This is a genomic window from Xanthomonas sp. DAR33341, from assembly GCF_003992815.1.
Taxonomy (GTDB): domain Bacteria; phylum Pseudomonadota; class Gammaproteobacteria; order Xanthomonadales; family Xanthomonadaceae; genus Xanthomonas; species Xanthomonas cissicola.
The window spans coordinates 114,828-172,498 of sequence record NZ_QEYV01000015.1 but is presented as its reverse complement, the minus strand read 5'-3'; the positions used below and the strand labels follow the sequence as shown (position 1 = coordinate 172,498).

Below are 57,671 nucleotides of genomic sequence, written 5' to 3'. Positions count from 1 at the left end.
TTCCAGAAACCGGTGCCGCCCCACCAGTTGGCGTTGAAGTCCGACCGATTTCCGTTGACGTCGACCGCCGGGCCGCCTTCGTCGCGGCCGTACCACTGCCAACTCTCGGTACTGGCATCGAGCGTGCGCGCGGTGCGCTTCTGCTGCGTGTAGCCAACGAAGACACCGAAGCGGTTGTCCTTGTCGTGCCACGAGTAGGAGCCGGAGAACTGGCCGTCGGTCTTCTTGCTGGTATCCGACCAGGTGCCCTCGGCGGAGACGAAGCCGGAATGTGGCTCCAGTTCCAGCGGGCGCCGCGTCTGCAGGATCACCGTGCCGCCGATGCCGCCTTCGTCGATGCGCGCTTCCGGGGTCTTGTACAGCTCCGCGCTGCCGAGCAGGTTGGACGGCAGCAGCGTGTAGTTGAACGAGCGCGTCGGGTCGCCGTTGGACTCGGCGGTGGCGATGTAGTTGCCGTTCAATTCGGTCAGCACCAGCTCCGAGGACAGGCCCCGCACGCTGACGTTCTTGCCTTCGCCGCCGTCGCGGCTGATGACCACGCCGGGCACGCGCTGCAGCGCATCGGCCACGTTCTTGTCGGGGAACTTGCCCACGTCCTCGGCGGTGATCACATCGACCACGGCGTTGGCGTTGCGCTTTTGCTCCAGGCTCTTCTCGATCGCGTAGCGGTAGCCGGTCACCGTCACCGCGTCCAGGTCCGTGGCCTGCACCGCGGCCTGGTCCGTGGGCGCCGGCGTGCCGTCGGCCTGCTGGGCGGCGGCGGAGGTAGAGGCGGCGCTCGCGAACAAGGCGATGGCGATACCGGCGTACAGCGTGCTGCGGTTGCGTGCGAATGGCGTGCAGTTCATTTCGATCGTGCTCTCCCAATGGTGATCGGCCTCGGCGGCTTTGTATCGATCCAACTATCGGACCAGAACGCCGCGCGACGTAACGCAAAAATATCCGGCACCGTTGCGGCGCTCGGCTTCCCTTACCTTCTCTCCCTCCTGCGCGGATGCGATTAGATCGTTCTAATGCAGTGGAAAGCTAAGTAGCACAGCCCATGCGCCAGCGCATTCTGCCGCGCAGCAGGCCAGCGGCTTGCAAGCGTCACCACGAGCGGTCGGGCTCGCCACGCTTGCGCGCGGCACGGTACAGGCTGGCGGCAGCAGCAGCTCGATGGCCGCCCGCAAAACGCCCTCGCCCGCAACCGGGCGCAAGCGGTTTACCGAAGCGCTTGCACACTCCCCGTTATTTGCAACCGAGCTCAGCGAGAGAACCGCAGCAACCGCGTGGTGATTGGCGACTCCGAGTCGCAGCACCCAACTGACAGCTGTGCACGCGTTTTGTCGGCTGCCCCAAGGACCGCCGGCACCCTACGCCGTTACGCGCGGCTGCATGTTGGTTTCGATTTCGCTGTGGGCGGGCAAGGTTTTCAGGTCGTCGGTCGCCTGCGCGCCAGCCACGATGCAGCGTCGCCACCGAAGTGGCGCGCGAGAGCGGTATCGGCAGTGATCGCGCGCGCGCCGTGCACGATGCTGTGGACGCGCGTGGTACGTCAGACGCAATACATGATGTGCAACGTAATGGCGCGAGGGATCCGCATCCACTCCCTAACGTCACCAAACCAAAGACTCCTCGAAATCACACCAACAACGTGCCGAGGCACCAGCGTGGCCGGGAATTGGCGGAGAGCGGCACACGGATGTGCCGCGACGGCGCGTCAGACAGGATGTCTGCCGCGCCGAAGAGCCGATTCCCGGGCGCGGTGGTGCCGCCCACCGAAGCCGCAATTAACAGTCCGCGCCTGGACGTACCCTCACCCCCAACCCCTCTCCCGGCGGGAGAGGGGCTTTAGTTCCGCGCCGGACTCAGGACTCCTCGAAATCACATTAGTAACGTGCCCAGGCAGCAGCGTGGCCGAAGATCGGCGGAGAGCGGCACGGGAATGTGCTGCAACGGCGAGTCGGACAGGATGTCTGTCGAGCCGAGGAACCGGTCCGCGGCCGCGCTCCCGCTCTCGGCGCAGTCGACAATTCGCAGACCCATTCCCCAGAACGACAACTTTCTGGCGCGCCAACCGGGCGCACCTATCAAGTCCGCCGGGCCTGGGCCGATACCGCATGCATGGACAGACTCAGCGTAATCGGACTGGTGCTGGCGATCGTGGCGATCGTAGGCGGCAGCGTGTTGAAAGGTGCCGGCATTTCGTCGCTGTGGTCGCCGGCTGCCTTCGTGATCGTCATCGTCGGCACGGTGGCCGCGATCCTGCTGCACACCTCGCCGGCGGTTTTCCGGCGCGCGTTCAAGATCCTGCGCTGGGTGATCCAGCCGCCGGCCAGCGATCGCCCGCAACTGGTGGCGCGTATCGTCGAGTGGAGCAATATCGCCCGTCGCCAAGGCCTGCTGGGCCTGGAAGACCAATTGCCGCGTCAGGACGATGCCTTCCTGCGCAAAGGTCTGCAGATGCTGGTCGATGGCGTGGAACCGGAAGCCATGCGCAACATGCTCGAGATCGAAGTGGACAACCAGGAGCGCCAGGATCTTGCCGCGGCCAAGGTATTCGAGGGCATGGGCATCTATGCGCCCACGCTGGGCATCATCGGCGCGGTGCTGGGCCTGATGGCGGTGATGAAGAACCTGGCCGATCCGGCCATGCTCGGGCACGGCATCGCGGCGGCATTCACCGCCACCATCTACGGTATCGCCTCGGCTAACCTGCTGTTCCTGCCGGTTGCTGCCAAGCTCAAGAGCGTGATCCATTGCAGCACCAACGAGCGCGAAATGGCGATCGAAGGCCTGATCGCGATCGCCCAGGGCGAGAACCCGCGCAACATCGAATCGAAATTGGCAGGCTACTTGCATTAGCTCGTTATGGCCCGTCGTCGCAAACACCACGAAGAACATGGCAACCACGAAGCGTGGGCGATTCCGTATGCCGATCTGATGACGCTGCTGCTGGCGTTCTTCGTGGTGATGTACGCCATCTCTTCGCTCAACGAAGGCAAATACAAGGTCATGGCGCAGGCGCTGACCAGCGCCTTCGGTGGCTCGTCGAACAAGGCCAGCCCGGTGCAGCTGGGCAAGACCCAGAGCCTGGGCGCCGATTACGACCGCCCATCCGTGATCAAGGCCGGGGCGCCGATGGCGGCCTCCAATGGCCCGACCGACCCTACCCTGCTGCCGTCGATGGCCGCGCAGATGCGCATGCCGGTGTCGCTGCGCAACCAGGCGCAACTGGCGCGCGCACAGCGGCAGATGGATGCAGTGGAGCAGCAGCTGAGCAAGACGCTGGCCCCGCTGATCGACAAGCAACTCATCACCATCCGCCGCAACGATCTGTGGATCGAGGTGGAGATCAACAGCGACATCCTGTTCGGCACCGGCTCGGCCACCCTGGCCGGCCGCGCCCGCGGGACGTTGTCCACGCTGGCCTCGGTGCTGCGCGAGGCGCCCAATGGCGTGCGCGTGGAGGGTTATACCGATAACCAGCCGATCGCCACCGCGCAATTTCCCTCCAACTGGGAGCTGTCGGCGGCGCGTGCGGCCAGCGTGGTGCACCTGTTCGCCGACGACGGCATCGCCCCGCAACGATTGGCGATGGTGGGCTATGGAGAATTCCGCGCACGTGCCGATAACAGCACTGAGGCGGGACGGAATGCGAACCGGCGTGTGGTGTTGATCATCCTCGCTGACTCGGCTGGCTCACTCGCACCCGATCCGCCATCGCAATTAAATGCGACCGCCGCCGGGGCGCCCAAGCTTCCCAAGTCTGACGGCGGCCAAACGGCCGTCACCACCGAAAGCGGCACAAGTTCCGTCCCCGCCGTAATTCAAGGAGTGCAGTGACATGCGTATCTGGGCAATCGCCAACCAAAAGGGCGGCGTCGGCAAGACCACCACGACGCTGGCATTGGGTCGCGGCCTGGCCGCGCTCGGCCACCGCGTCTTGTTGATCGACCTCGATCCGCACTCCTCGCTCACCCGCGCCTTCGGCGTGGCGATCGACCCGCCGCCGCGCGGGGTGCTGGACCTGTTCGGCACCCCGCCGAGCGACCTGGCCAGCCTGGCGCATGAAAGCAGCATCCCAGGCCTGTCGTACGTATGCGCGCAAGCCGCATTGGCCACGCTGGAACGTCGCAGCGCCAACCAGCCCGGCCTGGGCCTGGCGCTGCAGAACGCCATGACCCGGCATGCCGGCCAGCACGATTACATCCTGCTGGACTGCCCGCCGACCCTGGGCCTGCTGATGATCAACGCTCTGGCCGCCTGCGACCGTGTCGTAGTGCCGACCCAGGCCGAGCCGCTTGCCCTGCATGGCCTGGCCAGCATGGTGCGCACCGCCGACATGGTGCAGCGTTCGCGTCGCCGCGAGCTGCCGGTGTCGATCCTGCCCACGCTGTTCGACCGCCGCACCCGCGCCGGCACCGAAACGCTGAAGGAAATGCAGGCCACCTACGGCCCGGTCGTCTGGGAAGACGCGGTGCCGGTGGATACCCGAATCTGCAACGCCGCCGCCCTGACCGTGCCTGCCGTTGGCGGCGACTATCAGGGCCGCGGTCTGTCCGCGTATCGCCGCGCGCTGGAATGGGTGCTGGCCGATGACGCGATGCGTATGGAGCAAGCCGCATGAGCAACTCCACCGCCAACGGTGAATTGGACGATTATCTGGAAGGCCTGCTGCACGATGCGGGCGTGGAGATCGTCGCCCCGCCCGCGGCCACCGCAGCGACTGTCGATACGCCGCCAATTGCGGATGCCGATCTCGCGCTGGCCGAGCCGCCGGTCCAGACGGCCGCACTTCCCGAAGCCGCCACCGTCTCCGAGGCTGCCACCTCCAACGCGATTGCCGCGGTGCGTAGCGCCGATGCGATCGCCGCCGATTTCCTAGCAGAAATGGACGCCGACCCGGCATTCGCCCCCCCGGTCAAGGCCGCGCCCAGCGCTGCCGACATCGCCGCCGACTTTCTGGCAGAAATGGATGCCGACCCTGCATTCGCTCCGCCGGTCAAGGCCGCACCCAGCGCCGCCGACATCGCCGCCGACTTTCTGGCAGAAATGGATGCCGACCCGGCATTCGCTCCGCCGGTCAAGGCCGCACCCAGCGCTGCCGACATCGCCGCCGACTTTCTGGCAGAAATGGATGCCGACCCGGCGTTCGCTCCGCCGGTCAACGCCGCGCCCAGCGCTGCCGACATCGCCGCCGACTTTCTGGCCGAAATGGATGCCGACCCGGCGTTCGGAGCCGCACCCACCGCAGTGGACCTGATCACCGCAGATCTGCTGGCAGAAATGGATGCCGACCCCGCCTTCGGGCTGGAGGCTGCACCGGTCGCGGCGCCCGCACCAGCCCCGGTCCTCGCGCCCACCCTGCCCCCGCGTGCAGCACCCGCGCCGGCACGCGCTCCGGCACCGACCGGGCTGCAGGCACTGCTGGCGCCTGGCCAGGCCGACAAGATTCACGCCGAACGCCGCGCCAGCGAACGCAGCACCCGCTGGCTGCGTCTGCGCTGCGGCGAACAGACCTATGCGCTGGAATTGCTCAAGGTGCAGGAAGTGGTGTTGCCGGTGCCGCTGCTGCCGCTGCGCGGCACGCCCAGCGCCATGCTCGGCATCATGAACCTGCGCGGCCAGGTGGTCCCGGTGATCGATCTGGGCATCCACCTGGGCTCCTCGCCGGTGGACATGGATCTGCAGACCCGCGTGGTGGTCCTGGAAGAAAACGGCGAAACCATGGGCCTGCGCGTGTCGGCCGTGGAAGACGTCACCAGCCTCACCGATCAGCAGATCGAGCCGCCGGACAACGCGCGCCTGTGCCGCATCTACAACAACCTGTTCCGCGGTGTCGCACGTCTGGGCCATCAGCCGATGATCCTGCTCGATGCCACCCATCTGCTGCATTGATGCGCGCCTAGCTTGCCCGCACCTGCACGCACGACGATTCACCGTTAAAGCTTTTCCGCCCCCCGCCGTTAGTACGCATAGAACCATCCGTTCGGAGCAACAATGAGCACAGTGACATTGGGTGAGGATCTCGGCATCGAGACCAGCGCCGACCTCAAGCAAAAGCTTGCCGGATTCCTCACCCAGGACGGCGACCTGGTGCTTGACGCCGGTGAAGTCCGGCGCATCCACACCGCCAGCGTGCAGTTGCTCTGCGCCTTTGTGCAAAGCCGCCGCCAGGCCGGCCTGCACACCGAATTCGATGGCTGCAACGACACTTTTAGGGATGCAGCGCGTCTGCTCGGCGTCACCGACGCGCTCGGACTCCCGGCATCCAATGACAACCTGAAATCTGTGGAGAACGCCGCATGAGCGCACGTATCTTGGTGGTGGACGATTCGGCGTCGATGCGCCAGATGGTCTCTTTCGCCCTCACCTCTGCCGGCTTTGCCGTCGAAGAAGCCGAAGACGGCGCCGTTGCGCTGGGCCGCGCGAAGGGCCAGCGCTTCAATGCGGTGGTCACCGACGTGAACATGCCCAACATGGACGGCATCTCGCTGATCCGCGAGTTGCGCCAGCTGCCGGACTACAAGTTCACCCCCATGCTCATGCTCACCACCGAGTCGGCGGCCGACAAGAAATCCGAAGGCAAGGCCGCCGGCGCCACCGGTTGGCTGGTCAAGCCGTTCAATCCAGAACAGCTGATCGCCACCGTCCAGAAAGTTCTCGGTTAAACCCTTCTCGCTTCAGCTTCGGATTTCACGCCCATGAGCATGGACCTGCAACGTTTCCACGCCACCTTTTTCGAGGAAAGCCGTGAAGGGCTCGACGCGATGGAGGCTGGGCTGCTGTCGCTTGAAGAAGGCAACCGCGACCCGGAAATCATCAACTCGGTGTTCCGCGCCGCGCACTCGATCAAGGGCGGCGCCGCCACCTTCGGCTTCGACGCCGTCGCCGGCCTGACCCACGTGCTGGAGACGCTGCTGGACGAGCTGCGCTCCAACAAGCGCCAGCTCGAACCCAATGCGGTCGATGCCATGCTTGGTTCGGTCGACGTGCTGCGCGCCCTGTTGCGCGAAGCCGAACACGGCACCCCGGCCGACCCGGCTGCGGTCAAGGCCGTGCACACCCGGTTGAATGCCGTGCTTGCTGGCGAAGCGCCGGCGGCCGCGGCGGTCGCCAAGCCGAAGGAAGAAGAACCCGAAGCCTGGCACATCGGTTTCACCCCGGCGCCGTCGCTGTTCATGAGCGGCAACGACCCGTTGCGCATCATCCGCGAGCTCGAACACCTGGGCCCGCTGCAGATCGCCGCGCGTCTGGAGCGCATGCCGGGCTTTGAGAACATCGACCCGCTGGAAGCGTATCTGGCGTGGGACCTGGGCCTGATCGGCAAGATTCCGCGCAGCAAGATCGAAGACACCTTCGCCTGGGTGGTGGACGATTGCGAGCTGGACATCCGCCCAATGGCGGTGCCCGGCCCGCCGCCGAGCCTGGCCGTGGACGCTCCGGGTGCCGCACCGGTTGCAGCGGTCGCTGCCGCACCGAGTGCCGTTGCCGAACCTGCCGCCGCGGCGACACCGGCCAAGGCCGCCGCTGCCGAAGCTGAAAGCTCGATCCGCGTCAGCGTCGACAAGGTCGATGCATTGATCAACCTGGTCGGCGAGCTGGTGATTACCCAGGCCATGCTCAAGCAGGTCTCCACCGGTCTGGACCCGGCGCATGCCGAACAACTGTTCGCCGGCCTGGATCTGCTCGAACGCAATACCCGCGATCTGCAGGAAGCGGTCATCGGCGTGCGCATGCTGCCCGTCGATGCGGTGTTCCGCCGCTTCCCGCGCCTGGTGCGCGACCTCTCCAGCCGCCTCGGCAAGCAGGTGCGCCTGCGCACCATTGGCGAAAGTACCGAGTTGGACAAGGGGTTGATCGAGAAGATTGCCGATCCGTTGGTGCACCTGGTGCGCAACTCGATCGACCATGGCCTGGAAATGCCCGATGCGCGCCGCGCCTCCGGCAAGGACGAAACCGGCACGATTACCCTGGCGGCCTCGCACCAGGGCGGCCACATCGTGATCGAAGTCAGCGACGACGGCCGTGGCCTCAATCGCGCCAAGATCCTGGAAAAAGCGGCCGAGCGCGGCATCGCCGTGCCGGACAACCCGACCGATGCGCAGGTGTGGGACTTGATCTTCGCACCGGGCTTCTCCACCGCCGATGCGGTGACCGACCTGTCCGGTCGTGGCGTGGGCATGGACGTGGTCCGCCGCAACATCCAGGGCCTGGGTGGCGAAGTGCAGCTGGAAAGCAATGCCGGCAGCGGCACCCGCGTGTTGATCCGTCTGCCGCTGACCCTGGCCATCCTGGACGGCATGACCGTGTCGGTCGCCGGCGAAACCCTGATCCTGCCGCTGTCCTACGTGCTCGAAGCCCTGCAGCCGGCACCAGAAGACGTCCGCGCGATGGCCGGCGACGGTCGGGTACTGCGGGTGCGTGGCGAATATCTGCCGATCCTCTCGCTCACCAACTACTACGGCTTCGGCGGGCAGCAGTCCTCCAAGGAATCGCTGGTGGTGGTGGTCGAAGGCGACGGCCAGAAGATCGCGCTGGAAGTGGACGAGTTGCTCGGCCAGCAGCAGGTGGTGGTCAAGAACATCGAGAACAATTACCGGCGCATTCCGGGCGTTTCCGGCGCCACCATCCTCGGCGATGGGCGGGTTTCGCTGATCGTGGACATCGGCGGTCTGGTGCGCTCGCTCAAGGTGCCGCAAGCCGCGTAATGCAGTCGCCGCGGCGTGGATGCCGCGGCGCAAGACTCCGCCACGCCATCGACGCACGATGGTTGCTGGAGCGATCGCCGGCAGTATGGGGACTGCCGGCATCAGCAACACCCGTCCGTCCCGACACGACCGACGGTAGATTCTGGCCCTTTGTCCGGATCTGTCGACTTCGCCACGTCTTTGCCTACCTGCTGGCGGGCGCCACGAGGCCAGTCGTCTCTGCAATACGGGAAGACACGATGAACTGGTTCCGCAATCTTGCCGTCGCCCGCAAGTTGGCCGTGGCGTTTTCATTTACCGCATTGATCACCCTGAGCCTGGGCGGGTTTGCGCTTGCGCGCATGCAATCGAGCGCGCATCTGTTGCGCGAGATCGGCACCGTGTGGGCACCGGCCGTGCAGCAACTGAGCGAAATGCGCGCATTGCTCGGCGAATTCCGCACCTAGGAACTCGCTCAGCTGGCGCACGCCGACGATCCGAAGGCGGTGCAGAATTATTTCGAACGCATGGACAAGGCGCGCGCCGACGTCGCGACGGCGCAGGACGCCTACGCCAAAACCACCACGGCAGGTAGAGAGACCGAGTTGTACGACGAGGTCAAACTGAAACTGTCCGATTACTACAAGGCCAATGCTGCGCTCAGCGCCGCGGTGCGTGCCGGCGATCTGGTCACTGCCAATCGCGTTTCCGACGAGCAATCGCGTCCGGCGCGGCGCGACCTGTTCGCAAAATTGGTGGAGCTGACCAAGTTCAACGTTGCCCACATGGACAGCGAGATCGCGCAGGCCGAGGCAACCTACCGGCGTTCGGTGCACGTCATGCTCGTGGCGATGGCGCTGTTCGTGCTGCTGGCTGCATTTTCCGGTTGGTTCATCGCCCGCAGCATCGCCGGCCCGCTCGGTCGCGCCACGCGGGTGGCCAGTGCCATCGCACAGGGCAAACTGGATAACGCCATCCACGTCGACAGCCGCGACGAAGCCGGGCAACTGCTGCACAGCATGGAAGGCATGCAGCGGCAACTGCAGGCCGTGCTCGCAGCGCAGTCGGAAATGGCCAAGCGCCACGATGCCGGCCAAATCAGCTATCGCATGGAACACGACGCGTTTCCAGGCGACTACGGCACCATGGTGCGCGACACCAACAGCCTGGTCGGCTCGCATATCGCAGTCAAGATGAAACTCGCGCAGATCATGTCGCACTATGCGATCGGCGACTTCAGTCAGGACATGGACCGCCTGCCCGGGGAGAAGGCCGTGCTCAGTTCCACCATGGATACCGTCAAGGCCAACCTGTCGGCGATGAACGGCGAGATCAAGCTGTTGGCGCAGGCCGCCGCCAACGGCGACTTCAGCGTGCGCGGCGACACGCAGCGCTTCCAGTACGATTTCCAGGCGATGGTGGAGAGCCTCAACCAGCTGATGGCGACCGCCGATGCCAACCTGGGCTCGCTGTCCAAGCTGTTGCAGGCCATCGCCGCGGGCGATCTCACCGAGCGCATGCAAGGCCAGTTCAATGGCGTGTTCGCCCAGATGCGCGACGATGCCAATGCCACCACGGCGCAACTTGCCGATATCGTTGGGCGCATCCAGCACGCCACCCTGTCGATCAATACCGCAGCCAGCGAGATCGCGGCCGGCAACAACGATCTGTCGCAGCGCACCGAGCAGCAGGCCGCCAACCTGGAAGAAACCGCCGCATCGATGGAGGAACTCACCTCCACCGTACGCCAGAACGCCGAGCATGCGCGCCAGGCCAACCAACTCGCCATCGGTGCGGCCACGGTTGCCTCGCAAGGCGGCAGCGTGGTGGCGCAGGTGGTGACCACGATGTCCGGCATCGAGGTGTCGTCGAAGAAGATCGCCGACATCATCAGCGTGATCGACGGCATCGCCTTCCAGACCAACATCCTGGCCTTGAACGCTGCGGTAGAAGCGGCGCGTGCCGGCGAACAGGGCCGTGGTTTCGCCGTGGTTGCCTCGGAAGTGCGCACGCTCGCCCAGCGTTCGGCCAGTGCAGCCAAGGAGATCAAGCACCTCATCGACGATTCGGTGAGCAAGGTCGCCGAAGGCTCGGTCCTGGTGGATCGGGCCGGCAAGACCATGGCCGACATCGTCGCCAGCGTGCAGCGCGTCACCGACATCATGGGCGAGATTTCTGCCGCCTCGCAGGAACAGTCGGCCGGGATCGAGCAGGTCAACCTCACTGTGACGCAGATGGACGAAGCCACCCAGCAGAACGCCGCGCTGGTGGAAGAAGCCACCGCCGCGGCACGTGCGATGGAAGAGCAAGCCGGTCAGCTGTCCGATGCGGTGTCGATCTTCAAGGTGCAGCAGGTCGCTGCCGTGGCGCCTGCGGCCAAGCGCCCTGCGCCGCTGCGCCTGGCCGCCGCAAAGCCAGGCGTTGCCAAACCGACCACGACCAAGCGCGCACCCGCACCGGCCGGTGTCGCGGCCAAAGCCACAGCCACAGCCAAGCAACGCCCGGTGGCTGCCACAGCTGGCAACAGCGAGTCGGACTGGCAGGAGTTCTAAGCGCACTGCAGCTGCACGGCCGCAGGATCAGGGGCACGTGCGCCCCAAGCCCCGGCAGCAATGTCGGGGCTTTTTTTGGCGAGAAAACTCTGCTTAGGCGTTTTCGCGTGTCGTTGTCGACAGCTTGCAGTTGGGCGCGTGAGGCGGCGTGCGTCCCTCATCCGGCGCTGCGCGCCAGCTTCTCCCGCAGGAGAAGGACGTCGCTGCGACGCCCATGCAAGTGTGCCGCTGGTCGAAAATCCGTCAAGCGCAGGCGTTTGCGGCCGATACAACAAGCACTGAGGGCCGCATTGCCCGCGCTAGATCGAAGGACGTCCGCATGCACACCGCCAACTCCAACCGCTCTGCACGCACCGTGCTGGGCTGTGTGTTCACCGTCGCGCTGCTGGCTGCCGGCGTCTCGTTGCCGCCCTCCTTCGCCGCCCCGGCAGCGCCGGTCTCGGTGCTTCTGGACAATGTGCCAGTCACCGCATTGCAGTCGCTGGCGGTGGATCTGGCGCAGTTGCGCGACGATCAACGTGCACAGCTTGCCGCCAGGCACGATGCGGCGCGTATCGACGCCTACGACGAGCGTCTGGGCAATCTGCACCAGCGCATCGCACGGCACGCCGGCTACTTCCAGGCCACCGCGCCGCAGGGCGAACAGGCACGCAAATTCGCGCTGGTGCAGCAGCAGCTGGGCAAGTATCTGGCACAGCACCGCCAGGCCAATCGCGCCCTGCACGAGGGCGACCTGCAATACGCACAAGCCTTGTCGCTGGGCCATAGCGGCGATACCCGCCATGTCTTGTGGACCGAACTGCAGAGCCTGCAGCAATCGGTCGCCAGCGCGAACGTTGCGCAGCGCAACTGAGCCGCTGCAGGCAACGCAACGGTGGCCACGAGCGACCGGGCAACATCACGAGCAGTACGCTGCGCTTCACGCTGAACCGTCACGCCCTGTGCGGCCGAGGTAATCGGCGAAACCCCTGCACAGCACGCCGGGCCGCCTGCCGCTGCGGGTCACGCCGTGCCCGATGCTCGATGCTGCACGCGCAGCGCCTCCACCACATTGCCTGATGAATTCGCCAGGCAGATGTGAGCCGTTCGATGCTCGCCGATAGTGCAACCGCCACCGTTGCGCGCGCCGTCGGCGATCACGTCACAGCATGTCTTCCAGGCACTGCCTGGTCCGCTGTGATGCCCAACGCGCTGCCAGTGCATCGGGTACGCAACGCGCCGTGCCAGCAGGTTAACGCACTGAGCAAAGTCAGGCCATTCGCACGTGGCCTGCGCCACACATCGTCCGCAACCCTGCGGTGCGCCCGGCTCAACATTTTCGGAGTCGGGTCGCTATTCGACTTACGCCGTTCACATTCCTTTGCTGGATATCTGCCATGACGCTGAAGACCACGGTTGCAAAAACGCTGGCCAATGTGCCGCTCAAGCGCAAGTTCTTCGTCCAGACTGCCCTGGTTGCGCTGGGCATCATTGCGTTGGCGGTGATCGCCGCACGCATGCAGTACGTCGATCTGACCGATACGCGCCGCGATGGGCTCAAGAGCCAGATCGAGATGGCGATTGCAGTGGTCAATGGCTACGCCGAGCGCGCCGAAAAGGGCGAGATCGACGTGGAGACCGCCAAGAAAAGTGCGCTGCATACCCTGTCGACCATGCGCGCACGTGGCGGTGTGGATTACATCTACGTCACCGACCAGACGCCGACGATGCTGATGCACCCCACCCGGCCCGACCTGGTCGGCAAGCCGTTGAGCGATGTGCTCAGCCCGGACGGCAAGCGCGTGTTTCCGGCGTTCGTCACCGCAGCGCAGGCCGGCGGCGGCTATGTCGATTACACCTGGGCCAAGCCAGGGCAGAAGGATCCGGTGCAGAAAACCTCGTACGCGGCGCTGTACAAGCCGTGGGGCTGGGTGATCGGCACCGGCGTGTACCTGGACGACACTCAATCGCAGGCGCTGGTTTTCACCGGCATCGTTGCGATCGCCGGAGGCGCCTTGGTGCTGATCAATCTGCTGGTGGGCTGGATGATCGGCAACTCCATCCTGGAGCCGGTGTCGCGGGCCCTGGCAGCCATCAAGGGTGTGGCGCGCGGCGACCTGAGCGTGCGTACCGCCGAACACGGCACCGATGAAATCGGCCAGATGCTCAAGGCGACCGACGAGATGGTTCACACCTTGGAGCGCTTCTCCGCGCAGACCAAGGTGATGGTGCACATGCATGCCGGCGACGATGTCACCCACCGCATGCCGACCGATTTCCCGGGCGTCTACGGCGAGCTGGCCACCGGCATCAACACGATGATCTTCGAGCACCTGGATGCCATCGTCGATGCGATCGGCATCCTCAACGAGTATGCGCAAGGCGACCTGTCGCGCAATGCCGCGCGCCTGCCCGGCACGCGCGCGGTGCTGCATGAAGCGATGGATGCAGCCAAGGCCAGCCTGCTGGCGATCAACACCGAGATCAAACGCCTGGCCCAGGCCGCGGCTAACGGCGACTTCAGTCAGCGCGGCGATGCGACGCGCTTCAAGCACGACTCGGCGCGCATGATCAACGACCTCAACGCGATGATGGAGGTCAGCGACCGCAACCTGGGCAAGCTGTCCGAGCTGCTGGCGTCCCTGGCCGAAGGTGACCTCACCGCGCGCCTGGACGGCCAGTACCATGGCGTGTTCGCGCGCATGCGCGACGACGCCAACGCCACGGCCACCCAGCTGGCCGGCATCGTGGGGCGCATCCAGCAGGCCGCCAGTTCCATCACCGGCTCGGCCAGTGAAATCGCCGCCGGCAACAACGATCTGTCGCAGCGCACCGAACAGCAGGCCGCCAGCCTGGAAGAAACCGCCGCCTCGATGGAGGAGCTCACTTCCACCGTCAAGCAGAATGCCGAAAGCGCGCGTCAGGCCAACCAGCTGGCGATCGGCGCCGCCAGCGTGGCCTCGCAGGGCGGCCAGGTGGTGAGCCAGGTGGTGGACACCATGTCCGGCATCCAGACCTCGTCCAGGAAGATCGCCGAGATCATCAGCGTCATCGACGGCATCGCCTTCCAGACCAATATCCTGGCGTTGAATGCTGCGGTGGAAGCCGCACGTGCCGGCGAACAAGGCCGCGGATTCGCGGTGGTCGCCTCGGAAGTACGCACGCTGGCCCAGCGTTCGGCCCTTTGCCGTCGTCGCCTCGGAAGTACGCACGCTGGCCCAGCGTTCGGCCAGTGCGGCCAAAGAGATCAAGCACCTCATCGACGATTCGGTGGGCAAGGTTTCCGAGGGCTCGCTGCTGGTGGATCAGGCCGGCAAGACCATGGCCGAGATCGTCTCTTCGGTGCAGCGCGTCACCGACATCATGAGCGAAATTTCTGCCGCCTCGCAGGAACAGTCGGCCGGGATCGAACAGGTCAACCTCACCGTCACCCAGATGGACGAGAGCACCCAGCAGAACGCGGCGTTGGTGGAAGAAGCCACCGCCGCGGCCAATGCCATGCAACAGCAGGCGCAGCAGCTGGATGAAGCGGTGTCCAGCTTCCGGATCGTCGCTGCCGCCTCCAACCAATTCGGCCATGCAGGCGCACGCGCGCCGACGCGGGTTGCGCTGGCCACCCACTGATCGCAGACGCCCCGCTACGGCGGGGTTGTCTTCTCCGCTCCCCCCTTTCCCTTCCCTTCCGCGGCTACGCCATGACCTCGCCTTCCACCCACTCACCTTTCAGCGGACGCCTGGCGTACCGCCTGATGTTCGGTACGGCGGTCATTGCCTCGCTGTGCTTCGGTTTGACCGCGGCCATCACCTATTGGCAAAGCAGTCGCGCATTGAGCGCCTCAGCTCAGGCCACGATGCAGAATGCCGCGCGCTACCAGGCCGAGCAGATCGGCAGCGACCTTGGCCAGGCGTTGACGACCGGCCAATCGCTGGCCACCACCTTGCTGGTGCAACGCGCCAATGGCGGCATCAGCCGCGACAGTGCCGCAGCCGTGGTGCACGACCAATTGCTGGATCACCCCGAGTGGGTCGGCATGGGCACCTTGTGGGAGCCGCAGGCCTTCGATGGCAAGGACAGCGCATTCGCCAATGCCACGGGCCACGACGCCACCGGCCGCTTCATGACCTACTGGGGACGCAGCGACCAGACACTGGTCCGCGAGCCGCTCACCGATTACGACACCCCCGGCCTGGGCGACTGGAATCTGAAACCACGGGCGCTGCTGCGGCAGACCGTGGCCGAACCCTACGATTACAAGATCGGCGGCAAGACCGTGCTGATGACTACTTTGTCCACGCCGATCCTGCAGGACGGCAAGTATCTGGGCGCGGTCACCGTGGACGTGGCACTGGCGGCATTGCAGCAGCGCCTTGGCGCCTTGCGCCCGATGCAGGACGGTTATGTCGAACTGCTGTCGCCCGCCGGCGTGGTGCTGGCATCGCACGACACCACGCGTATCGGCAAGCAGGTCACCGACGCACGCCACCGCACCATGCTGGAGGCGATCAAGGCCGGCAAGGACGCGTTGGATTTCACTCCCGATGCAGACGGCGCAGTCAGCGCCTACGTTCCGCTACAGATCGGCAAGGCGCAGGAGCGCTTCGCGCTGGGCGTGGTGGTGCCGTATGCCACGATCATGCAGCAGGCGCATCACCTGCTGTGGACCATCCTTGCCGTCGGCCTTGGTTCGGCGCTGGTGCTCAGCGTGGCGCTGTTCGCGCTGCTGCGTCGCCAGGTGGTGCGGCCGCTGGAGGCCGCCGCGCACGTGGCCGATGCGATCGCCTCGGGCAAGCTCGACAACCAGATCACCGTGCAGCGCCAGGACGAAGTGGGCCGCCTGATGGGCGCCATGCAACGCATGCAGAGCGACCTGCGCGAGCGCATCGAGCGCGATGCGCAGGTCGCCAACGAAAACCTGCGCATCCGCACCGCACTGGAACACTCGGAAATGGAAGTGTTGCTGGCCGACGAACAGCACAACGCGGTGTTCATCACCCAAGCGCTGCACACCTCGTTCAAGCAGGGCGAGCCCGCCTTCCATGCCAAGGGCCAGACCGGCTTCAGTGCCGATGCGGTGGTCGGCAAGCCGATGGACTACGTGTTCGGCAACGACAGCGAAGGCACCGCGCGCACGCAGCGCCTGCGTCAGCTGCAGTCCACCAGCACCGAACGCTATCGCTTCGGGCCGGTAACACTGGATCTGACCATGACCCCGCTGTACGCCCCCGATGGCCGCCGCAGCGGCAGCATGCTGCTGTGGCGCAATATCAGTGCCGAAGTCAGCACGCAGCAGGAAGTGGCCGAACTGGTGCAGTCCGCCTTGATGGGCGATTTCGGCCAGCGCCTGGCGCTGGAAGACAAGCACGGGTTCTACCTGGAATTCGGCCGCCAGCTCAATGGCCTGCTGGAAACCACCTCGCTGAGCCTGGAACGGATTTCCAGCCTGCTCAGTGCGCTGGCCGAAGGCGACCTCACCGTACGCATGGACGGCGATTTCCAGGGCGTGTTCGCCCGCATGCGCGACGATGCCAACGCCACGGTGGCGCAGCTCACCGGCATTGTCTCCGGCATCCAGACCTCGGCCACGCAGATCAGCGCAGCCGCCAGCGAAATTGCTGCCGGCAACAACGATCTCTCCCAACGCACCGAACAACAGGCCGCCAATCTGGAAGAAACCGCAGCCTCGATGGAGGAACTCACCTCCACCGTCAAACAGAATGCCGAGCACGCGCGTCAGGCCAACCAGCTGGCGATCGGCGCGGCCGACGTGGCATCGCACGGCGGTTCGGTGGTGGCGCAGGTCGTCACCACGATGTCGGGCATCGAGACCTCGTCCAAGAAAATCGCCGAGATCATCAGCGTCATCGATGGGATCGCATTCCAGACCAATATCCTGGCCTTGAATGCCGCCGTGGAAGCGGCACGTGCCGGCGAACAGGGCCGCGGCTTTGCCGTGGTCGCTTCGGAAGTGCGCACGCTGGCGCAACGTTCGGCTGGTGCTGCAAAGGAGATCAAGCACCTGATCGACGATTCGGTGAGCAAGGTGGAACAAGGCGCGTCGCTGGTGCATCAGGCCGGCACCACCATGAGCGAGATCGTGGCCAGCGTGCAGCGCGTCACCGACATCATGGGCGAAATCTCCGCCGCGTCGCAGGAGCAATCGTCCGGCATCGAGCAGGTCAACCTCACCGTGACGCAGATGGATGAAGCCACGCAGCAAAATGCCGCGCTGGTGGAAGAAGCCACTGCCGCAGCGCGTGCGATGGAAGAACAGGCTGGCCAGCTGACCGAGGCGGTGGCGGTCTTCAGGCTCAACCATGCAGTCAAACCGGTGTTGGCTGCGTCCACTGGCAAACCAGCGATGCGCGCGGTGGGCACCACCAAGCCGGCACCTGCCCGCGGCAAGCGCGTAGCGACACCGCTGCGTCAGTCCGTGGGCAAGTCGTCCGGCACTGCCGTTAACGACAGCCAGTGGCAGGATTTCTAACCGCCCCGTGCGCAGTGGATTGCAAGCGTACACAAGCGTCACCGTACGTACGCAGCGTTACCTGCATTCCACAGCTGCATCCGGCATGGCGCGTCTCGGCGCGCTGCGCATGCCCTGCCCTTCCGCCCGTCCGACGCGCATCAAGAATCATGCAGCGTTGCCGTTAGGGTGGATGACATCGATTGCCTGCGCCCCACCGCAGCAGCCGGTCCAGCAACGCATGCGTGCTGTTGCAGCCAGCACAGCCACGCATGCATCCGGATATTCGTTCCCGCAGGTTGCCACGCAAGGGATGCCATGAAGCCGTCTGTTATCGCCAGCTGTTTTGTGCTGTTGGGTGTGATGGGTCAGGCCCGCGCTGAAGACCCGATCGCGACCGACCGCCCGGATTTCGTGGAATCCAGCCTCACCGTCGGCGACCGCCGCGTGCAGGTGGAAACCAGCGTCGCGTGGGAACGCGACGACGCCGTGGATGCATATTCCACGCCCACGCTGCTGCGCTACGGCCTGGGCCAGACCTGGGAATTGCGGCTGGAAACCGATGGCTGGCAGCGCATCGACCTGCCTGGCGATGCGCAGGTAAGCGGCATGTCCGACGTCTCGCTCGGCATCAAACATCACCTGGCCAGTTCCGACGATGGCAAGACCTCGCTGGCCTGGTTGCTGCATGTGGATCTGCCCAGCGGCGCGCAGGCATTGCGCGGCCATGGTGCGCGCCCCTCGTTCCGGCTGGTGGCCGAATGGGAGCTCAGCGACAGCATGTCCGCGGGCATGATGCCCGGGGTGATCTGGGACGACGATGGCCAGGGCAACCGGTATACCGCTGGCATTTTCGGCGCCGTTCTCGGCAAGGCCTGGAACGACCGCGTGCGCTCGTTCGTCGAAGTGGCGTTGCCGCAGATCGCCAACAGCGACGATGGCGGCACCGTCGCCCTGCTCGATATCGGCTCGGCCTGGCTGCTGAGCAACGACGTCCAACTGGACGCTGTCTACAGCCGCGGACTCAACGACCGCTCACCGGATCACGCGCTCGGCGTGGGCCTGTCTTTCCGCTTCTGACACGGGTTGCACCATGAAGATCATGCACATGCTGGGCGTCCTGGTGCTGGTGGCCGCATTGGCGCTGCTCGCGCTTGGTGGCGTGGGCTATAACGGCCAGCGCGGCCTGCTCGATGCGATTGCCGCACAGGTCATTTCCTCCGACGCGCTACGCAACCACATGCAGGCGGACATGATGCACGACGCCCTGCGCGGCGATGTCACCGCGGCGTTGCTTGCTGCCTCCACGAAAGACGATAAAGCAGTTGCAGCCGCACGCACCGCATTGGGGGAACACGCTGGCGAATTCCGCGAGTCGCTGGCAGCCAACCGCAAACTGCCGCTGGCCCCTGCATTGCGCAGCGAGTTGGACGCGGTGACGCCGGCATTGCAGGCCTATATCGCATCCGCCGACCACGTGGTGAAGGCTGCCGAAACGCACGCGGACAGCGCAGCGGCCTACGCGGATTTCAACGACAAGTTCAGCCAGCTCGAAACCCGCATGGGCGCCATCAGCGAGCGCATCCTGGCCTTGAACGAGGCCAGCCGCCGCCAGGCCGAGCAATACAGCCACCGGGTGATGTGGCAGCAAGGTAGCGCCGTGGTGCTGGCATTGGTGTGCCTGGCGCTGGCGGCCGGCTGGATCCTGCGCTCGGTGTTCGGCCTGCTTGGCGGCGAGCCGCAGCTGGCCATGGCGGCCGCGCAGCACATTGCCGAAGGCCGCCTGGATCAACCGATCCCGGTCGCCGCAAAGCACTCGCGCAGCCTGATGGCCGCCTTGGCGCGCATGCAGCGCGACCTGCGCGAGCGCCTGGAGCGCGAGCGCAGCATCGCGGCCGAAAACCTGCGCATCCGTACCGCACTGGATAACGCATCCACCGGCATGTATATCGCCGACCCGGATCTCACCATCATCTACACCAATAGTGCGCTGCAAAACCTGCTGCATACCTACGCAGACGATGTCCAGGCCTGCGCGCCCGCGTTCCATCGCACGGCCAACCTGGTCGGCCAGCCGGTCTCGCTGCTGGAAGTGGGCAACGCACAGGACGCGGAGATCTATCAGCGTCTGGACCGCCAGGGCGCTGCCCAACGCGAGGTGCAGTACCGCAGCACCTGCATCGCACAGAACGTTTCGGCAATTCGCGACGAGACCGGCGCGCATCTGGGCTTCGTCTGCGAGTGGCGCGACCGCACGGCCGAGGCGCGCGTGGAAATCGACGTTGCCGACGTGGTGCGTAGCGCCGCTGCCGGCGATCTTTCCAAGCGCATCGACAGTACCGGAAAGCAGGGCTTTTTCCTGCAACTGGCGCAACAGCTCAATGCCTTGCTCGATGCCAACGCGGTCAGCATCGCCGAAGTGTCGCGCCTGCTCAGCGCACTGGCCGACGGCGACTTGAGTGCGCGCATGCAGGGCGATTTCCATGGCGTCTTCGCCACGATGCGCAACGACGCCAATACCACCGCCGAGCAACTGGCGCTGGTGATCGGGCGTATCCAGCAGGCCGCCGGCAGCATTCATACCGCCTCCAGCGAAATTGCCGCCGGCAACAACGACCTGTCGCAGCGCACCGAACAACAAGCGGCCAATCTGGAAGAGACTGCCGCCTCGATGGAGGAACTCACTTCCACCGTCAAGCAGAATGCGGAGAGCGCACGCCAGGCCAACCAGCTGGCGATCGGTGCGGCTGGCGTGGCTTCGCAGGGCGGCGCGGTGGTGGCGCAGGTGGTCACCACCATGTCCGGCATCGAAGTTTCATCGAAAAAGATCGCCGAGATCATCAGCGTCATCGATGGCATCGCGTTCCAGACCAACATCCTGGCGCTCAACGCCGCCGTGGAAGCGGCGCGTGCCGGCGAACAGGGCCGGGGTTTTGCCGTTGTGGCCTCCGAGGTGCGCACGCTGGCGCAGCGGTCGGCCGGTGCCGCAAAAGAGATCAAACATTTGATCGACGATTCGGTGAGCAAGGTCGCCGAGGGATCGCAGCTGGTACATCAGGCCGGCACCACCATGGCCGACATCGTTGCCAGCGTGCAGCGCGTCACCGACATCATGGGCGAGATCGCTGCCGCGTCGCAGGAACAGTCGTCGGGCATCGAGCAGGTCAACCTCACCATCACCCAGATGGATGAAGCGACCCAGCAGAACGCCGCGTTAGTGGAGGAAGCCACTGCCGCTGCGCGCACCATGGAAGACCAGGCCAGCCAGCTGGCGCACGCAGTGTCGCGCTTTACCCTGGCCGATGCGCCGCCGTCGCAGGCTGCAACGCCTGCGGCCAAAAAGGCCGCCGTCGTCGCAGTTGCCCGGGCAAGCAAGACCAGCACGCGTGCGCCGGGCGCACGCAAGCCGGCAGTGAACGCACCCGCGGCCACCGCCGGCAACGACAACCAGTGGCAGGACTTCTGAGCAAGGCCGCTCTGCAACTGCGGCCTGGATGTGGCGCAGTGACGCATAGCGCTGTTTAGCGGCCCTGCGACCCGGCCCCATCGCCGCGACAGCTGTATTGCAGCGTTGGCCGGAATCGGCAGGCGTTTGCGTACGCATTAATACTTCACAATTAAAGAATGTGGCGTGTCGGCCGTTAGCGTGCTGGATAACGCCGTCAGGCAATGCTCCGGAGCAAGTGATGAATAAGTTCAACGACTGGCCGATTCGCCGCAAACTGATGTTTGCCTTCTGTCTGAGCGCCGTGCTCACCGCATTACTGGGCGGTTTGGGTTTTTCGCGCATGAAGCAGATGCAGAGCGAAACCACCTTGATCAACCAGGACGTGGTGCCGGTGTTGAGCCGCCTGTCCGAGTTGCGCGGTTTTGCCGGCGAATTCCGCGTCTACGAAGTGGGCCAGTTCCTCAATCTGGAAGACCCGGAGCGCTACGCGTATTTCTTCAAGCGCATGGATGAAATCCAGGCCAAGTACGCCGATACCCAGAAGCAGCTGGACGCCAAGATCGATGCGGCCTCGCCGTTGAAGGCCGAGTACGCCAAGCTGACCGATGCCAGCGCACGCTATTTCGCGGCCAACCAGCAACTGCGCAAGCTCTATGCAGAGCCCGACCGCGCCGCTGCGATGGAGTTTTCGCGCAAGCAATCGGGCGAGATCCGCAAGGAACTGTTCGCCTCGGTGGACAAGCTGTATGCACAGCAGTCCAAGGCGCTGGGCGACATGGTGAGTGCCAGCGCCAGCTCGTTCAAGCTGACCAGCGCAGTGCTGCTGATCGGCACCTTGTTGATGGCCGCCTTGTCGGTGACCTTCGGCTGGTTGATCGCGCGCAGCATCACCAGCCCGATCGCCAAGGCACTGGGCGCCATCCGGGCGGTTTCGCGCGGCGATCTGGGCGTGCAGGTCGGCAAGACCAGCAAGGACGAGATCGGCCAGATGCTCGAGGCCACTGGTGGCATGACCCAGATGCTGCGCCGTTTCTCCGACGAAACCGCGCGCATGTCGCACCTGCATGCTGCCGAAGACATCACCCACCGCATGCCGGAAGATTTTCCCGGCGTCTACGGCAACCTTGCCACCGGCATCAATACGATGATCTTCGAGCATCTCGATGCCATCGTCGATGCAGTGCGCATCCTCAATCAATACGCCCAGGGCGACCTGAGCGAAGATGCGCGTCGCCTGCCCGCCAGCCGCGCGGTGCTGCATGAGGCAATGGATGCAGCCAAGGCCAGCTTGTTGTCGATCAACACCGAGATCAAGCATCTGGCGCAGGCGGCCGCCTCCGGCGATTTCAGTGCGCGTGGCGATGCGCAGCGCTTCAAGTACGACTTCGCCGTGATGGTGTCGGATCTGAACTCGATGATGGAAGTCAGCGACCGCAACCTGGGCAAGCTGTCGCAGCTGCTCGGCGCGGTGGCCGATGGCGACCTGACCGCGCGCATGGACGGGCAATTCCACGGGGTATTCGCACGTCTGCGCGACGACGCCAATGCGACCACCCAGCGCCTGACCGACATCGTGGGCCGCATCAAGCACTCCACCCTGGCCATCAACACGGCCGCCGGCGAGATTGCCGCCGGCAACAACGACCTGTCGCAACGCACCGAGCAGCAGGCGGCCAACCTGGAAGAAACCGCCGCTTCGATGGAAGAGCTCACCTCCACGGTCAAGCAGAACGCCGAGCACGCGCGTCAGGCCAACCAGCTCGCCATCGGCGCGGCAGGCGTGGCATCGCACGGCGGCAACGTGGTCGGCCAGGTGGTCACCACCATGTCCGGCATCGAAACCTCGTCCAAGAAGATCGCCGAGATCATCAGCGTCATCGACGGCATCGCGTTCCAGACCAACATCCTGGCCTTGAATGCCGCGGTGGAAGCGGCGCGCGCCGGCGAGCAGGGCCGTGGCTTTGCCGTGGTGGCCTCGGAAGTGCGCACGCTGGCGCAGCGTTCGGCCGGTGCAGCGAAGGAAATCAAGGGCCTGATCGACGACTCGGTCAGCAAGGTAGCCGAAGGCTCGGCACTGGTGAATCAGGCCGGCAGCACCATGGCCGAGATCGTCTCCTCGGTGCAGCGCGTCACCGACATCATGAGCGAGATTTCTGCCGCCTCGCAGGAGCAGTCGGCCGGCATCGAGCAGGTCAACCAGACCGTCACCCACATGGACGAGGCCACCCAGCAGAACGCCGCGTTGGTGGAAGAAGCCACCGCCGCAGCACGCTCGATGGAAGAGCAGGCGCAGCAGCTCACCGAAGCGGTGGCGCAGTTCCGCCTCTCGGCCGAGCTGGAAGCGGTCACCCGTGCCACGCCGGTGGTGCGCCACATCGCCGCCAAGCGCCCGGTTGCTGCCAGCATGCCGGCCAGCAAGCCGCATGCTGCGCGCCCGGCGGGCCGTGCCGCAGCAGCAGTGGCACCGTCCAACGAATCCGATTGGTCCGAGTTCTAAGCGGCGAGACGGCTGCGCTCGCCGCCAGGTGGGCGCGACCGGCGCCGGGGCAGCTGTTCGCAGCGTGCCGGTCATCGAGTCGAACATCCCGCACGGCTGAAATAGTCGCCGCCATGCAAGCCGCGCTCTCTGGAGCGCGGCTTTTTTATTGCGTCGCCAGATCGAATAAACCCATCGGCACGTCAAAATGGATTATCCGGATACATTTTATAAATGTAAAAAATGAATGATCAGTAGAGCCCGCATTATCCATGGGCTATTTTGACGGATTCGATTCAATAAATCATCGGCTTATTTCACAAGCCTAACTTGAGTTATATTTTTTAGATATCGAGGTATTCATAGAATATACGTGGGCGCCGTTACAGCACATAGCGACAGGTCAGGCGAGTATCGCTGCCGTCAGCGTATCGCTCTTCCCGCTGCTCAACGCGTCCAAGGAACCAGCCATGACTAACCTTCTCCAACGTTATAACGTCGGCCCACGACTGGCCGCCGCCTTCGCCGTTCTTATCGTGCTGTCGGGGCTGATTGCCTTTATCGGCTATCGTGGCCTGAGCACGTCGCGTGCGCTGGTGGATCACCTGGTTAATCAGAACATGGTGAAAATCCGCTTGTCCAACACCATGATGAATGCCAACTCCGTCATTGCCACGCAGATCCGCAATGTCGTGTTGCCGACCTCCAACGAGGACAATCTCAAGTTTATCGAAAACATCAAGAATGCCCGTGCAGACTACGTCAAGGCACGCGAGGCCCTGTACGCAACCCCGCCCTCGGAAGAAGGCAAGGAAATTCGTGCAGAAATCGATCGCCGCCGAGAGATCGTCAAGGGCTTGAACGACAAGGTCATCGAGCTGGTGATGACTGGCCATAGCGACGACGCCCTGCCCTTGCTGCTGACCAAGGCTGCACCGGCGATGCAGCAGTGGCAGGACAAGATCGCAGAAAACATCGCATTGCAGAACAAGCTGGCGGGCGACGCCTCTGCTGCTGCGCTGCAGTCCATGGACGAGTCGCGCAAGTTGCTGATCGGCGGTTCGCTGCTGGTCGTGCTGCTGAGCGGCGCCCTGGGCGTGCTGATCACCCGCAGCCTGACCCAGCCGTTGAGCCGCGCGACCCGCGCTGCAGAATCTATCGCCGGCGGCCGGCTGGATAACGATGTCGATACCCAGTTCAACGACGAGGCCGGGCGCCTGCTCAAGGCGATGAGCAAGATGCAACAACAGTTGCGCAATCTGCTGAGCGCGCAGACCGACATGGCCCGGCGCCATGATGAAGGCCAGATCAGCTACCGCATCGATGCCGATGCGTTCCCAGGCGACTACGGCCGCATGGCAAGCGATACCAACAATCTGGTCGCATCGCATATCGCGGTGAAACTGAAGCTTGCGCAGATCATGGGCCGCTACGCCATCGGCGATCTCAGCGAGGACATGGACAAGCTGCCCGGCGAAAAGGCCGTGCTCACCGACACCATGGCGCAGGTCAAATTCAACCTGTCGGCGATGAATACCGAAATCAAGCACCTGGCCACATCGGCGGCCAATGGCGACTTCAGTGCCCGCGGCGATGCCGAGCGTTTCCAGTACGACTTCCGGGTGATGGTGGAAAGCCTCAACACCTTGATGGCCACCGCCGACGGCAACCTGCAATCGCTCTCGGGCTTGTTGCAGTCGATCGCTGCCGGCGACCTCACCGCACGCATGAGTGGCGAGTTCCATGGCGTGTTTGCGCAGATGCGCGACGATGCCAATGCCACCGCCACCCAGCTGGCCGAGATCGTCAGCGGCATCAAGGCCTCGGCCACGTCGATCAGGGGTGCGGCAAGCGAAATCGCCGCCGGCAATCAGGACCTGTCGCAGCGCACCGAACAGCAGGCCGCCAACCTGGAAGAAACCGCCGCCTCGATGGAAGAGCTCACCTCCACCGTCAAGCAAAACGCCGAAAGCGCACGCCAGGCCAACCAGCTCGCCATCGGCGCGGCCAGCGTGGCCTCGCAGGGCGGCGAGATCGTCAGCAAGGTGGTCGGCACCATGAGCGGGATCGAAGCCTCGTCCAAGAAGATCGCCGACATCATCTCCGTCATCGACGGCATCGCCTTCCAGACCAATATCCTGGCCTTGAACGCGGCCGTGGAAGCGGCGCGCGCCGGCGAACAGGGGCGCGGCTTTGCCGTGGTCGCCTCGGAAGTGCGCACCCTGGCACAGCGCTCTTCGGGCGCCGCCAAGGAGATCAAGAACCTGATCGACGACTCGGTGCAGCGGGTGGCCGAAGGCTCGGTGCTGGTGCACAGCGCCGGCACCACCATGGGCGAGATCGTGGCCAGCGTGCAGCGCGTCACCGACATCATGGGCGAGATTTCTGCGGCCTCGCAGGAGCAGTCGGCCGGGATCGAGCAGGTCAACCAGACCGTCACCAGCATGGACGAAACCACCCAGCAGAACGCCGCGCTGGTGGAAGAGGCCACCGCCGCGGCACGCGCAATGGAAGAACAGGCCCAGCAACTGACCGAAGCGGTGGCGCTGTTTCGGCTATCGGCCGACGCAGGAGCGATGACCCGCACCACGCCGGCGGTGCGCCAGATTGCCGCCAAGCGTCCGGTTGCGGTCAACAAGCCGACGATCAAGCCGCATGTCGCACGCCCGACGGCACGCCCCACTGTTGCGTCGGTCGCATCCGAGGCATCCAATTGGGCCGAGTTCTAATATCGGCCCAGAGACTGCACCTAGACACCGCGTTCGCTGGCGAGCGCGGTGTCTCTTTATGGGCGGTACTTCTAGCACGAGGCGCATCGGCGGGCATCGCGCCCGACACTGCAGCATGGCAGCGACGTCTTGCGCACGCGCCGGAACGCTTTCATTGGGCCACAGGCAGAGCCTGCACTGACGCCCTGCGCCGGCCTTGGGACGCGCTTCAGCAGACCAAGTTGCGATCACCAACAGGCTGCATCGTCAGAACCCGGTTTCGAACATAAATGCCGTCGAAACCGCGTGATCAATTTGTGACGAGGCCCTTCAGTCGCGAGCGGTAGCGCCGCTAGCTATGTCAGCAACGAGGCACGCATGCGAGCGCGAAAACGCCTCACTGCACCGCGCCACCACACGGCCGATCACGGCGGGCCGAACGGATGGCTCCCACTACTCAGATTGTCACCAGCTCAAGGCACATTCGATGAAACAGCTAAGTCTTTCGACACAACTGGCACTGGGCTTCGGCACAGTTGTTCTTGTGCTCTTGATCGTCGCAACGGTGGGGCTACGTGGGCAGTCCCAGCTGTCGGACGCGGTGGCCATGAACGACCACACCTATCAGGTCATCGGCACCGGCCGCGCCATGTCCATTGCCACGGTCAATATCGAGACCGGTGCGCGCGGCTTTATGCTGTCCGGGCAGGACCCGCATCTCACGCCCTACAACAACGGCAAGGTGCAGTTCGAACAGGAATTCACCAACGCCAAGACGTTGACCGCCGACAACCCGGTGCAGCAGGAACGCCTGCAGCGCCTGCATGCGGCGTATGAGCAGTTCATGGGCTTTGAGGACAACCTGATCGCGCTGCGTGGCAAAAGCAGCGACACCGAGCTGTCCGCACTGCTGACGCAATTCAAGGCCGGCCATGAACGTGCGGCGATGGGGCAGATCCGTCAGCTGCTGGTCGACTTCGAAGCGCAGGAAAACCAATTGCTGGTCAAGCGCAGCGCAACATTGAAGGCCGCGAAGGCCAGCAACCGTTGGTCGATGATCATCGGCAGCGGCATCGCCGTGCTGGTGGCGCTGGCCAGCGGCTGGTTGATCCGTCGTCGCCTGGTCAATCGCCTGGGCACCGCCTCGCACGTGGCCGATTCCATCGCCGCTGGCAATCTGTCGGTCAGCGTGGACAGCAGCGGCACCGATGAAACCGGTCGCCTGCTCTCCAGCATGAGCAAGATGCAGCAGCAGTTGCAGAAGGTCTTGCACGGCCAGCAGGAAATGAAGCGCCGGCACGATCAGGGCGAGCTGAATTTCCGCCTGGACGAAGCAGCCTTTCCTGGCGACTACGCCACCATCGTGCGCGGCAACAACGACCTGGCCGCCTCGCATGTGGCCGTGATGATGCGGTTGGCGCAGATCATGGGCCAATACGCGATCGGCGACTTGCGCGAAGACATGGAAGCCCTGCCCGGCGACAAGGCCGTGCTCAGCGACACCATGGCCAAGGTCAAGGGCAACCTGTCTTCGGTCAATCACGCCATCAAGCATCTTTCCCAATGCGCCGCCAATGGCGACTTCAGCGCCCGCGGCGATGCGGAAAACTTCCAGCACGACTTCCGCGTGATGGTGGAAAGCCTCAACACCTTGATGGCCACCGCCGATGGCAACCTGCAATCGCTCTCTGGCTTGTTGCAGTCGATCGCTGCCGGCGACCTCACCGCGCGCATGAGCGGCGAGTTCCACGGCGTGTTTGCGCAGATGCGCGACGATGCCAATGCCACCGCCGTGCAGCTGGCCGAAATCGTCACCGGCATCAAGGCCTCGGCCATCTCGATCAAGGGCGCTGCCAGCGAAATCGCTGCCGGCAACAGCGACCTGTCGCAGCGCACCGAACAGCAGGCCGCCAGCCTGGAAGAAACTGCCGCCTCGATGGAAGAGCTCACCTCCACCGTCAAGCAGAACGCCGAAAGCGCACGACAGGCCAACCAGCTCGCCATCGGCGCGGCCAGCGTGGCCACGCAGGGCGGCGAGATCGCCGGCCAGGTGGTCGAGACCATGGCCGGTATCGAGGCCTCGTCCAAGAAGATCGCCGATATCATCTCCGTCATCGACGGCATCGCCTTCCAGACCAACATCCTGGCCTTGAACGCCGCGGTGGAAGCGGCGCGTGCCGGCGAGCAAGGCCGCGGCTTCGCCGTGGTGGCTTCTGAGGTGCGTACGCTGGCACAGCGCTCTTCCGGCGCCGCCAAGGAGATCAAGGACCTGATCGCCGACTCGGTCGAACGTGTGGCCGCCGGTTCGGTGCTGGTCAATACCGCAGGCAGGACCATGAGCGAGCTGGTGACCAGCGTGCAGCGGGTCACCGACATCATGGGCGAGATCTCCGCCGCTTCGCAGGAACAGTCGGCTGGCATCGAACAGGTCAACCAGACCGTCACCCAGATGGACGAAACCACCCAACAGAACGCCGCACTGGTGGAAGAAGCCACTGCCGCCGCGCGTTCGCTGGAAGAACAGGCGATCGGATTGACCGAGGCCGTGGCGGTCTTCAAGACCGAGCAAGGCACCGCCAGCACTGTCCGCACGGCATCGGTCGCCAAGGCGGCGCCCGCCGTGCGCGCCAAGCTGACCTCGATCGGCGGCACCGCAGCTGCCAAGCCGCGCGCGGTCGCTGCATCGACGACCGTCGAGACCAACTGGCAGGAGTTCTGACCAACACGCACTGGCATCGGTGGGAAATGCGCACCGATGCCATCTGCGCCAGGCGACCGCTCCACACATCCGTCATTGGAACACGCAGGGCCCGATCGCGCACATGCAACCGCATGCGCTAGATCGGGCCCTCATTGCATTGACGGGCCCCGCTGGCGATGGGCCAGACTGCTGCGCCTGGATCACGTCGAACCGCCAAGGCGAGTCTCGCCTGCAGTCGATGCCGCCGGCACGCGTCGGCCAGCTTGCCCATTTTCTGATCGGTCGCTTCCCAAAGAGCAGCTGGAACACCAGTCGCACGGCGGCAACGCCGCGACGACCGGCATGCACGTCGGGCGCCCTTCCCTGCGCACGCGCGTTCATCGCCACTGCACCTCACGCGGTATGGCCTTGCATCGGCAAGCATCGTTCCCTGCTCCAGGGAACGATGCCAGCTATAACAAAAGCTAAATAGCGAGCTCAAGTATACGACCGAGTCGCCGCTACCTGCCCTGCAATCGGGACGGAGCCGACGCGGGCGACCAGCGCCAAACGTCACGCGGCCGTCCCCCGCTTGCAGCGGGTGCCGACCGTGATCGCGAGGCCGCCGCCGTTTGCCTCGAACCGCCTCCTTTTCCTCCTTTCCGGCAGGTATGTTTCATGATCGGCTTTCTCCAACGCTATAACGTCGGCACCCGCCTTTCCGCTGCGTTCGGCTTCCTGATCCTGCTGTCCTGCGGCCTGGTGGCCGCTGGCCTGATGACCCTGGCGCAAGCGCGTGGGCGCATGGAGTCGATCGTCAAGCGCAATATGACCATCCTCGAGTACGTCGGCGAGATGCGCACCGCCAGTGCGGACATTGCAATCAACCTGCGCAACATCGTGCTTCCGACCACGCAGGAAGAGAACATCGGCTTCGCAAAAATCATCGAGCAGCAACGGCAGTACTACAGCGACATCCACGACAAGCTGTACGCCATCCCGCCATCCGATGCCAATGGTGCAGCAATGCGTCGGCAGATCGATCTTGCTCGCGAAAAAGCGCGTGTCGCCAATCAGCAGGTGTTGGACCTGGGCATGAACTACAAGCCCGACGAGGCGCTCAAGGCACTGATGCAGCAGGCCGTACCGGCGAACCAGCAATGGCAGGACGCGCTCAATGCATATGCCGCGCGCCAGCGCACCCGTGGCGCGGCGGCCTATGCCGATGCCAATGCCGCGATGGATCGTGGCCGGGCGTTGCTGATCGCCGGCGGCATTGCGGTCATTTTGGTGAGTGGCCTGCTGGCCTGGCTGATCACCCGCAGCCTGACCCAGCCCTTGAACCGCGCCACCCGTGCCGCCGAGGCCATCGCCGAGGGCCGCCTGGATAGCAATGTGCACACCACCGCCACCGACGAGCCCGGCCGGCTGCTCAGCGCCATGGCCAAGATGCAGACGCAGTTGCAACGTTTCTCCAGCGAAACCACGCGAATGATCGAGCTGCACGCCGACAAGGACATCAGCCACCGCATGCCGCAGGACTTCCCCGGCGTGTATGGCGACTTGAGCAAGGGCATCAACACCATGATGTTCGAGCACCTGGATGCCATCGTCGATGCCATCGAAGTGCTCAACGAATACGCCCGTGGCGATCTGCGCCGCGATGCACGGCGCCTGCCGGGCAGCCGCGCGGTGCTGCACGAATCGATGGATGCGGCCAAAGCCAGCCTGCTGGCGATCAACACCGAGATCCAGCGCCTGGCCAGCGCGGCGGCTGCCGGCGACTTCAGCGCACGCGGCGATGCGCAGCGGTTCGAGCACGATTTTCTGCGCATGGTGCAGGATCTCAACGCGATGATGGAGGTCAGCGACACCAGCCTGGGCAGCTTGTCGGCGCTGTTGCAGTCCATCGCCGCCGGCGATCTCACCGCCCGCATGCACGGCAACTTCCACGGTGTGTTCGCCAAGATGCGCGACGACGCCAACGCCACCACCGAACAGCTCACGCGTATCGTGGTGCGGATCCAGGGCGCGGCCGGCAACATCGGCGCGGCCACCGGCGAAATCGCCGCCGGCAACCAGGATCTGTCGCAGCGTACCGAACAACAGGCCGCCAACCTGGAAGAGACCGCTGCCTCGATGGAGGAGCTCACCTCCACCGTCAAGCAGAACGCCGAAAGCGCACGCCAGGCCAACCAGCTCGCCATCGGCGCCGCCCGCGTTGCGTCGCAAGGCGGCGAGATCGCCGGCAAGGTGGTCGAGACCATGAGCGGGATCGAGTCTTCGTCCAAGAAAATCGCCGACATCATCAGCGTCATCGATGGCATCTCGTTCCAGACCAACATCCTGGCGCTCAACGCCGCGGTGGAAGCGGCGCGTGCCGGCGAACAAGGCCGCGGCTTTGCCGTGGTGGCCAGCGAAGTGCGTACGCTTGCGCAGCGCTCCACCGCAGCGGCCAAGGAGATCAAGAGCCTGATCGACGATTCGGTGCAACGCGTCGCCGAAGGCTCGCTGCTGGTGCACAGCGCCGGCACCACCATGGCCGAGATCGTGTCCAGCGTGCAGCGCGTCACCGACATCATGGGCGAGATCTCCGCGGCCTCGCAGGAGCAGTCGGCCGGCATCGAGCAGGTCAACCAGACCGTCACCCAGATGGACGAAACCACCCAGCAGAACGCCGCACTGGTGGAAGAAGCCACGGCCGCCGCCCGCGCACTCGAAGAACAGGCGCTCGGATTGACCGAGGCAGTGGCGGTCTTCAAGACCGACAGCAACGACGCATCGCGTGCAGCATCACGACGCCCGGCAGCAACGCCGGCGCTTGCGGCCAAGGCGGTGGCAGCCGGCCGCGTTCCTGCCGCCAGGCTGCGCGCCGTGGTCGCTGCGCCAGGCAACGACAGTAGTTGGCAAGAGTTCTGAACAGGTCGCCAGCACTGAATGAACCGGACTGGTCGGCAGCGCTGCCGACTCGCTAAAGACGTACGCGTCGTTAGCCGATAGCCTGCTTACATCCATGAGACGCATCAATGACCACCTCACCCACGCTGTCGCCGCAGACCGTTCCAGCGTCCCCACGCCGCTGGACCCGCCGTTGGGACGACCTGGCCATCGCCAGAAAACTCGGCATCATCGGCGTGCTTGCGTTGGTGGGGCTGGTCATTCCGGTGCTGCTCTATCGCGGCAAGCTCAACGAAAGCGTCGCCATCAGCAGCAACGAATTGCGCAGCTATGCGCCGCTTGGGCAAATGCTGGGCCTGATCACCGACCTGCACGCAGCCCACGTAGATAGCGGCAGCACCGCCAAAGACGCCGCCCAGCGCGCCGCGCGCGATCTCACCCAACTGCTCGCCACCACGGCCAAGCTTCCCGGCTTCGAACGCAGCCAGAAGCAATTGCTGGCCCTGCAGCAGCGCCATGTTGCAGGTGCCGCCGCGGAGGGCTACGCCGCCGTGAGCGAACAGGCCTTTGCCGCGCTGGATGCATTACGCGACGACAGCCAGCTGGTCTACACCCCGTACATCGAGAGCTATCACCTGGTGGTCTCCACGCTGATCTACAGCCCCGAGACCACCGAATCGCTGACTCGTCTGGACGCCGCCAGCGACCCCTCGCAGGCGGGCGACAGCCGCGCCATGCTGCGCGAGCAGCTCGATCAACTTGCCCGAAACCATGTGCGTTTCCGCCATGAGCTGGACAAGGCGATGGGCCTGCTGGAGCAGCCCGACCCTGCCCTGGCCGATGCCGCCAAGGTCGAAGCCACCCAGTCACGCGCCGCACTGGCCGCACTGGGTACCGCCTTGGAGGGCAGCGATGCCAAGGCCGACGCGCAGTGGAATGCCGCACTCGATGCGCTTGGCCAGAGCATGCGGGAACTCAGCAACGTCTCCCTGCAGGCGCTGCAGCGACAATCCGAACGTCACCTGGTCGACGCACGCAACGCGATGTGGCAAGCGATCGCCGGCCTGTCGGTGCTGGCGCTGCTGATCGCCGCGCTGTGCTGGTATACCTTGTCGCGCCTGACCCGCAATGTGCGCCGCGCCGCGACGGTGGCAGCCAATATCGCGCAGGGCCAGCTGGACGATCAGGTCAGTGCCGCCGGCCGCGACGAAACCGGTCAATTGCTCGACACCATGCGCCAGATGCAAGGGCAACTGCAGCGCGTCCTCAGCGCGCAAAGCGAAATGGCGCAGCGCCACGACGCCGGCCAGATCAGCTACCGCATGCAGGCAGACAGTTTCCCCGGTGCCTACGCCACCATGGTGCGCGACACCAACGCGCTGGTGGGCTCGCACATTGCAGTCAAGATGAAACTTGCGCAGATCATGTCGCGCTACGCCATCGGCGACCTGAGCCAGGACATGGAGCGCCTGCCTGGCGAAAAGGCGGTGTTCACCGACACCATGGATACCGTCAAGGCCAACCTGTCGGCGATGAATAGCGAGATCAAGCTGCTTGCGCAGGCCGCAGCCAATGGCGATTTCAGCGTGCGCGGCGACGCACAGCGCTTCCAGTACGATTTCCGCGCGATGGTGGACAGCCTCAATCAATTGATGGCCACCTCCGATGCGAATCTGCACGCGCTCTCGACGGTATTGCAGGCGATCGCGGCGGGCGACCTCACCGCCCGCATGCACGGCGACTTCCACGGCGTGTTCGCGCGCATGCGCGACGATGCCAATACTACCGTGACCCAGCTGGCCAATATCGTCGGGCGCATCCAGCAGTCCACCAATGCCATCAACGACGCCGCCAGCGAAATTGCCACCGGCAATCAGGATTTGTCGCAACGCACCGAACAGCAAGCGGCCAATCTGGAAGAAACCGCTGCCTCGATGGAAGAACTCACCTCCACCGTGCGCAACAACGCCGAGCATGCGCGCCGCGCAAACCAGTTGGTGGTCGGTGCGGCCACGGTCGCCTCGCAAGGCGGTGCGGTAGTGGGTGAGGTCGTGGGCACCATGGCCGGCATCCAGGCTGCATCCAAGAAGATCGCCGACATCATCAGCGTGATCGACGGCATCGCCTTCCAGACCAATATCCTGGCCTTGAACGCCGCGGTGGAAGCGGCGCGCGCCGGCGAACAGGGCCGCGGCTTTGCAGTCGTGGCCAGCGAAGTGCGCACGCTGGCGCAACGCTCGGCCGGTGCGGCAAAAGAGATCAAGCAACTGATCGAGGACTCGGTCAGCCGGGTCGAACACGGCAACCAGTTGGTGGGCCAGGCCGGTCGCACCATGCAGGACATCGTCGACTCGGTGCAGAACGTCACCACCATCATGCATGAGATCAGCGAGGCCTCGCAGCAGCAGTCGCAAGGCATCGAACAGGTCGGCCAGACCATCGCGCAGATGGATCAGGCCACCCAGCAGAACGCCGCACTGGTGGAAGAAGCCACCGCCGCCGCCCGTTCGATGGAAGAACAGGCGCAGCAATTGCGCGATGCGGTCTCTGTGTTCCAGTTGCAGGCCGGGCCTGCGCGTCGCCGCCTGGGCCACGCTGCCTAGAGCGACCGGCGGTCGATCTGCCCTGGGACGCTGCGCGCACGCATGCGTCCCACTTTAGTGACTGCCCGCTGCCCGCATCGATCAGGCAACGGCGCAACTTTGCACATCACTGACGCGCACGCGTTATGCGCAGTGCGATCAGCAGAGCTCTACGACACGCGCGCAGGCGTCGACCAGCCCTGCGCGATGGTGCAGGTACACGCCAGACGCCAAGCCGCTTTGGATTTCGAAGGGCTGAGCGACGGTCAGGCGCGTGAGCAAGAAGTGAAAGCACGAGTCTTTGGAATCACTGAGATGCCTCTTTTGACAGGCATTTCCAGGCGGTTGTGCACACCAGCCTCACCTCGGTGACGCCGACCCATACGCGCCTGGCCTAGCGAGTTCAGCAGCACCGACACAGTGCCGTTACCAACCCCAAGCACGCGTACCTGCCCTGCAATCGCCAGCGTTACGACCCTTTGATGTCGCAACGCTCGATGGATCGGTTCGACGCACGCCCGCTTCGGCGCCACCAGCGTACCCAGTACGCCTCCCGCCCAGCGCACCGCCCCCTTTCTGCCCATCGCTCTCGAGATCCCAACCATGATTGCTCTTCTTCAACGCTACAACGTCGGCAAGCGCCTGGGCTTCGCCTTCGGCACGCTGATCCTGCTGTCCTGCGCCCTGGTCGTGGCTGGCCTGTACACGCTGGCGCAGGCGCGCCAGACCCTGGATACGCTCACCAACCGCAACATGGTGATCGTCCAGCGGTTGCAGGAAATGAACAACGCGGTGTCGGTGATTGCCGTGCAGCTACGCAACATCGTGTTGCCGACCAGCGATGCGGAGAATCGTCGCTTCGCTGCGATCATCGAAGACCAGCGCAGCATCTACAAGGATGCACGCGAGAAGCTCTACACCTTCTCGGCAACGCCTGCCGCCCAGGCGCTGCGTGAGAGGATCGATGCCAACAACAAGGCCGCCCGCGCGCTCAACCAGCAGGTGATCGACCTGGGTCTTGCCGGCAAGGCGGACCAGGCCCTGCCTTTGCTGTTGCAACGTGCCGCACCCGCCACGCAGGCATGGCAGGACACGCTGCTGGAATATTCGGCGCTGCAGCGCCAACGCGCCCAGGAGGCCAATGCGCTGGCCACCACGGCGATGGCCCGCGGCCGTGCCATGTTGATTGGTGGCGGCCTGGCGGTGGTGCTGATCAGCAGCGTGCTCGCCTGGTTGATCACACGCAGCCTGGTGGTTCCGCTGACACGCGCCACGCGCGCCGCCGAAGCCATTGCCCAAGGCAAACTGGACAACGACGTCAGCGCGAACTTCAACGACGAGACCGGTCGCCTGTTGCATGCCATGAACGACATGCAGGGCCAGCTGCGCAATCTGATTGCCGCACAGCTGGGCATGGCCAAGCGCCATGAAGAAGGCCAGATCAGCTTCCGCATGGATGCCGGCGCATTCCCGGGCGATTTCGGCCGCATGGCCCATGACACCAACGAGCTGGTGGCCGCGCACATCAAGGTCAAGATGCAGACCATCCACCTGATCGAGCGTTATGCCATCGGCGACCTGTCCGAAGACATGCAGCAGCTGCCCGGCGAGAAGGCGGCCATCACCGCGGCGATGAACCAGGTCAAGCACAACCTGTCGACCATGAACACCGAGATCAAGCAGCTGGCGCAGGCCGCGGCCAACGGCGACTTCAGCGCGCGCGGCGATGCCGAGCAGTTCCAGTTCGATTTTCGCATCATGGTGGAAAGCCTCAACACCTTGATGGCCACCGCCGACGGCAACCTGCAATCGCTCTCTGGCTTGTTGCAGTCGATCGCTGCCGGCGACCTCACCGCACGCATGAGCGGCCAGTACCAGGGTGTGTTCGCACAGATGCGCGACGACGCCAATGCCACCGCCGAACAACTGGCCAGTATCGTCGGCCGCATCCAGATCGCGGCCGATGCGATCGGCCTAGCCTCGGGCGAAATCGCCTCCGGCAACCAGGATCTGTCGCAGCGCACCGAACAGCAGGCCGCCAACCTGGAAGAAACCGCTGCCTCGATGGAAGAGCTCACCTCCACCGTCAAGCAGAACGCCGAACACGCCAGCCAGGCCAACCAGCTCGCCATTGGCGCTGCTGCGGTTGCCTCGCAAGGCGGCGACGTGGTGGCGAAGGTGGTCACCACCATGTCCGACATCCAGGGCTCGTCCAAGAAGATCGCCGAGATCATCAGCGTCATCGACGGCATCGCGTTCCAGACCAATATCCTGGCCTTGAACGCGGCAGTGGAAGCGGCGCGTGCCGGCGAACAGGGCCGTGGTTTTGCGGTGGTCGCGTCTGAAGTCCGCACGCTGGCGCAGCGTTCGGCCGGTGCCGCCAAGGAGATCAAGCACCTGATCGACGACTCGGTCGAAAAGGTCACGCAAGGCGCAACCCTGGTCGATCAGGCCGGCACCACCATGGCCGAGATCGTCGCCAGCGTGCAGCGCGTCACCAACATCATGGGTGAGATTTCCTCGGCCTCGCAGGAGCAGTACGCGGGTATCGAACAGGTCAACCAGACCGTCACTCAGATGGACGAAACCACGCAGCAGAACGCCGCCCTGGTGGAAGAAGCCACCGCTGCCGCACGTGCGATGGAAGAACAGGCGCAGCAGCTGACCGAAGCGGTGGCGGTCTTCAAGGTGGCTGCGCACGCACCGGTGGCACGCCAGTTGTCCGCCATTGCCAGCGCACCGGCCAATGCCCGCTTCGCTCCGCGCCCGGCAGCACGCGTCATCCCGGCGGCCGCATCGGCACGTCGCAGCGTTGCGGGCAGCGCAGCATCGAATGCAGATTCGAGCAATTGGCAGGAATTCTAATCGCCTCAGGAGTTCTGATCGCATCGGCAGCATCGCCAAGACAGTCCGTCGCAAACGGCTGTCGTGGCGATGCACGAGTCAGCGTCAGGCGCCCAGTCGCAGCGCATGACGTGTGCAGAGCATGTGAGCTGTCATGCGACATCGTGAATTATGGGATCACGCGAATCGGCCAGAAACACGGTTTTTCATCGACTAAAACGCGGAATTTTGCCTAATGATGGAATCACGTAGTGCTTGCCAGCACGCGTCCATCACTTGCCTGAGAACCCGCTTTATCAGCTCATCTAGCTCGCTCAATTGACTGCAGGCCGCGCCGTTACCAGCAGGCGTGATGACAAACAGACGCGAGCGCAGCGCACCTTGCAGGACTGTCGACGCACCCGCCCTCCTACCCTTTTGAGTCGAGCGATCTTATGACCTCTCTTTTGCTGCGTTTCAATGTCGGGCCGCGCCTGGCTGCCGCCTTCATCGTGTTGATCCTGCTGTCCGGGTTCATCGCCTTCATCGGGTATCGCGGGCTGAGCTCCGCACGTGCGCTGGTGGATGCCCTGGTGCACCAGAACATGACCAAGATCCGCCTCTCCAACGACATGATGAATGCCAATTACGTCATCGCTTCGGAGCTGCGCAATGTCGTGTTGCCGACCAGCAATGAAGACAATCTGAAATTCATCGAGAAGATCAAGGCCGCGCGTGCCGACTATTCAAAAGCGCGCGAAGCCCTGTACGCCATGCCGGTCTCGCCGCCTGGCCAAGTCATCCGGGACGACATCGATCGCCTCACTCCGCAAGTACGCGAATTGAACAATCAGATCATCGACCTGGTGATGTCCGGCCACAGCGACGAAGCCTTGCCGTTGCTGCTCACCAAAGCCGCGCCCGCGCTGCAAAAGTGGCAGGACAAGATCGGCGAGAACATCGCCCTTCAGGACAAGCTCGCCTCCGAAGCAGCCGGCGTGGCGCTGCAGTCGATGGACGATTCGCGCAAGTTGCTGGTCGGCGGTTCGCTGATGGTGGTATTGCTGAGTGGAACCCTGGGCTTGCTGATCACCCGCAGCCTCACCCGGCCGCTGAGCCGCGCCACCCGCGCTGCCGAAGCGATTGCCGAGGGCAAGCTCGATAACGCCGTGCACAGCGATGCCAGCGACGAAACCGGCCGTCTGTTGCAGGCCATGGACAAGATGCAGTCGCAGGTGCGCAACCTCATTACCGCGCAGCTGGACATGGCCAAGCGCCACGATGCCGGCCAGGTGAGCTTCCGTATGGATGCCGGCGGTTTCCCCGGCGACTACGGCCGCATGGCCGGCGACACCAACGCGCTGGTCGACAGCCACATCCAGGTGACCGCGCGCCTGGCGCAGATCATGGGCCGCTATGCGATCGGCGACCTCAGCGACGACATGGAGGCCCTGCCCGGCGAACAGGCCAAACTCACCCAGACCATGGCGCAGGTCAAACACAACCTGGCCGCGATGAGTCAGCAGATCAAGCAGCTGGCGCAAGCCGCTGCGGCCGGCGACTTCAGTGCACGGGGCGACGCAGCGCAGTTCCAGTACGACTTCCGCATCATGGTCGAGAGCCTCAATCAGCTGATGGCCACCGCCGATGGTAGCCTGCAGGCGTTGTCGGGCATGTTGCAGGCGATTGCTGCGGGCGATCTCACTGCGCGCATGAGCGGTGAATTTCACGGTGTGTTTGCGCAGATGCGCGACGATGCCAATGCCACGGTCACGCAACTGGCCGGCATCGTCGGGCACATCCAGACCTCGGCGGTCTCGATCAATGCGGCCGCCAGCGAGATTGCCGCCGGCAACAACGACCTGTCGCAGCGCACCGAACAGCAGGCCGCCAACCTGGAAGAAACCGCTGCCTCGATGGAAGAGCTCACCTCGACCGTCAAGCAGAACGCCGAAGGCGCACGTCAGGCCAATCAACTGGCCATCGGTGCGGCCAGCGTCGCGTCGCAAGGCGGCGAGGTCGTCGGCAAGGTCGTCGACACCATGGCTGGCATCCAGGCCTCGTCGAAGAAGATCGCCGACATCATCAGCGTCATCGACGGCATCGCGTTCCAGACCAATATCCTGGCCCTGAATGCCGCAGTGGAAGCGGCGCGTGCCGGCGAGCAAGGCCGCGGCTTTGCCGTGGTGGCCAGTGAGGTGCGCACGCTGGCGCAGCGTTCATCGGCCGCCGCCAAGGAGATCAAGGATCTGATCGGCGACTCGGTGCAGCGCGTCACCGACGGCTCGCTGCTGGTGGACCAGGCCGGCCGCACCATGGCCGAAATCGTCTCATCGGTGCAGCGCGTCACCGACATCATGGGCGAAATTTCCGCCGCGTCGCAGGAACAATCGGCCGGCATCGAACAGGTCAACCTCACCGTCACGCAGATGGATGAAGCCACCCAACAGAACGCTGCCCTGGTGGAAGAAGCCACTGCCGCCGCGCGCGCGATGGAAGAACAGGCACAGCAACTCACCGAAGCGGTGGCGGTCTTCAAGGTCGATGCGAACGCGCCGGTGGCACGCAGGTTATCGGCCATCGCCGGCGCAGTGGGCCACCAGCGGCCGGCGACGCGCCCGGCTGCACGTGCCGCCGTGGCCGCGGCGACACCGCCGCGCGTGGCGGTCGGTGCAACCGCGTCGACCGTTGGCGGTGTCAATTGGCAGGAGTTTTAAGCGGCAGCGCCAGAGCTCATCGGTCGCCGGCAGTGGTGGGCGACCGGCACAGACACCGGGATCGTTTTTAGTCCCTGTGGCGCAATCGGCTGCCGTCCTCATCGTCACCCAGTCGCAGCTGCCGATGCGCGTTTCACGTAACACCGTTGTCCAGCCACACACACACGTTTCGAGAGCCTTTGATCCGCGCTCCGCAGATCTTGTGGGCCGCTTCCCTTGCGAGGGGAAGCGGCCCTTTTTTTGTGCCGCCCTCCCAGTGCGGCAACCGATAAACCGCATGCGCAATCTCCAGGAGGAGCGATGCATCGGAACCGAGGCATGGGAGCGAATTCCAAGCCCCAGGTCGCAACCGCTCGACGGCTGCGCAGCCATCGGATTGGTTGCACAAGATGGTGCTCCGATGGCAGCTGCAAGACGTGCTTTTCGCCAGCGATACGCGGCCCGTCGGGTCCCTCAAGAGCATCCTAATTTCACCCGAAATTTACAATTGCCGACGACGAGGCACACGTTATGAAACCGCTTTCAGCCATCGAATACTGAATGGAACGCTCAATTTTGTGCTGATTTCAACGGCAACAATCAATTTCGAGCATAAACGGCCGCTATCAAGTTCACGTATTCGTAACGCCCTCCCCCGGGCAAGGCCGATTCCTCATGCAATCCTTCAGCCGACTCTCGGTCGGTACGCGGCTCTCCGCACTGCTCACGTTGGTCATTGCCACCTCGCTGGGGCTGTTGGCCCTGACCATCTATCGCCAGTCCGCTGGCGATATCGAATCGCAGGTCAAGGCCGAACTGCGCTCCAGCACCCGGCTGATGCAGCAGTCGGTGGCGATGTACGACGTCACCCTCAGCGAAGGCACCCAGCGTCTGGGCAGCGTGTTCGACGACATGCTCCCCGCCGGCGCGCGCGAACTCGATAGCGCCAGCACGGTGACCATCGGCCAACAGAACACCCCGTCGCTACATGCCGGCAACCAGGCACTGAATCTCAATGTCGACGCCGTGGACCGCTTTGCCAAGGCGACCGGCGGCGTTGCCACGATCTTCGCCCGTACCGGCGACGACTTCGTGCGCATCACCACCTCGCTGCGCAACAAGCAGGACGAACGCGTCATCGGCACCCTGCTCGATCGCAAGGGCAAGGCCTACGCCGCCCTGTCGCAAGGCAAGAGCTTCACCGGCCAGGCGCAGCTGTTCGGCGAGCAGTACATGACCCATTACCAGCCGCTGCGCGATGCCGCCGGCGAGGTCATTGGTGCGCTGTTCGTCGGGCGTAACTACACCCAGGGCCTGGCCGCGCTCAAGGCCCAGGTCAGCACCACCAAACTGGGCCAGGACGGCTATTTCGTGATCGTCGACATGGCGCCGGGCGATCACCAGGGCCAGGTCATCGCGGCTCCGCCGGGCACCCCGGCCACATTGGCGGCACTGGTGCCGGCCGAACAGCAGGCCCTGTTGCAGGCAGTGCTGGACGGCAAGCAGCCCAGCGCCAGCCTGCAGCTGCGCGATGCCAAGGGCGCCAGCCAGGCGTTTGAAGTCACCGCACAGCGCTATGCGCCGTGGCAGTGGGCGGTGATCGGCGCGCAACCGCGCAGTGCCATCGACGGCCCGCTGGACGCGCTGATGGGCAGCATGCTGCTGTTCTCGCTGGTGGTGCTAGCACTGTGCATCGCGGTGGTGTTCATCGCCGCGCGCAAGATGGTCACCGGCCCGCTGTTGGCGGTGGAACGCGTGCTCGGCGACGTGGCGGCCGGCCGCCTGGACAACCCGATCGAAATCGACCGGCATGACGAACTCGGCCGGCTGCTGCTCAACGCGCGCACCATGCGCGATGACCTGCGCGCGCGCCTGGAACGCGACCACCTGATCGCCAGCGAAGCACTGCGCGTGCGCACCGCCTTGGACGACGTCAGCACCAATGTGATGATCGCCGACGCCGAGCGCCGCATCATTTACGTCAATCGCCCGCTGCAGCGCATGCTGTCGGAAATGCAGGACGTCCTGCGACACGACCTGCCCAACTTCGATGCCACGGCATTGAGCACGACCCGCATCGACCAGTTCCATCGCAATCCCGAGCAATCACGCCTGCTGGATCAACTCAAGAGCACGCACACCGCACAGATCGAAATCGGCGGCCGCATCGTGCAGGAAGTGGTCAGCCCGGTCGTGGCTGCGACCGGCGAGCGCATGGGCTACGTGGTCGAATGGAGCGACCGTACCCAGCAAGTGCAGGTGGAACAGGAAGTCGCGCTCGTGGTGGAAGCCGCCGCCGCCGGCGACCTCAGCGAACGGATCGACGTGCGCGGCAAGCATGGCTTCCTGTTGCTGCTGACCCAACAGCTCAACACGCTGCTGGACAACAACGCCGACGGTCTGTCGCGCGTCTCCGGCCTGCTCTCGTCACTGTCGCAAGGCGATTTGACCGCGCGCATGGACGGCGCGCTGCAGGGCGTATTCGCCACTATCCGCGACGACGCCAATGCCACCGCCGACCAGTTGGCCGGTATCGTGCGCCGCATCAAGGACGCTTCGCTGACGATCAATTCGGCCGCCACCGAGATCGCCACCGGCAACGGCGACCTGTCGCGTCGCACCGAACAGCAAGCGGCCGCGCTGGAAGAAACAGCAGCCTCCATGGAAGAACTCACCGCGACCGTCAAGCAGAACGCCGACAACGCCGACCAGGCCAATCGCCTGGTGCTGGATGCTGCCGGTGTGGCGGCAAAGGGCGGCGACGTCGTGAACCGCGTGGTTACCACCATGGCCGATATCGACGCCTCGTCGAAAAAGATTGCCGAGATCATCAGCGTCATCGACGGCATCGCCTTCCAGACCAATATCCTGGCCTTGAACGCGGCGGTGGAAGCCGCGCGTGCCGGCGAACAGGGCCGTGGCTTTGCCGTCGTGGCCTCGGAGGTTCGCACGTTGGCACAGCGCTCGGCCGGCGCGGCCAAGGAGATCAAGCACCTGATCGAAGACTCGGTGACCCGCATCGGCAACGGCGCGGCACTGGCTTCCGAAGCTGGCAGCACCATGCAGCAGGTGGTGACCTCGGTGCAGCGCGTCACCGACATCATGGGCGAAATCACCAGCGCTTCGCGCGAACAGGCCGCGGGCATCACCCAGGTCAACCAGACCGTCACCCAGATGGACGAAACCACCCAGCAGAACGCCGCGCTGGTGGAAGAAGCCACCGCCGCCGCACGCTCGATGGAAGACCAGGCCGCGCAGCTGGTCGATGCGGTCGCAGTGTTCCGCCTGGAGCCGCAGGACCGCCTCAGTACCCTGCTGGCCAATGCACGCCACGCCTATAGCTGAGACGCCAACACGACGACCTGCAGCAACGTCGCAGCGTCGAGTGCGCGGTGCCCTCGCCGCCCGCCGGACACGCCGTGAACCCGTCCATGGGGCTCGTTGGCGGCATCCATGCCGCCAACGGTCCTGCAATCGGCAAGGACACCGCACCAGACAGTTGGCCAGTGGTTTGTTGACGAGCGAGGGACACCTCGTCGGCGGTTGCTGGCTGGTTTCAAAACTCTGCACACCGACCAACGCGACTGGCCCTTGCCCGCCCACCGTCGCGGGACCCTTGGCGGCATGGATGCCGCCACGGCGCTGACAGGGACGTACTTGTAGCGTGTCCTGCGATGGTGGGCGGGCAAGGGGCCCCGCAGCAAGCGAGAAGACGTCGAGGGTTCGGTGCCCTCACCAGATAGTTGTCTGGTGGCGTATTGAAGAACGAAGACTTCGCGCCAGACGCTGATGCTTGCTTGGCTGAACGCTCTGCACACAGACCATCGCGACTGGTCCTTGCCACCGACTGGCATAGAGTTTCGTCAGCCGCCTTAAAGATTTGGCTTTGCCGCCGATATCAAGGCGACGCCGGGACAACCCGCCAGGCGCCTTCCCGCTTCCACTGTGCTTGTGCCCATGTCCCAAGGCGATACCTCAGAGCTGGACCACGACACCGATCACCTCGCCGAAGGTGACGAGCGCTACCTGCTGCGCAACAAGCGGCAGATCCGTGGATTGCTGCGCCAGCTGCTCGATCAACGCGCCATCGTGACCATGCATGTGGCCGGCCGCGACATGGCCGTGCCCACCGCCGTGCTGGAAGTGGACGAAGACGACGACTGCGTGATCCTGGACGGCAGCCATAACGATGCTTCCAACCGCGCCATCGAAGGCGCCAAATACCTGTTGTGCTACGCCCAGTTGGAACGGGTGAACATCCGCTTCCGCCTGGAAAAGGCCGAGCGGATCGATCGCGACATCCACGTCGCCTTCCGCGTCGACCTGCCAGTTGCGATGTACCACATGCAGCGGCGCGAATCGTATCGGCTGGAAACGCCGATCACCGATTCGCCCGTCTGCACCATTCGCCAGGAAGCCGCGCAGGGAAACGAGTTCAACCTGCAGCTACGCGTGATCGACATCAGCAGCGGCGGCCTGGCGGTGTCTCTCACCGACGGCATGCCCTTGCTCGAATTGCAACGCACCTACCGCAACTGCATCCTGCAATTGCCCGACACCGCCCCGATCACGCTGCCGCTGACCGTATGCAGCCAGCACAAGCAGGCCCTGCCCAACGGCAGCGAAGGCTTCCGGATCGGCATGCAGTTCAGCGACCTGCCGCGCGGCGCCGACGAAACCATCCAGCGCTACATTTTCCGTGTCGACCGCCAGCGCAATGCGCGCAAGAGCGGCGTGTTCTGAACCCTCGCGTACCACGCGGGGCCGGCACCTAAAGTTGCCGCCTACCCCGCCGATGTTGCTAGGGCATCCCGCATCCGTCTCTGCTGCCGCAGCCCTGCCTCAACCCGACACTTAGCCGCAACGCCCGGAGTTTCCATGAACGATAAAAGCACTGCCACCGGCACCGGTGGTGAATTCCTCAGCTTCGCTTTGGGCGAAGAACACTACGGCGTGGATATCCTGAAGGTGCAGGAAATCCGCGGCTACGATTCGGTCACCCGTCTGCCCGACGCGCCGGATTACATCAAGGGCGTGATCAACCTGCGCGGCACCATCGTGCCGGTGATCGACCTGCGCCTGAAGCTGCGCCTGAAAGAAGCGCGCTACGACGCTTTCACCGTGATGATCGTGCTCAACGTCGAGGACCGCGTGGTCGGCATCGTCGTGGACAGCGTGTCCGACGTGATTCCGCTCAACGACGACCAGATCCGGCCTACCCCCGAATTCGGTGCGTCGGTCGACACCCGTTTCATCTCCGGTATCGGCACCCAGGACGATCGCATGTTGATCCTGCTGGATATCGAAACCCTGCTGGACAGCACCGAGCTGGGTCAGCAACTGGTCGAAGAAGCCGCCTGATTCAAACGGCTGTGTCGCCTCGCCTGCGGTCGCCGGAGAGGTGTAGAGGAATGCAGGAGCCGCCATGTACGACAGGCGGCTACCAAACGACTGCCCAGCCGCCAGAAGGCGCGGTTGGTGCTCGGAATCCCGAGGTAGCACACGTGCGCTCCGGCTTCCGCGCCCCGCCCGCACCCACCCGGTGGCTGATTCGCTCCGTTCGGTAGCCACCGTCAAGGTACAGGCGCAGCCCGGCACCCGCTGCACCGCTCCGGCGGCCGCAACGCTTTGGCGCGACCGCATCTACGACGATCGCGTGTCAGGAAGCTCCCGACACGCGACGCACCACGCGATCGAACTGAGATAAAAATCACGTTTTCTGGATTCAAGTTGAACGGCGGTTAGCCGATAGCTGAATGAAGCCCGCGTCCACACAACGGGTCACCGTTCGACTTTTGATTTCTGGAGAATCCCTATGAAGTTCCTGCTCTCGCTCCTCCCCGTCGCTGCTCTTGTCATCGTTGCTCCCACGCTGTCGGCTCAGTCGCAGGAAATGATTCCGCCGGAAATGGCGACGCGCTTCGTCGGCAAGGACGGCATGGTGTGCGGCAAGGTCGAAAAGGCCAAGTACGCGCAGAGCTCGGAAGGCGAACCTACCTTCCTGTACATGGGCGGCATGTTCCCGCGCCACACCTTCTCCGCACGCATCGACGGCGCCAACCGCGGCAAGTTCAGCTTCGCCCCGGAAACGCTCGAAGGTAAGGACGTCTGCGTCCTCGGCAAGATCCAGCGCGACAGTTCGCGCGCCGAAATCGAAGTCAGCTCCCCGGCCAGCCTGAAGCTCGCCACCATCAAGTAATCGCCTCGCACATCGCCACGCCCTTGCGCGTGGCGATGTGCTGTTGCGGCTATGCGGACTGACTTCTACGGGGAATCGTGTCAATGCAATGGATCAACAATCTGAAACTGATGCCCAAGCTGATGCTGGCGTTCGGCATCGTGCTGCTGATCATGCTCGTCCAGGGCGTCATCGCCTATTCGGGTCTGGCGTCGCTCAATAACGTCACCCGCGACCTGGCCGGCAACACCATGTCCAGCGTGCGCGAGGCAGGCGATCTGCGCGGCATGCTCGGCGAATACCGGAATGCGGCCTACCAGAACCTGGTGCGCGCCAGCGATTCGGTCAAGCAGGAGGCCAAGGTCCGCGCCAAGAAGCTCAATGGCGAGATCGAAGCCACCATCAAGGACTACCCGCGCCTGATCGAAAGCCCGCAACAGAAGAAGCTGTTCGACGTGTTCGTGGCGGACTGGAAGAAGGCGTCCGCCTCCTATGCCAGCGTCGACGAAATGATGGAGCTGAATCTGCCCGACGACGCCATCGACACCTTCGTCGGCGAAACCCGTACCCTGCACAACAAGGCCAAGGATTCGCTGGCCGCCTTGATTGCCGAAGACAACCTGCTCGCGCAGGCGGCCAAGACCAAGGCCGAAAAGGTCCACGCCACTTCCGTCACGCTGACCCTGGTGGTGCTGTTGATCGGCATCGCCGGCGGCCTGGGCCTGGCCTTCCTGTTCGCCCGTTCCATCGTCAAGAGCATGCGCGGCGCGGTCACCACGGCCACCGAAATTGCCGGCGGCAAGCTGGACGGCCAGATCAACGTGCAGGGCCAGGACGAAGTGGGCGAGTTGATGCGCTCCATGCAGCGCATGCAGCGCGACCTGAAGGAACGCATCGAACGCGACCAGGAGATTGCCGACGAAAACCTGCGCATCCGCACCGCGCTGGACAAGTCCTCGACCGGCACCTTCATCACCGATCCCGAACGCGTGATGATCTACGCCAACGATGCCTTCAAGAAGATCGTAGCGCAGTACGAAAGCAGCATCCGCCTGGCATCGTCCGAGTTCGACGCGAGCAAGGTCATCGGCCAGCACATCAGCTACCTGGGTCTGTCGGATGCGACCGTGCGCAAGGCCATTGCCGCGCTGGAACGCGATGGCGTCACCAGCTTCGAAGAGCGTTTCGGCGAAGTGGTGCTGGCGCAGACCGTCACCTCGATCAAGAACGAACAGGGCGAGACCAGCGGCGAAGTCTGCGAATGGCGCGACCGCACCATCGAAGTGCAGGTGGAAGAAGAAGTGGCCCGCATCGTGCGCGCGGCCGCCAGCGGCGACATGAGCGGGCGTGTGGAAACCGACGGCAAGCAGGGTTTCTTCCTGCAGTTGGCGCAGCAGCTCAACGGTTTGCTGGATGCCAATGCCGGCAGCCTGGAACAGATCTCGACCCTGCTGTCCGCGCTGTCGCGTGGTGACCTGACCGTGCGCATGCATGGTGAGTTCAGCGGCGTGTTCGCGCAGATGCGCGACGATGCCAATGCCACCGCCGAGCAGCTGGCCGACATCGTCGGGCGCATCAAGATGTCGTCCACCGCGATCAATTCGGCCGCCGGCGAAATCGCCTCGGGCAATAGCGACCTGTCGCACCGTACCGAGCAGCAGGCCGCCAATCTGGAAGAAACCGCCGCCTCGATGGAGGAGCTCACCTCCACCGTCAAGCAGAATGCCGAAAGCGCCCGTCAGGCCAACCAGCTTGCCATCGGCGCCACCGGCGTGGCCTCGCAAGGCGGTGAAGTGGTGTCGCAAGTGGTCACCACCATGTCCGGCATCGAAGCCTCGTCCAAGAAGATCGCCGACATCATCAGCGTCATCGATGGCATCGCGTTCCAGACCAATATCCTGGCGTTGAATGCAGCGGTGGAAGCGGCGCGTGCCGGCGAACAGGGTCGCGGTTTTGCCGTGGTCGCCTCCGAGGTGCGCACGCTGGCACAGCGTTCGGCCGGTGCGGCAAAGGAGATCAAGGGCCTGATCGACGACTCCGTGCACAAGGTGGCCGAAGGCTCGGCACTGGTGCGCAAGGCCGGCGCCACCATGGCCGACATCGTGGCCAGCGTGCAACGCGTGACCGACATCATGGGCGAGATCTCTGCCGCTTCACAGGAGCAATCGTCCGGGATCGAGCAGGTCAACCAGACCATCACCCAGATGGACGAAACCACCCAGCAGAACGCCGCGCTGGTGGAAGAAGCCACTGCCGCCGCCCGCTCGATGGAAGAGCAGGCAGGTCATCTGGCCGAAGCGGTGTCGGTGTTCAAGCTGGACGACTCGGCTGCGCAGGCGCCGCAGAGCGCACGCGTACGCCCGATCACCTCGCGCCCGGTTGCAGTGAAAAGCGCCACCAGGCCGGTAGCGCGCGCAGCAGCGAGCGCCTCACGGCCAGCCACATCCCAGGCCGCGCTGGCCGACGGTAACTGGCAAGAGTTCTGATTCACCGCTGTCACCCACAACGCCCCGGCATTGCCGGGGCGTTGTGCATTTAGGCCAGGCACCGACGCTGGTCCTCGCGCGTACGATGCGGCAGCACGCCGATGGGGCGTCTTTGCCCTCCAAGCATCCCATCAACAGCCGCCGTCCCCATCGGACGAGGTAGCGAACACAACCGCGTCCAATCCACGCATTAGCGCTTCAGTTGCGCGGCTCCGTGGCCGATATCCAGTTATAGCTAACGACGCGTATGGATATGACGACTACGACTTCCGCTTCAGACACACGCGAATTTGATTTCGGCGACCGCGACTTCAAGCGCGTCTGCGATCTGATCTACCAGCGTGTGGGCATCGCATTGGCGCCAGCCAAGCGCGACATGGTGTATGGCCGCCTGTCGCGTCGTCTGCGCGTGCTCGGCCTGCGCTCGTTCCGCGATTACCTCGACCAGCTCGAAGCCGGCAACGATGAAGAAGAATGGCAGGCATTCACCAATGCGCTGACCACCAACCTGACCTCGTTCTTCCGCGAGCCGCACCATTTCGACAAGCTGCGCGAAGAACTGCAAAAGCGCGCCTCGCAGGCGCCGTTGAAGATCTGGTCGTGCGCCGCCTCCACCGGCGAGGAGCCCTATTCCATCGCCATTACCGCCTGCGAAGCCTTCGGCACGCTGACCCCGCCAGTGAGCATCGTCGCCACCGACGTCGACACCCAGGTACTGGAAACCGCATCGCGCGGCGTCTATGCCATCGACCGCGTCGCCTCGCTGGATGCAGCGATCAAGCGCAAGTACTTCCAGCGCGGCAGCGGCCCCAATGAAGGCAAATGTCGGGTCATTCCGGCGTTGCGCCAGCTCATCGAATACCGCCAGTTGAATCTGCTGGCGCCGCGTTACGATGTCGGCGGTCCGTATGCGGCACTGTTCTGCCGCAACGTGATGATCTACTTCGACAAGCCCACCCAGCGCGGCATCCTGTCGCGCCTGGTCAGCCACATGGGCGACGACGGCCTGCTCTACACCGGGCACTCGGAGAACTACCTGCACGCGGCCGATCTGATCCAGCCGTGCGGGCGCACGCTGTATCGGCGCGCACCGCGCGCAGGAGCGTGAGCATGAGTACTGCCGTGCAAGTCGACGACGTCATGCGCTACCGCGATTCGCGGTTCCAGACCATTGCCGCCAAACTGCTGCCCACCCAATACCTGGTGGTGGACGACGACACCGCGTTGACGACCACCTTGGGATCGTGCGTTGCAGCCTGTCTGCGCGACCCGGTGCTCAAGATCGGCGGCATGAACCACTTTCTGTTGCCGGAAGGCCAGGTCGGCGATGGCGCACCTACGCGCTATGGCAGTTATGCCATGGAGCTGCTGATCAACGACATGCTCAAGCGCGGCGCCCACCGCAAACGCATCGAAGCCAAGGTCTTCGGTGGCGCCAACGTGTTGAAGGGCTTCACCAGCAACCCGGTCGGCACCCGCAACGCCGAGTTCGTGCGCCAGTACCTGCAGGCCGAACATATTCCCATCATCGCTGAAGACCTGTGTGGCATCCATCCGCGCAAGGTGTGGTTCTTCGCGACGACTGGCCGCGTCGTCGTGCAGCGTTTGCCGCACGCACACGAAGCCGAAGTCGCCGCCACCGAATCGGCCGTGCGCGCCCGTCTGTCCAAAGCACCGGTTACCGGTGGAGTGGAGTTGTTCGAATGACGCTGGAAACTCCTGTGCGTGTATTGATCGTCGACGATTCGGCGGTCGTGCGTCAGATGCTCACCGAAATTTTGTCGCGCGACGCCGGCATCGAAGTGGTCGGCTCGGCCGCCGACCCGTTGCTGGCGCGGGAAAAGATCAAGCGCCTCAATCCAGACGTCATCACGCTGGATGTGGAAATGCCGCGCATGGACGGCCTGGTGTTTCTGGAAAACCTGATGCGCCTGCGCCCTACCCCGGTGGTGATGATTTCATCGCTGACCGAGCGCGGCGCCGACACCACCTTGCAGGCTTTGTCGCTGGGCGCCGTGGACTTCGTGTCCAAGCCCAAGATCGACGTTGCACGCGGGCTGGAAGGCTACGCCGAAGAGATCGTCAGCAAGGTCAAAATGGCCGCCAAGGCCAAGGTCAGCGCACTCAATCGCCCGAGCGCGCCCAAAGTCACGCTGGATATGCAATCGGCACCGGTGGCCGGCAGCGCGCTGCGCTTTCGCACGACCGACCGTTTGATCGCCATCGGCGCCTCCGCCGGTGGTACCGAAGCGCTGCGCGTGGTGCTCGAACACATGCCCGCCGATGCGCCCGCGGTGGTGATGACCCAGCATCTGCCTGCCAGCTTCAGCACCGCATTCGCCGAGCGCCTCAACCGCCATTCGGCCATGTCGGTACGCGAAGCCACCGATGGCGAGGCGATCCTGCCAGGTCATGCGTATCTGCCGCCGGGCGGCCAGCATCTGCGCATCATTCGCGACGGAGCGCGTTGGCGCTGCCGTATCGACGACGGTCCGCCGGTCAATCGCCACAAACCGGCAGTGGACGTGCTGTTTCGTTCCGTTGCCGCCAATGCCGGCCCGAATGCGGTGGGCGCCATCCTCACCGGCATGGGCGACGACGGCGCACGCGGCCTGCTGGAAATGCTGCAGGCCGGCGCGCCGACGCTGGTGCAGGACGAAGCCAGCAGCGTGGTCTGGGGCATGCCCGGTGCGGCGTACAAGCTTGGCGCCGCACAGGAAGTGGTGCCGCTGGACCGCGTAGCCGAGCGCTTGCTCGCATTGTCGGCGCAGGCGCGCTGATCCGGCATGGCCGCGCATCCCTCGCACCCGACCAACCAAACGCTTCCTCCAGCACCGGGAAGCGCGGCGGGCGCTGGCGTGGATGCAGCGATGGACGGCATGCCGCTGACGGCTGAGCCAATCCATGCCAACGCCCCAAGCGCTGGTCTGGTCAGGCCCGGCCCGGTCACCGCCGGCATGGCCAAGGCCGGCGAGCAGCCCGAGCAGTGCCGTGGGCGCCTGCTCGCAGAAGCCCTCGATGGCAGCAGCAGCGCCATTCTCATCTGCGATCTGCAATCGCGCCTGCTGTACGCCAACGACGGCTTCCAGCGCATGTTCGGCTACACCGAAGCCGAGCTGGTCGGTCTGCGTCCCTCCGATGTCTTGACCCGCGCCCAAAGCGACCAAAGCGAGGTCGCCCGCGTTCGCGATCGCGCCGATGCCTTGCAGCACACCCGCGCCGACTTGCTGGTCTATCGCAAGGACGGCACACCGCTGTGGATCTCGCTCAACTTCAACCCGATCTACGACGCCAACCACGCTCCCTCGCATTACGTGGCGGTATTGACCGACATCACCGACACCAAGATGCACGAGGTATTGCAGCACCGAGTGCTGGAAGCCTTGGTGCAGGAACGCCCGTTGATCGAGGTGATGACGCTGATCTGCACCGAGGTCGAACGCATCGCACCGGACGTGCTGGCCACGGTGATGAGTGCGGACAATCAAGGTCGCCTGCATTCGCTGGCTGCGCCCAGCCTGCCGCCCGAATACGCCGATGCGGTCAACGGCTTGAAGATCGGCCCGGGCACAGGCGCCTGCGGCACCGCGGCCTGGCGCGGTCGCGCGGTGATGGTGGAAGACATCGCCACCGACCCATTGTTCGAAGCGTATCGCGACACCCTCTTGCCTTGGGGCCTGCGCGCCTGCTGGAGCACGCCGATCCGCTCCAACAGCGCGCGCGTGCTTGGCACCTTCGCGCTGTATTACCGCAAGCCGCAACGTGCCGATGCCTGGCATATGCGGCTCACCGATTTGTGCCAGCAGCTGTGCACCTTGGCGCTGGAACGCGAGCAGATCCGCCAGCGCGTGCATCAACTGGCGTTCTACGACACGCTCACGGGCCTGCCCAACCGCATCATGTTCAGCGCGCGTGCCGAGCAGGCGCTGACGCAGGCCGAATACGCAGGCGAACCGGCCGCGTTGATGTTCATCAACATCGATCGCTTCAAGCTCATCAACGATAGCCAGGGACACGCCGCAGGCGATGGGCTGCTGCGCGATATCGCCTTGCGCGTCAACGACCAGGTCGCCGCCACGGCGATGCTGGCGCGACTCTCCGGCGACGAATTCGCGCTTGCGCTGCCGCAATGCAGCGCAGAGCAGGCCAGTGCCGCCGCCGAGCGTTTGTTGGTCAGCATCGCCAGCCCCCTGCCGGTCGGCCATATGACCGTGCATTCGTCGGCCAGTATCGGCGTGGCGATGTTTCCCGAGGATGGCCAAGACATCAACATCCTGCTGCGCCACGCCGATCTGGCGATGAATCGCGCCAAGAAGGAAGGCGGTGGGCGCTTCCGTTTCTTCAGTTCCGACATGAACCGCATGGCGCAAGAACGCGTTGCGCTGGAAGCGGAACTGCGTCAGGCCATCGACCGCGATCAACTGCAATTGCATTACCAACCGCAGATGCACAGCGCCGCGCCGCACACGCTCTATGGCGTGGAAGCGCTGCTGCGCTGGAATCACCCGCAGTTGGGTGCAGTGTCGCCGGCGCGCTTCCTGCCCGTGGCCGAAGAACAAGGCATGATGCCGCAGATCAACGCGTGGGTCCTGCGCAGCGCCTGCCAGCAGGTCGCCGACTGGCGCCAGCGTGGCGTGCCGGTCGCACGCGTGTCGGTGAACCTGTCGGCGAGTGGTTTCGAAAGTCCGCGCATGCTGTCGGATCTGCTCCGGCTCATCGCCGAGACGGGCGTACAGCCCTCCGATCTGACCCTGGAACTGACCGAAAGCGTGATGCTGTCCGGGCAACCGGGCGTATTGGAAAACCTGCATGCCATTCGCGAAGCCGGCATCTCGCTGTCGCTGGACGATTTCGGCACCGGCTATTCCAGCCTGAGCCATCTGCATCGCCTGCCGATCGACGAACTCAAATTGGACATGAGCTTCGTCCGCGATATCGAACACAGCGAAGACGCGCGCGCGCTCACCACCTCGGTATTGCGCATCGGCGAGCACCTGCGCAAGCACGTGGTCGCCGAAGGTGTGGAAAACGAAGCGCAGCGCCTGTTCCTCGCCGACCTGGGCTGTGAGGTGCTGCAAGGCTATCTGTTCTCGCGGCCCCTACCCGCCCCGGCACTGGAAGCCTGGCTGGACGCGCAACCGTAATCGCGCAGCTTCGAACTCCCTTCCAGCCAGGAAAGGCGGGCCATGGCGTGACAAGTAACGAGCCCTCCCTCCTGCAGGAGAGCAGCGCTGCAAGCCCTTCCCTACGGAAGAGGGCTTTAAGCCCCTCTCCCCGCGGGAGAGGGGTTGGGGTGAGGGTACGGCCAACCACGCAGCGCGCCGATGCCGTACCCGCATCCGCCCCGCGGGCACCAGGCGAGGTCATCGCCCTCATCCCACGCGCATCAGCTCCACCTCGGTCTCACCCACCGTCCGCTTCAGCCATCCCAGCAACTGCGCGTTGACGAAGGCCGGGTTCTCCAGCGAGGCGATATGTCCTGCGTCCGGGATCAGCTCGTAATCGCAGCAGATTGCCTCGGCCATCATCCACACCTCTTCGGGCGGGCGCGGAATATCCTCGGCGCCACCGAGCAGGAAGGTGTTGGCCGGATCCAGTCCAGACAGGGCATCCAGTCGATTGGTTCGGCCGAAGATCAGCCGGCCCAGTGGCACGATGGATGCGCGCAACTGCTCGGCCGACATGGCAGCCAGACGCTGCGCAAAGGCGGCCGGCAGTGCCGATCTCAGATCGATGCCGGGGCGGAAGAAGATCGGAACGATCGCCTCGATCAACGCAGGCGTCACCTGCCCGGCCGTCTCGATCGCATCGAGCAGGGCGGAATAGCGCGCACGCGTGGCGGTTGGCTCGGCGCCCAGGAAGGTGTCCATCAACACCAGGCTGCACACGCGCTCCGGCGCCATTAGGGCAAGCTCGGCGGCCCACATGCCGCCCACCGACAGGCCGACCACCGCGCACTGCGGCAACTTCAGTGCGTCCAGCAGGGCCAGCATGTGCCGGGCAAGATCGCCGATCTGCTGCGTGCCGTGCGGCAACGGACCTGACTGCCCATGCCCCCACAGCTCGGGAACGATGACCTGGTAGTGCTGCGAGAGCGCCTGGATCTGCGGCTCCCACATCGCAGCGTCCCAGAGATAACTGTGGCCAAGCAAGACCGGGAAACCGCGGCCGTGTTGCATGTAATGCAGGGTTTGACCGGAGATTGTGCAAGTGGGCATGGGCATCAACGGGCAGTGGTAGAGCGGCCGGACTCTAGACCTGCGTACTTCAGATTTTTGTTGCAATGCCACAATCCAGTCAGCTGGTATTTGTTTAACGCCGGGCGTCGTGAGCACAACACGAAGCCATTGCCTGGAAAACGAAATGCCCGGCAGTGCCGGGCATTTCGGGACGACCAACCTGCTGGATGAATCAGGCGGCGACGGTCTCCGCCACGTTCTGATACTCCTGGATCTGATCGAAGTTCATGTAGCGATAGATCTGCTCGCCACTGGTCTTGATCACGCCCACATCGGCCATGTACTCGTCCTTGGTCGGAATGCGGCCCAGGCGCGAACAAATTGCCGCCAGTTCCGCCGAGCCCAGGTACACATTGGTGTTGCGGCCCAGACGGTTCGGGAAGTTACGCGTGGAAGTGGAGAACACCGTGGCGCCCTCGCGCGCCTGCGCCTGGTTGCCCATGCACAGCGAGCAGCCCGGCATTTCCATACGCGCCCCGGCCGCGCCGAAGGTGCCGTAGTGGCCTTCCTTGGTCAGCTCGGAGGCATCCATCTTGGTCGGCGGTGCCACCCACAACCGGGTCGGGATGTCGCGCTTGCCTTCCAGCAGCTTGGCCGCTGCGCGGAAGTGGCCGATGTTGGTCATGCACGAACCAATGAACACTTCGTCGATGGCCGCACCGGCCACGTCCGACAGCGTCTTGACGTCGTCCGGGTCGTTCGGGCACGCCACGATCGGCTCATGGATATCGGCCAGGTCGATCTCGATGACCGCAGCGTACTCGGCGTCGGCATCGGGCTGCAGCAGCTGCGGATCGGCCAGCCACTCTTCCATCTTCTTGATGCGGCGGCCCAGGGTGCGCGCATCGGCATAGCCTTCGGCAATCATCCAGCGCAGCAGGGTGATGTTGCTGGTCAGGTATTCGATGATCGGCGCCTTGTCCAGGTGCACGGTGCAACCGGCCGCCGAACGCTCGGCCGAGGCATCGGACAGCTCGAACGCCTGCTCCACCTTCAGGTTCGGCAAGCCTTCGATTTCCAGGATGCGGCCGGAGAAGATGTTCTTCTTGCCCTGCTTGGCCACGGTCAGCAAGCCCTGCTTGATCGCGTACAGCGGGATCGCGTTGACCAGGTCGCGCAGGGTCACGCCCGGCTGCATCTGCCCCTTGAACCGCACCAGCACGCTCTCGGGCATGTCCAGCGGCATCACGCCGGTGGCCGCTGCGAACGCCACCAGGCCGGAGCCGGCCGGGAACGAGATGCCGATCGGGAAGCGGGTATGCGAGTCGCCGCCGGTGCCGACAGTGTCTGGCAGCAGCATGCGGTTGAGCCAGCTGTGGATCACGCCATCGCCCGGACGCAGCGACACGCCGCCGCGGGTGGAGATGAACTCCGGCAGCGTGTGGTGGGTCTTGACGTCCACCGGCTTCGGGTACGCGGCGGTGTGGCAGAACGACTGCATCACCAGGTCGGCGGAGAAGCCCAGGCAGGCCAGGTCCTTCAGCTCGTCGCGGGTCATCGGCCCGGTGGTGTCCTGCGAGCCCACCGAAGTCATCTTCGGTTCGCAATAGGTGCCCGGGCGCATGCCCTGGCCTTCCGGCAGGCCGCAGGCGCGGCCGACCATCTTCTGCGCCAGCGAGAAACCCTTGCCGGTGTCCGGCGGGTCCATCGGCAGCCGGAACAGGTCCGAGGCCGGCAGGCCGAGGAACTCGCGCGCCTTGGCGGTGAGGCCGCGGCCGACGATCAACGGGATGCGGCCACCGGCGCGCACTTCGTCGAACAGCACGTCCGACTTCATCGCGAACTCGGCGATCACCTGCCCGTTCTTCAGCGCCTTGCCGTCGTACGGACGCAGCTCGACCACATCGCCATGCTCCATCTGCGACACGTCCAGCTCGATCGGCAAGGCGCCGGCATCTTCCATGGTGTTGTAGAAGATCGGGGCGATCTTGCTGCCCAGGCACACGCCGCCGAAGCGCTTGTTCGGGATGTACGGAATGTCTTCGCCGGTCCACCACAGCACCGAGTTGGTCGCCGACTTGCGCGAGGAACCGGTCCCGACCACATCGCCCACGTAGGCGACCAGATGGCCCTTGTCCTTGAGCTCGGCGATCGCCTGGATCGGGCCGCGCTTGCCGTCTTCCTCCGGCTCGAACGCGGCGCCGTCGCGCTTGTTCTTCAGCATCGCCAGCGCGTGCAACGGGATGTCCGGGCGGGTGGTGGCGTCCGGCGCCGGCGACAGGTCGTCGGTATTGGTCTCGCCCGGCACCTTGAACACGGTGATGGTCAGGCTCTGCGGCACTTCCGGCTTGCTGGTGAACCACTCGGCCTCGGCCCAGCTCTGCAGCACGGCCTTGGCATGCGTATTACCGGCTTGCGCCTTTTCCTGCACGTCGTGAAACGCATCGAACACCAGCAAGGTGTGCTTGAGCGCTTCGGCGGCGGTGGCGCCCAGCTCGGCGTTGTCCAGCAGGTCGATCAGCGGCTGGATGTTGTAGCCACCCAGCATGGTGCCGAGCAGTTCGGTGGCGCGCGTGGGGCTGATCAGCGCGGTGGTCTCGGTGCCGAAGGCCACCGCGGCCAGGTACGAGGCCTTGACCTTGGCAGCGTCGTCGACGCCGGCGGGCACGCGCTGGCTGAGCAGTTCGACCAGGAACTCCTCTTCACCGGCAGGCGGCGCCTTGAGCAGCTCGATGACCTCGGCGGTCTGCTGCGCGGTCAGCGGCAACGGCGGGATACCGAGCGCGGCGCGCTCTGCAACGTGGTGGCGATAGGCTTCCAACATGCGGGTTCTCCAAAAAAGCAGCG

The 57,671-nt window shown here is 64.5% G+C and carries 32 protein-coding genes and 2 pseudogenes (1 of these 34 only partly in view); 31 read left to right on the top strand and 3 right to left on the bottom strand.

The genetic code is table 11. From position 1 onward, the window contains the following. A protein-coding gene (locus EO156_RS04195; RefSeq protein ID WP_029828944.1) for a TonB-dependent receptor crosses the window boundary here: on the bottom strand, window positions 1–902 show its 5' end (the start). Its footprint begins 2,254 nt before the window's first position; only the first 902 of its 3,156 coding nucleotides appear in the window; the start codon lies at window positions 900–902; the stop codon falls past the left edge of the window. Between the two features lie 1,204 nt (window positions 903–2,106). Here EO156_RS04195 and EO156_RS04185 point away from each other — a divergent pair. The 31 genes and pseudogenes from EO156_RS04185 (at window position 2,107) to EO156_RS04030 (ending at window position 53,789) form a co-directional block, all read left to right on the top strand. Continuing rightward, the gene (locus tag EO156_RS04185) at window positions 2,107–2,847 is read left to right on the top strand and encodes a flagellar motor protein (RefSeq protein WP_005914940.1); all 741 of its coding nucleotides are present in this window, start codon (window positions 2,107–2,109) and stop codon (window positions 2,845–2,847) included. Window positions 2,848–2,853: 6 nt separating this feature from the next. Then, window positions 2,854–3,828: a flagellar motor protein MotD gene (motD, locus tag EO156_RS04180; RefSeq protein WP_005931860.1), complete on the top strand. Its 975-nt coding sequence runs from the start codon at window positions 2,854–2,856 to the stop codon at window positions 3,826–3,828. 1 nt (window position 3,829) lies between these two features. Then, complete coding sequence (locus EO156_RS04175; RefSeq protein WP_003489696.1) at window positions 3,830–4,612, top strand: ParA family protein; 783 nt, start codon at window positions 3,830–3,832, stop codon at window positions 4,610–4,612. Next, complete coding sequence (locus EO156_RS04170; protein WP_029828941.1) at window positions 4,609–5,883, top strand: chemotaxis protein CheW; 1,275 nt, start codon at window positions 4,609–4,611, stop codon at window positions 5,881–5,883. The genes EO156_RS04175 and EO156_RS04170 overlap by 4 nt, the downstream gene beginning before the upstream one ends. Before the next feature lie 102 nt (window positions 5,884–5,985). Beyond that, window positions 5,986–6,294, top strand: coding sequence for an STAS domain-containing protein (locus EO156_RS04165; protein ID WP_003489692.1), 309 nt, complete (start codon window positions 5,986–5,988; stop codon window positions 6,292–6,294). Continuing rightward, window positions 6,291–6,656, top strand: a complete 366-nt coding sequence (locus EO156_RS04160) for a response regulator (protein ID WP_002806565.1) — start codon at window positions 6,291–6,293, stop codon at window positions 6,654–6,656. The genes EO156_RS04165 and EO156_RS04160 overlap by 4 nt, the downstream gene beginning before the upstream one ends. Window positions 6,657–6,689: 33 nt before the next feature. Continuing rightward, a complete protein-coding gene (locus tag EO156_RS04155; RefSeq protein ID WP_011051221.1) occupies window positions 6,690–8,696 on the top strand; it encodes a chemotaxis protein CheA in 2,007 nt (668 codons plus the stop codon). Between the two features lie 239 nt (window positions 8,697–8,935). Then, window positions 8,936–9,142, top strand: a complete 207-nt coding sequence (locus EO156_RS24295) for an MCP four helix bundle domain-containing protein (protein ID WP_230577938.1) — start codon at window positions 8,936–8,938, stop codon at window positions 9,140–9,142. Between the two features lie 12 nt (window positions 9,143–9,154). Then, entirely contained in the window at window positions 9,155–11,227 is a 2,073-nt protein-coding gene (locus tag EO156_RS04150; protein WP_269467279.1) for a methyl-accepting chemotaxis protein, read from the top strand. A gap of 319 nt (window positions 11,228–11,546) precedes the next feature. Beyond that, window positions 11,547–12,080, top strand: coding sequence for a hypothetical protein (locus EO156_RS04145; protein WP_016851342.1), 534 nt, complete (start codon window positions 11,547–11,549; stop codon window positions 12,078–12,080). A gap of 523 nt (window positions 12,081–12,603) precedes the next feature. Beyond that, a pseudogene (locus tag EO156_RS04140) lies at window positions 12,604–14,830 on the top strand (methyl-accepting chemotaxis protein). Window positions 14,831–14,901: 71 nt separating this feature from the next. Continuing rightward, entirely contained in the window at window positions 14,902–17,691 is a 2,790-nt protein-coding gene (locus EO156_RS04135) for a methyl-accepting chemotaxis protein (protein WP_016851344.1), read from the top strand. A 297-nt stretch (window positions 17,692–17,988) separates the two neighbouring features. After that, window positions 17,989–18,750 (top strand): transporter, encoded by a 762-nt coding sequence (locus tag EO156_RS04125; protein ID WP_016851345.1) that lies wholly within the window; start codon window positions 17,989–17,991, stop codon window positions 18,748–18,750. Window positions 18,751–18,763: 13 nt separating this feature from the next. After that, a complete protein-coding gene (locus EO156_RS04120) occupies window positions 18,764–21,136 on the top strand; it encodes a methyl-accepting chemotaxis protein (RefSeq protein ID WP_016851346.1) in 2,373 nt (790 codons plus the stop codon). Between the two features lie 220 nt (window positions 21,137–21,356). After that, window positions 21,357–23,615, top strand: a complete 2,259-nt coding sequence (locus EO156_RS04115; RefSeq protein ID WP_016851347.1) for a methyl-accepting chemotaxis protein — start codon at window positions 21,357–21,359, stop codon at window positions 23,613–23,615. Window positions 23,616–24,064: 449 nt separating this feature from the next. Continuing rightward, on the top strand, window positions 24,065–26,323 hold the full coding sequence (locus tag EO156_RS04110; RefSeq protein WP_016851348.1) for a methyl-accepting chemotaxis protein: 2,259 nt from the start codon (window positions 24,065–24,067) through the stop codon (window positions 26,321–26,323). Between the two features lie 586 nt (window positions 26,324–26,909). Next, entirely contained in the window at window positions 26,910–29,021 is a 2,112-nt protein-coding gene (locus EO156_RS04105; RefSeq protein ID WP_026007278.1) for a methyl-accepting chemotaxis protein, read from the top strand. Between the two features lie 181 nt (window positions 29,022–29,202). Continuing rightward, window positions 29,203–29,471: pseudogene (locus EO156_RS04100) on the top strand (hypothetical protein). 189 nt (window positions 29,472–29,660) lie between these two features. After that, the gene (locus tag EO156_RS04095) at window positions 29,661–31,901 is read left to right on the top strand and encodes a methyl-accepting chemotaxis protein (RefSeq protein ID WP_016851350.1); all 2,241 of its coding nucleotides are present in this window, start codon (window positions 29,661–29,663) and stop codon (window positions 31,899–31,901) included. Between the two features lie 107 nt (window positions 31,902–32,008). Next, window positions 32,009–34,483: a methyl-accepting chemotaxis protein gene (locus EO156_RS04090; protein WP_029828939.1), complete on the top strand. Its 2,475-nt coding sequence runs from the start codon at window positions 32,009–32,011 to the stop codon at window positions 34,481–34,483. Between the two features lie 582 nt (window positions 34,484–35,065). After that, window positions 35,066–37,327, top strand: coding sequence for a methyl-accepting chemotaxis protein (locus EO156_RS04085; RefSeq protein ID WP_016851419.1), 2,262 nt, complete (start codon window positions 35,066–35,068; stop codon window positions 37,325–37,327). 413 nt (window positions 37,328–37,740) lie between these two features. Next, window positions 37,741–40,002, top strand: a complete 2,262-nt coding sequence (locus EO156_RS04080) for a methyl-accepting chemotaxis protein (protein ID WP_029828936.1) — start codon at window positions 37,741–37,743, stop codon at window positions 40,000–40,002. A gap of 654 nt (window positions 40,003–40,656) precedes the next feature. Further along, a complete protein-coding gene (locus tag EO156_RS04075) occupies window positions 40,657–43,326 on the top strand; it encodes a Cache 3/Cache 2 fusion domain-containing protein (RefSeq protein WP_033482640.1) in 2,670 nt (889 codons plus the stop codon). 612 nt (window positions 43,327–43,938) lie between these two features. Next, entirely contained in the window at window positions 43,939–44,724 is a 786-nt protein-coding gene (locus EO156_RS04065; protein WP_003486341.1) for a flagellar brake protein, read from the top strand. 135 nt (window positions 44,725–44,859) lie between these two features. Then, window positions 44,860–45,342, top strand: a complete 483-nt coding sequence (locus EO156_RS04060; protein ID WP_003486339.1) for a chemotaxis protein CheW — start codon at window positions 44,860–44,862, stop codon at window positions 45,340–45,342. Between the two features lie 454 nt (window positions 45,343–45,796). Beyond that, entirely contained in the window at window positions 45,797–46,180 is a 384-nt protein-coding gene (locus EO156_RS04055; protein ID WP_003486337.1) for a hypothetical protein, read from the top strand. 83 nt (window positions 46,181–46,263) lie between these two features. Beyond that, a complete protein-coding gene (locus tag EO156_RS04050; protein WP_016851227.1) occupies window positions 46,264–48,645 on the top strand; it encodes a methyl-accepting chemotaxis protein in 2,382 nt (793 codons plus the stop codon). Between the two features lie 247 nt (window positions 48,646–48,892). Continuing rightward, window positions 48,893–49,753: a CheR family methyltransferase gene (locus tag EO156_RS04045; RefSeq protein WP_005914920.1), complete on the top strand. Its 861-nt coding sequence runs from the start codon at window positions 48,893–48,895 to the stop codon at window positions 49,751–49,753. A gap of 2 nt (window positions 49,754–49,755) precedes the next feature. Beyond that, window positions 49,756–50,352 (top strand): chemoreceptor glutamine deamidase CheD, encoded by a 597-nt coding sequence (cheD, locus tag EO156_RS04040; protein ID WP_003486330.1) that lies wholly within the window; start codon window positions 49,756–49,758, stop codon window positions 50,350–50,352. After that, window positions 50,349–51,425, top strand: coding sequence for a chemotaxis response regulator protein-glutamate methylesterase (locus EO156_RS04035; RefSeq protein WP_003486327.1), 1,077 nt, complete (start codon window positions 50,349–50,351; stop codon window positions 51,423–51,425). The genes cheD and EO156_RS04035 overlap by 4 nt, the downstream gene beginning before the upstream one ends. Window positions 51,426–51,503: 78 nt before the next feature. Beyond that, a complete protein-coding gene (locus tag EO156_RS04030) occupies window positions 51,504–53,789 on the top strand; it encodes an EAL domain-containing protein (protein WP_026007250.1) in 2,286 nt (761 codons plus the stop codon). Window positions 53,790–54,017: 228 nt separating this feature from the next. On the opposite strand, the gene EO156_RS04025 is transcribed toward EO156_RS04030, so the two are convergent. Both EO156_RS04025 and EO156_RS04020 read right to left on the bottom strand, forming a co-directional pair. After that, window positions 54,018–54,863 (bottom strand): alpha/beta fold hydrolase, encoded by an 846-nt coding sequence (locus EO156_RS04025; protein ID WP_033482642.1) that lies wholly within the window; start codon window positions 54,861–54,863, stop codon window positions 54,018–54,020. Between the two features lie 193 nt (window positions 54,864–55,056). Further along, the gene (locus tag EO156_RS04020) at window positions 55,057–57,648 is read right to left on the bottom strand and encodes a bifunctional aconitate hydratase 2/2-methylisocitrate dehydratase (protein WP_016851224.1); all 2,592 of its coding nucleotides are present in this window, start codon (window positions 57,646–57,648) and stop codon (window positions 55,057–55,059) included. Window positions 57,649–57,671: the final 23 nt, after the last annotated feature.

What these genes read in the sequence shown, in the direction of transcription:
- EO156_RS04185 (WP_005914940.1), top strand. Translation starts at nt 2,107, where the DNA reads ATGGACAGACTCAGCGTAATCGGACTGGTGCTGGCGATCGTGGCGATC.
- motD (WP_005931860.1), top strand. Translation starts at nt 2,854, where the DNA reads ATGGCCCGTCGTCGCAAACACCACGAAGAACATGGCAACCACGAAGCG.
- EO156_RS04175 (WP_003489696.1), top strand. Translation starts at nt 3,830, where the DNA reads ATGCGTATCTGGGCAATCGCCAACCAAAAGGGCGGCGTCGGCAAGACC.
- EO156_RS04170 (WP_029828941.1), top strand. Translation starts at nt 4,609, where the DNA reads ATGAGCAACTCCACCGCCAACGGTGAATTGGACGATTATCTGGAAGGC.
- EO156_RS04165 (WP_003489692.1), top strand. Translation starts at nt 5,986, where the DNA reads ATGAGCACAGTGACATTGGGTGAGGATCTCGGCATCGAGACCAGCGCC.
- EO156_RS04160 (WP_002806565.1), top strand. Translation starts at nt 6,291, where the DNA reads ATGAGCGCACGTATCTTGGTGGTGGACGATTCGGCGTCGATGCGCCAG.
- EO156_RS04155 (WP_011051221.1), top strand. Translation starts at nt 6,690, where the DNA reads ATGAGCATGGACCTGCAACGTTTCCACGCCACCTTTTTCGAGGAAAGC.
- EO156_RS24295 (WP_230577938.1), top strand. Translation starts at nt 8,936, where the DNA reads ATGAACTGGTTCCGCAATCTTGCCGTCGCCCGCAAGTTGGCCGTGGCG.
- EO156_RS04145 (WP_016851342.1), top strand. Translation starts at nt 11,547, where the DNA reads ATGCACACCGCCAACTCCAACCGCTCTGCACGCACCGTGCTGGGCTGT.
- EO156_RS04135 (WP_016851344.1), top strand. Translation starts at nt 14,902, where the DNA reads ATGACCTCGCCTTCCACCCACTCACCTTTCAGCGGACGCCTGGCGTAC.
- EO156_RS04125 (WP_016851345.1), top strand. Translation starts at nt 17,989, where the DNA reads ATGAAGCCGTCTGTTATCGCCAGCTGTTTTGTGCTGTTGGGTGTGATG.
- EO156_RS04120 (WP_016851346.1), top strand. Translation starts at nt 18,764, where the DNA reads ATGAAGATCATGCACATGCTGGGCGTCCTGGTGCTGGTGGCCGCATTG.
- EO156_RS04115 (WP_016851347.1), top strand. Translation starts at nt 21,357, where the DNA reads ATGAATAAGTTCAACGACTGGCCGATTCGCCGCAAACTGATGTTTGCC.
- EO156_RS04110 (WP_016851348.1), top strand. Translation starts at nt 24,065, where the DNA reads ATGACTAACCTTCTCCAACGTTATAACGTCGGCCCACGACTGGCCGCC.
- EO156_RS04105 (WP_026007278.1), top strand. Translation starts at nt 26,910, where the DNA reads ATGAACGACCACACCTATCAGGTCATCGGCACCGGCCGCGCCATGTCC.
- EO156_RS04095 (WP_016851350.1), top strand. Translation starts at nt 29,661, where the DNA reads ATGATCGGCTTTCTCCAACGCTATAACGTCGGCACCCGCCTTTCCGCT.
- EO156_RS04090 (WP_029828939.1), top strand. Translation starts at nt 32,009, where the DNA reads ATGACCACCTCACCCACGCTGTCGCCGCAGACCGTTCCAGCGTCCCCA.
- EO156_RS04085 (WP_016851419.1), top strand. Translation starts at nt 35,066, where the DNA reads ATGATTGCTCTTCTTCAACGCTACAACGTCGGCAAGCGCCTGGGCTTC.
- EO156_RS04080 (WP_029828936.1), top strand. Translation starts at nt 37,741, where the DNA reads ATGACCTCTCTTTTGCTGCGTTTCAATGTCGGGCCGCGCCTGGCTGCC.
- EO156_RS04075 (WP_033482640.1), top strand. Translation starts at nt 40,657, where the DNA reads ATGCAATCCTTCAGCCGACTCTCGGTCGGTACGCGGCTCTCCGCACTG.
- EO156_RS04065 (WP_003486341.1), top strand. Translation starts at nt 43,939, where the DNA reads ATGTCCCAAGGCGATACCTCAGAGCTGGACCACGACACCGATCACCTC.
- EO156_RS04060 (WP_003486339.1), top strand. Translation starts at nt 44,860, where the DNA reads ATGAACGATAAAAGCACTGCCACCGGCACCGGTGGTGAATTCCTCAGC.
- EO156_RS04055 (WP_003486337.1), top strand. Translation starts at nt 45,797, where the DNA reads ATGAAGTTCCTGCTCTCGCTCCTCCCCGTCGCTGCTCTTGTCATCGTT.
- EO156_RS04050 (WP_016851227.1), top strand. Translation starts at nt 46,264, where the DNA reads ATGCAATGGATCAACAATCTGAAACTGATGCCCAAGCTGATGCTGGCG.
- EO156_RS04045 (WP_005914920.1), top strand. Translation starts at nt 48,893, where the DNA reads ATGGATATGACGACTACGACTTCCGCTTCAGACACACGCGAATTTGAT.
- cheD (WP_003486330.1), top strand. Translation starts at nt 49,756, where the DNA reads ATGAGTACTGCCGTGCAAGTCGACGACGTCATGCGCTACCGCGATTCG.
- EO156_RS04035 (WP_003486327.1), top strand. Translation starts at nt 50,349, where the DNA reads ATGACGCTGGAAACTCCTGTGCGTGTATTGATCGTCGACGATTCGGCG.
- EO156_RS04025 (WP_033482642.1), bottom strand. Translation starts at nt 54,863, where the DNA reads ATGCCCACTTGCACAATCTCCGGTCAAACCCTGCATTACATGCAACAC.
- EO156_RS04020 (WP_016851224.1), bottom strand. Translation starts at nt 57,648, where the DNA reads ATGTTGGAAGCCTATCGCCACCACGTTGCAGAGCGCGCCGCGCTCGGT.